At 40.3% G+C, this 57176-nt stretch carries 58 protein-coding genes, 1 other RNA gene and 1 pseudogene (1 of these 60 running past the window's edge); 36 read left to right on the forward strand and 24 right to left on the reverse strand.

The genetic code is table 11. The features are described from left to right. Positions 1 to 160 precede the first annotated feature (160 nt). Positions 161 to 955: a type I methionyl aminopeptidase gene (gene map, locus FTT78_RS11095; protein WP_004976729.1), complete on the forward strand. Its 795-nt coding sequence runs from the start codon at positions 161 to 163 to the stop codon at positions 953 to 955. Between the two features lie 223 nt (positions 956 to 1178). Here the strand turns inward: map and FTT78_RS11100 are convergent, their stop codons facing one another. Continuing rightward, on the reverse strand, positions 1179 to 2078 hold the full coding sequence (locus tag FTT78_RS11100) for a LysR substrate-binding domain-containing protein (protein WP_004976726.1): 900 nt from the start codon (positions 2076 to 2078) through the stop codon (positions 1179 to 1181). Between the two features lie 74 nt (positions 2079 to 2152). After that, positions 2153 to 2581, reverse strand: a complete 429-nt coding sequence (locus tag FTT78_RS11105; RefSeq protein WP_004976725.1) for an HD domain-containing protein — start codon at positions 2579 to 2581, stop codon at positions 2153 to 2155. 120 nt (positions 2582 to 2701) lie between these two features. Here FTT78_RS11105 and FTT78_RS11110 point away from each other — a divergent pair, with 120 nt between their 5' ends. Then, positions 2702 to 3031: a hypothetical protein gene (locus FTT78_RS11110; RefSeq protein WP_167845971.1), complete on the forward strand. Its 330-nt coding sequence runs from the start codon at positions 2702 to 2704 to the stop codon at positions 3029 to 3031. Positions 3032 to 3125: 94 nt separating this feature from the next. On the opposite strand, the gene glnG is transcribed toward FTT78_RS11110, so the two are convergent. Both glnG and glnL read right to left on the reverse strand, forming a co-directional pair. After that, on the reverse strand, positions 3126 to 4604 hold the full coding sequence (gene glnG, locus FTT78_RS11115) for a nitrogen regulation protein NR(I) (RefSeq protein WP_096901419.1): 1479 nt from the start codon (positions 4602 to 4604) through the stop codon (positions 3126 to 3128). After that, a complete protein-coding gene (gene glnL / locus FTT78_RS11120; protein ID WP_004976718.1) occupies positions 4591 to 5700 on the reverse strand; it encodes a nitrogen regulation protein NR(II) in 1110 nt (369 codons plus the stop codon). Before glnL ends, glnG begins: the two co-directional genes overlap by 14 nt. 350 nt (positions 5701 to 6050) lie before the next feature. Here glnL and rimO point away from each other — a divergent pair, with 350 nt between their 5' ends. From rimO to lpxA, 12 genes are all read left to right on the forward strand, one after another. Further along, entirely contained in the window at positions 6051 to 7394 is a 1344-nt protein-coding gene (gene rimO, locus FTT78_RS11125; RefSeq protein ID WP_096901422.1) for a 30S ribosomal protein S12 methylthiotransferase RimO, read from the forward strand. Positions 7395 to 7478: 84 nt separating this feature from the next. After that, on the forward strand, positions 7479 to 8207 hold the full coding sequence (pyrH, locus tag FTT78_RS11130) for a UMP kinase (RefSeq protein WP_004976712.1): 729 nt from the start codon (positions 7479 to 7481) through the stop codon (positions 8205 to 8207). An 88-nt stretch (positions 8208 to 8295) separates the two neighbouring features. Next, positions 8296 to 8850: a ribosome recycling factor gene (gene frr / locus FTT78_RS11135; RefSeq protein ID WP_004976711.1), complete on the forward strand. Its 555-nt coding sequence runs from the start codon at positions 8296 to 8298 to the stop codon at positions 8848 to 8850. A 3-nt stretch (positions 8851 to 8853) separates the two neighbouring features. Next, on the forward strand, positions 8854 to 9606 hold the full coding sequence (uppS, locus tag FTT78_RS11140; RefSeq protein ID WP_180044313.1) for a polyprenyl diphosphate synthase: 753 nt from the start codon (positions 8854 to 8856) through the stop codon (positions 9604 to 9606). 3 nt (positions 9607 to 9609) lie between these two features. Then, positions 9610 to 10434 carry a phosphatidate cytidylyltransferase gene (locus tag FTT78_RS11145; RefSeq protein ID WP_004976707.1) on the forward strand — a complete coding sequence of 275 codons (825 nt, stop codon included), beginning with the start codon at positions 9610 to 9612 and terminating at the stop codon, positions 10432 to 10434. After that, positions 10435 to 11631 carry a 1-deoxy-D-xylulose-5-phosphate reductoisomerase gene (gene ispC / locus FTT78_RS11150; RefSeq protein WP_180044311.1) on the forward strand — a complete coding sequence of 399 codons (1197 nt, stop codon included), beginning with the start codon at positions 10435 to 10437 and terminating at the stop codon, positions 11629 to 11631. It abuts the gene before it with no gap. Between the two features lie 3 nt (positions 11632 to 11634). Continuing rightward, the gene (rseP, locus tag FTT78_RS11155; RefSeq protein WP_096901424.1) at positions 11635 to 12990 is read left to right on the forward strand and encodes an RIP metalloprotease RseP; all 1356 of its coding nucleotides are present in this window, start codon (positions 11635 to 11637) and stop codon (positions 12988 to 12990) included. Positions 12991 to 13032: 42 nt separating this feature from the next. Then, complete coding sequence (bamA, locus tag FTT78_RS11160) at positions 13033 to 15543, forward strand: outer membrane protein assembly factor BamA (RefSeq protein WP_131261466.1); 2511 nt, start codon at positions 13033 to 13035, stop codon at positions 15541 to 15543. Positions 15544 to 15584: 41 nt separating this feature from the next. Further along, a complete protein-coding gene (locus FTT78_RS11165) occupies positions 15585 to 16085 on the forward strand; it encodes an OmpH family outer membrane protein (RefSeq protein WP_004976699.1) in 501 nt (166 codons plus the stop codon). A 3-nt stretch (positions 16086 to 16088) separates the two neighbouring features. Next, on the forward strand, positions 16089 to 17159 hold the full coding sequence (gene lpxD / locus FTT78_RS11170) for a UDP-3-O-(3-hydroxymyristoyl)glucosamine N-acyltransferase (protein WP_180044309.1): 1071 nt from the start codon (positions 16089 to 16091) through the stop codon (positions 17157 to 17159). 2 nt (positions 17160 to 17161) lie between these two features. Continuing rightward, positions 17162 to 17650, forward strand: a complete 489-nt coding sequence (fabZ, locus tag FTT78_RS11175; protein ID WP_004976697.1) for a 3-hydroxyacyl-ACP dehydratase FabZ — start codon at positions 17162 to 17164, stop codon at positions 17648 to 17650. Next, complete coding sequence (lpxA, locus tag FTT78_RS11180; protein WP_019836491.1) at positions 17647 to 18435, forward strand: acyl-ACP--UDP-N-acetylglucosamine O-acyltransferase; 789 nt, start codon at positions 17647 to 17649, stop codon at positions 18433 to 18435. Before fabZ ends, lpxA begins: the two co-directional genes overlap by 4 nt. A 71-nt stretch (positions 18436 to 18506) precedes the next feature. On the opposite strand, the gene FTT78_RS11185 is transcribed toward lpxA, so the two are convergent. Then, complete coding sequence (locus FTT78_RS11185) at positions 18507 to 19352, reverse strand: YbgF trimerization domain-containing protein (RefSeq protein WP_180044316.1); 846 nt, start codon at positions 19350 to 19352, stop codon at positions 18507 to 18509. Positions 19353 to 19700: 348 nt separating this feature from the next. On the opposite strand from FTT78_RS11185, the gene ffs reads away from it, so the two are divergent. Then, an RNA gene (ffs, locus tag FTT78_RS11190) (signal recognition particle sRNA small type) lies at positions 19701 to 19797 on the forward strand. A 66-nt stretch (positions 19798 to 19863) separates the two neighbouring features. On the opposite strand, the gene FTT78_RS11195 is transcribed toward ffs, so the two are convergent. The 4 genes from FTT78_RS11195 to FTT78_RS11210 all read right to left on the reverse strand — a co-directional run bounded on the left by FTT78_RS11195 (position 19864) and on the right by FTT78_RS11210 (position 22933). Next, entirely contained in the window at positions 19864 to 20553 is a 690-nt protein-coding gene (locus FTT78_RS11195) for a regulatory protein RecX (RefSeq protein WP_180044307.1), read from the reverse strand. A gap of 81 nt (positions 20554 to 20634) precedes the next feature. Beyond that, the gene (gene recA / locus FTT78_RS11200; RefSeq protein WP_004976691.1) at positions 20635 to 21681 is read right to left on the reverse strand and encodes a recombinase RecA; all 1047 of its coding nucleotides are present in this window, start codon (positions 21679 to 21681) and stop codon (positions 20635 to 20637) included. 144 nt (positions 21682 to 21825) lie between these two features. Next, positions 21826 to 22266 carry an RNA-binding S4 domain-containing protein gene (locus FTT78_RS11205; RefSeq protein ID WP_004976690.1) on the reverse strand — a complete coding sequence of 147 codons (441 nt, stop codon included), beginning with the start codon at positions 22264 to 22266 and terminating at the stop codon, positions 21826 to 21828. Next, positions 22259 to 22933, reverse strand: a complete 675-nt coding sequence (locus FTT78_RS11210) for an HAD-IA family hydrolase (RefSeq protein ID WP_096901429.1) — start codon at positions 22931 to 22933, stop codon at positions 22259 to 22261. The genes FTT78_RS11205 and FTT78_RS11210 overlap by 8 nt, the downstream gene beginning before the upstream one ends. 285 nt (positions 22934 to 23218) lie before the next feature. On the opposite strand from FTT78_RS11210, the gene FTT78_RS11215 reads away from it, so the two are divergent. The 5 genes from FTT78_RS11215 to FTT78_RS11235 all read left to right on the forward strand — a co-directional run bounded on the left by FTT78_RS11215 (position 23219) and on the right by FTT78_RS11235 (position 29109). After that, entirely contained in the window at positions 23219 to 23464 is a 246-nt protein-coding gene (locus tag FTT78_RS11215) for a hypothetical protein (protein WP_004976684.1), read from the forward strand. A gap of 584 nt (positions 23465 to 24048) precedes the next feature. Then, entirely contained in the window at positions 24049 to 24228 is a 180-nt protein-coding gene (locus tag FTT78_RS11220; protein ID WP_004976682.1) for a hypothetical protein, read from the forward strand. Between the two features lie 182 nt (positions 24229 to 24410). Then, positions 24411 to 25268, forward strand: a complete 858-nt coding sequence (locus FTT78_RS11225) for a 3'(2'),5'-bisphosphate nucleotidase CysQ (protein ID WP_131261461.1) — start codon at positions 24411 to 24413, stop codon at positions 25266 to 25268. A gap of 57 nt (positions 25269 to 25325) precedes the next feature. Then, positions 25326 to 26060, forward strand: coding sequence for a histidine phosphatase family protein (locus FTT78_RS11230; protein ID WP_004976677.1), 735 nt, complete (start codon positions 25326 to 25328; stop codon positions 26058 to 26060). Positions 26061 to 26409: 349 nt separating this feature from the next. Then, positions 26410 to 29109: a M66 family metalloprotease gene (locus FTT78_RS11235; protein ID WP_180044305.1), complete on the forward strand. Its 2700-nt coding sequence runs from the start codon at positions 26410 to 26412 to the stop codon at positions 29107 to 29109. Positions 29110 to 29305: 196 nt separating this feature from the next. On the opposite strand, the gene rpsT is transcribed toward FTT78_RS11235, so the two are convergent. Next, positions 29306 to 29575 (reverse strand): 30S ribosomal protein S20, encoded by a 270-nt coding sequence (rpsT, locus tag FTT78_RS11240; RefSeq protein ID WP_004976669.1) that lies wholly within the window; start codon positions 29573 to 29575, stop codon positions 29306 to 29308. A gap of 215 nt (positions 29576 to 29790) precedes the next feature. Between rpsT and FTT78_RS11245 the strand changes: the two genes are divergently transcribed. The 7 genes from FTT78_RS11245 to FTT78_RS11275 all read left to right on the forward strand — a co-directional run bounded on the left by FTT78_RS11245 (position 29791) and on the right by FTT78_RS11275 (position 38202). Beyond that, the gene (locus FTT78_RS11245) at positions 29791 to 30456 is read left to right on the forward strand and encodes an NAD(P)H-binding protein (protein ID WP_180044304.1); all 666 of its coding nucleotides are present in this window, start codon (positions 29791 to 29793) and stop codon (positions 30454 to 30456) included. 12 nt (positions 30457 to 30468) lie between these two features. Continuing rightward, positions 30469 to 30981, forward strand: coding sequence for a ribonuclease E activity regulator RraA (gene rraA, locus FTT78_RS11250; RefSeq protein ID WP_004976667.1), 513 nt, complete (start codon positions 30469 to 30471; stop codon positions 30979 to 30981). Positions 30982 to 31034: 53 nt separating this feature from the next. Further along, positions 31035 to 31814 (forward strand): glutathione S-transferase N-terminal domain-containing protein, encoded by a 780-nt coding sequence (locus FTT78_RS11255; RefSeq protein ID WP_004976665.1) that lies wholly within the window; start codon positions 31035 to 31037, stop codon positions 31812 to 31814. Between the two features lie 226 nt (positions 31815 to 32040). Then, positions 32041 to 32400 carry a hypothetical protein gene (locus tag FTT78_RS11260; protein ID WP_004976663.1) on the forward strand — a complete coding sequence of 120 codons (360 nt, stop codon included), beginning with the start codon at positions 32041 to 32043 and terminating at the stop codon, positions 32398 to 32400. A 149-nt stretch (positions 32401 to 32549) separates the two neighbouring features. Continuing rightward, the gene (gene mfd, locus FTT78_RS11265) at positions 32550 to 36011 is read left to right on the forward strand and encodes a transcription-repair coupling factor (protein ID WP_154320768.1); all 3462 of its coding nucleotides are present in this window, start codon (positions 32550 to 32552) and stop codon (positions 36009 to 36011) included. Positions 36012 to 36219: 208 nt separating this feature from the next. Then, positions 36220 to 36654: an HIT domain-containing protein gene (locus tag FTT78_RS11270; RefSeq protein ID WP_004976660.1), complete on the forward strand. Its 435-nt coding sequence runs from the start codon at positions 36220 to 36222 to the stop codon at positions 36652 to 36654. Positions 36655 to 36720: 66 nt separating this feature from the next. Continuing rightward, positions 36721 to 38202 (forward strand): adenylate/guanylate cyclase domain-containing protein, encoded by a 1482-nt coding sequence (locus FTT78_RS11275; protein WP_004976658.1) that lies wholly within the window; start codon positions 36721 to 36723, stop codon positions 38200 to 38202. 121 nt (positions 38203 to 38323) lie between these two features. Here FTT78_RS11275 and fdx read toward each other — a convergent pair whose 3' ends face one another. The 8 genes from fdx to FTT78_RS11315 all read right to left on the reverse strand — a co-directional run bounded on the left by fdx (position 38324) and on the right by FTT78_RS11315 (position 44509). After that, positions 38324 to 38662 carry an ISC system 2Fe-2S type ferredoxin gene (gene fdx, locus FTT78_RS11280; RefSeq protein ID WP_004976656.1) on the reverse strand — a complete coding sequence of 113 codons (339 nt, stop codon included), beginning with the start codon at positions 38660 to 38662 and terminating at the stop codon, positions 38324 to 38326. A gap of 15 nt (positions 38663 to 38677) precedes the next feature. Next, on the reverse strand, positions 38678 to 40537 hold the full coding sequence (hscA, locus tag FTT78_RS11285; protein WP_180044302.1) for a Fe-S protein assembly chaperone HscA: 1860 nt from the start codon (positions 40535 to 40537) through the stop codon (positions 38678 to 38680). Between the two features lie 45 nt (positions 40538 to 40582). Further along, positions 40583 to 41098: a Fe-S protein assembly co-chaperone HscB gene (hscB, locus tag FTT78_RS11290; RefSeq protein ID WP_004976652.1), complete on the reverse strand. Its 516-nt coding sequence runs from the start codon at positions 41096 to 41098 to the stop codon at positions 40583 to 40585. A 99-nt stretch (positions 41099 to 41197) separates the two neighbouring features. Continuing rightward, entirely contained in the window at positions 41198 to 41518 is a 321-nt protein-coding gene (iscA, locus tag FTT78_RS11295; protein WP_100241673.1) for an iron-sulfur cluster assembly protein IscA, read from the reverse strand. A gap of 36 nt (positions 41519 to 41554) precedes the next feature. Further along, positions 41555 to 41941: a Fe-S cluster assembly scaffold IscU gene (gene iscU / locus FTT78_RS11300; protein WP_167845980.1), complete on the reverse strand. Its 387-nt coding sequence runs from the start codon at positions 41939 to 41941 to the stop codon at positions 41555 to 41557. Positions 41942 to 42045: 104 nt separating this feature from the next. Beyond that, positions 42046 to 43263 carry an IscS subfamily cysteine desulfurase gene (locus FTT78_RS11305; protein WP_004976647.1) on the reverse strand — a complete coding sequence of 406 codons (1218 nt, stop codon included), beginning with the start codon at positions 43261 to 43263 and terminating at the stop codon, positions 42046 to 42048. A 1-nt stretch (position 43264) separates the two neighbouring features. Then, positions 43265 to 43738: an Rrf2 family transcriptional regulator gene (locus FTT78_RS11310; RefSeq protein WP_004976645.1), complete on the reverse strand. Its 474-nt coding sequence runs from the start codon at positions 43736 to 43738 to the stop codon at positions 43265 to 43267. 123 nt (positions 43739 to 43861) lie between these two features. Beyond that, positions 43862 to 44509: a hypothetical protein gene (locus tag FTT78_RS11315; RefSeq protein ID WP_004976643.1), complete on the reverse strand. Its 648-nt coding sequence runs from the start codon at positions 44507 to 44509 to the stop codon at positions 43862 to 43864. A 197-nt stretch (positions 44510 to 44706) separates the two neighbouring features. Between FTT78_RS11315 and FTT78_RS11320 the strand changes: the two genes are divergently transcribed. From FTT78_RS11320 to FTT78_RS11330, 3 genes are all read left to right on the forward strand, one after another. Beyond that, positions 44707 to 45174, forward strand: coding sequence for a phasin family protein (locus FTT78_RS11320; RefSeq protein WP_004976642.1), 468 nt, complete (start codon positions 44707 to 44709; stop codon positions 45172 to 45174). 224 nt (positions 45175 to 45398) lie between these two features. Then, a complete protein-coding gene (locus tag FTT78_RS11325; RefSeq protein ID WP_004976639.1) occupies positions 45399 to 45671 on the forward strand; it encodes an HU family DNA-binding protein in 273 nt (90 codons plus the stop codon). A gap of 131 nt (positions 45672 to 45802) precedes the next feature. Further along, a complete protein-coding gene (locus FTT78_RS11330) occupies positions 45803 to 47674 on the forward strand; it encodes a SurA N-terminal domain-containing protein (RefSeq protein ID WP_131261456.1) in 1872 nt (623 codons plus the stop codon). Positions 47675 to 47755: 81 nt separating this feature from the next. On the opposite strand, the gene FTT78_RS11335 is transcribed toward FTT78_RS11330, so the two are convergent. Continuing rightward, entirely contained in the window at positions 47756 to 48628 is an 873-nt protein-coding gene (locus FTT78_RS11335) for a DUF2797 domain-containing protein (RefSeq protein WP_131261455.1), read from the reverse strand. Positions 48629 to 48662: 34 nt separating this feature from the next. On the opposite strand from FTT78_RS11335, the gene FTT78_RS11340 reads away from it, so the two are divergent. Both FTT78_RS11340 and FTT78_RS11345 read left to right on the forward strand, forming a co-directional pair. Continuing rightward, positions 48663 to 49157, forward strand: coding sequence for a DUF6231 family protein (locus tag FTT78_RS11340; RefSeq protein WP_004976635.1), 495 nt, complete (start codon positions 48663 to 48665; stop codon positions 49155 to 49157). 140 nt (positions 49158 to 49297) lie between these two features. Beyond that, positions 49298 to 49900: pseudogene (locus tag FTT78_RS11345) on the forward strand (YidB family protein). Between the two features lie 137 nt (positions 49901 to 50037). Here the strand turns inward: FTT78_RS11345 and FTT78_RS11350 are convergent. The 5 genes from FTT78_RS11350 to FTT78_RS11370 all read right to left on the reverse strand — a co-directional run bounded on the left by FTT78_RS11350 (position 50038) and on the right by FTT78_RS11370 (position 54282). Next, the gene (locus FTT78_RS11350) at positions 50038 to 51141 is read right to left on the reverse strand and encodes a porin (RefSeq protein WP_179990172.1); all 1104 of its coding nucleotides are present in this window, start codon (positions 51139 to 51141) and stop codon (positions 50038 to 50040) included. 353 nt (positions 51142 to 51494) lie between these two features. After that, on the reverse strand, positions 51495 to 51908 hold the full coding sequence (locus FTT78_RS11355; RefSeq protein ID WP_180044299.1) for an HIT family protein: 414 nt from the start codon (positions 51906 to 51908) through the stop codon (positions 51495 to 51497). 38 nt (positions 51909 to 51946) lie between these two features. Continuing rightward, positions 51947 to 52216, reverse strand: coding sequence for a YARHG domain-containing protein (locus FTT78_RS11360; RefSeq protein WP_004976631.1), 270 nt, complete (start codon positions 52214 to 52216; stop codon positions 51947 to 51949). Positions 52217 to 52301: 85 nt separating this feature from the next. Next, positions 52302 to 53174 (reverse strand): NAD(P)-dependent oxidoreductase, encoded by an 873-nt coding sequence (locus FTT78_RS11365; RefSeq protein WP_180044297.1) that lies wholly within the window; start codon positions 53172 to 53174, stop codon positions 52302 to 52304. Positions 53175 to 53187: 13 nt separating this feature from the next. After that, positions 53188 to 54282 (reverse strand): alpha/beta fold hydrolase, encoded by a 1095-nt coding sequence (locus FTT78_RS11370; protein ID WP_131261453.1) that lies wholly within the window; start codon positions 54280 to 54282, stop codon positions 53188 to 53190. A gap of 151 nt (positions 54283 to 54433) precedes the next feature. Between FTT78_RS11370 and FTT78_RS11375 the strand changes: the two genes are divergently transcribed. The 4 genes from FTT78_RS11375 to FTT78_RS11390 form a co-directional block, all read left to right on the forward strand. Next, positions 54434 to 55621: an O-succinylhomoserine sulfhydrylase gene (locus FTT78_RS11375; protein WP_167845986.1), complete on the forward strand. Its 1188-nt coding sequence runs from the start codon at positions 54434 to 54436 to the stop codon at positions 55619 to 55621. A gap of 99 nt (positions 55622 to 55720) precedes the next feature. Further along, positions 55721 to 56050 carry a YbaB/EbfC family nucleoid-associated protein gene (locus FTT78_RS11380; RefSeq protein WP_167845987.1) on the forward strand — a complete coding sequence of 110 codons (330 nt, stop codon included), beginning with the start codon at positions 55721 to 55723 and terminating at the stop codon, positions 56048 to 56050. Positions 56051 to 56060: 10 nt separating this feature from the next. Continuing rightward, on the forward strand, positions 56061 to 56657 hold the full coding sequence (gene recR / locus FTT78_RS11385; RefSeq protein ID WP_019837914.1) for a recombination mediator RecR: 597 nt from the start codon (positions 56061 to 56063) through the stop codon (positions 56655 to 56657). A 239-nt stretch (positions 56658 to 56896) separates the two neighbouring features. Then, positions 56897 to 57176 carry the beginning of an HRDC domain-containing protein gene (locus tag FTT78_RS11390; RefSeq protein WP_096901447.1) on the forward strand. Its footprint extends 863 nt past the window's final position, so 280 of the gene's 1143 nt are visible here — the first part of the coding sequence; it begins with the start codon at positions 56897 to 56899; its stop codon lies off the right edge, out of view.

Below are 57176 nucleotides of genomic sequence, written 5' to 3' on the forward strand. Positions count from 1 at the left end.
AGTTACACCGTGACAGCCTATGGAATTGAGGTAATCCCTAAAGCAAATGTTTTAGGTTCTTGATGGTGAAGTAGGAATTAAACATCAAACCCACATTGAGTAGGTTTGAGTAGGTTTTAAATAACGGCTATAATCTCAGGCTTCAGGTCAGGAGTTCATCATGCGCGCCCTTAAAGTCAGCATTAAATCAGAGCAAGATATTGAGAAATTACGCATTTCGGGGCGTTTGGCTGCTCAGGTGTTGCAGATGATTGGCGAGCATGTCAAACCCGGAGTCACGACAGAATACTTAGATGATTTGTGTCACGATTATATTGTAAATACCTTAAAAGTCATTCCTGCCAATGTGGGCTATCACGGTTATACCAAAACCACCTGTATTTCACCCAATGAAGTGGTCTGTCATGGTATTCCATCATCCAAAACCATTTTAAAAGATGGCGACATTATTAATATTGATGTGGCAGTGATTAAAGATGGTTTTTATGGTGATACCAGTCGTATGTACTATGTGGGTCAGGTGAAACCAGAAGCGAAAAAACTGGTCGATACCACTTATGAGGCGATGCGCGCAGGGATTCATGCGGTGAAACCGGGCGCGACTTTGGGCGATATTGGCTATGCCATTCAAAGTGTGGCGCATCGTGAAGGGTTTAGCATTGTGCGTGAATATTGCGGACATGGTATTGGGCAGGTGTATCACGAACAACCAAGTGTGCTGCATTATGGTCAGCCTGGACAAGGCTTGGTGCTTAAAAAAGGCATGGTATTTACCATTGAGCCAATGGTGAATGCGGGCAAAGCGCGTGTGAAAGAACTGAAAGATGGCTGGACGGTGGTGACGACAGATAAATCACTTTCTGCACAATGGGAACACATGGTTGCTGTGACTGATACAGGCTTTGAAGTGTTATCGCCGTGGCCAGAAGGTACGGGGAGTTATCCTGAAATTTAATGCACGAATGCTTTCAGGTTAAGACTGATAGATAAAACATCTTAGACTTTAGTTTTAAACTATTTGTTAAAAAATGAACAATCGCTATAATTGAAGTCAAAGATACTTGCTGTAGTTTCTTTGTTTTAGCTTTCTTATTTTAGATTGTAGTTTTCAAAGCTTATCTGTCTTAGATAAGCTTTTTTTTTGCTGTTTCGTATCTGAAATCAAAAGATCCTATGTGCTAACGAATGGTTAGCTTTTCGACCAAATAGTCGATAAATACACGTACAGCAGGTAATAAACCACGGCGTGATGGATAGACGGCATGGAAAATACCATGCGGTGCGTGCCAGTCGGGTAAAACACGAACCAATTCACCCGATGCAACATAATCTTCAACAATCGTGTCAGGCAACAACACAATGCCACAATTTTGTCGTGCCAATTGCGCTAGCATCATTAAATCTGAACCCATGACTGTAGGGTTGACCTTAATTTTTTTCGGTTGCTGTTGTTGATCATGCACAACCATGTATTGATCTAAATGCTCATCCGACATGCTTAAAATTTTATGATGACTTAAATCTTCAGGTTTTTTCAAATCGCCAAATTCATTCAAATAAGCCTGACTGGCAAATAGATGTTGTTCGATGTTGCTGAATTTGCGAATCACCAAACTTGGATCATCATCTAAATTTGAGCGGACACGCAGGGCAATGTCGATCCCTTCGTTGACGATATCGACACGACGGTTGCTGACAATTAGCTGTACTTTAATTTCAGGGTAGGCTTTCAAAAACTCAGGCAAGATTTTGGCAATTTCATTTTGTGCAATTGAAACAGGTAAGCTGACTTTAATTACACCACGCGGTTGAATACTTAGGTGATCGACCAAGTCGTGCGCGGCTTGGGCAGCATTCATCATTACTTGCGCATGCCGATACACATTCATACCAATTTCTGTGACCGCAAAATGACGTGAGCTGCGCTGAATTAAACGCACACCTAAGCGTTCTTCTAGGTTGTGTACGCGTCGGCTAAGTTTGGATTTTGGAATATCGGTGGCGCGTTCCGCTGCACTAAATCCACCATGTTCGACCACTTGGGCAAAACAATAAAAATCATCCAAATCTGTAAGCATGACTAAATTCCATTTATGCAACAATACTTAAATTAAAGTGGCATCGTTGCATGTTGTCAATCTTTAATTGTGCTTTATTGCTGTGCTTTTTGCAGAATCTCTAAAACTTGTCGGTATTCTTCTAAACGGGCTAAATCACGTGCTGTAGGATTGGGAATCCGCGTTAAATTCATGTTGTCTTGCACATCTGCAATTTTTACAGCACAGGCAAGCGGGTTTTGTGCAGTACGCATAGCCGCTTGAACACGAGTTTCATGCGGCAGTTTGGTGAGCGCCTGAATTGCTTGAATAATATGCGTTTGAAATCCTAAATTTTGCAGGTCTTGTGCTGTGGTGTGGGTATCTTCAAGAATGTCGTGCAGTACAGCGACAATTTGCTGATCGGGCTGTTGTAATTGCAACATTACACGTAAGGGATGCAAAATATAAGGCTGACCGCCTTTATCTAGCTGCCCTGTATGTTGTTGTACTGCAAGTGTAATTGCATTTTCTAGAGTTGCCATAAGTATAATTAAAAAAATTTCTATAATTATAAGCCGTGCTTAGCGCAAAATATAGAAATTGCTTGTTATGATGCAAACAGATTTTATGTTTATCTATTTTACTATTGGTGATGCTGCTCTATGCCATATCAACTCATTGAACTGAATACGCCTGCGACTGAAAATTTGCTTTGCCCACATTGCCAACATGCTGTTATTGATTGGGCAGAAGAACAATATATTCAGCCTTGCGAGCATACTTTGTTTGTCGCAATGGATTTGGGTTTTGAATATGCCTCAGATGTATTTGAACAAACCATGCCACGCAGTGTCGATGAAATTCATGCACATGATGATCAGTTGGATATGTGGCAAGAACTGACTTCAAGTCGTTATCCGCAATATTTGATTTATAAAACGGATTTAGGCGTGCAAGGTTTATCTCGCTATGTTGGATTTACCGCGGCTTAATTGCACTTAACTTAGAGAGTCTAAGATATAAAAATAGGGAAATTCAAAAGCTGAATTTCCCTATATTTTGATGGATTAGATATTTTTTCTGCGTTTAGCTCTCCATATCTTCTTCTATTTCATCATCGGCACTGTCCATTCCTAATTCTTTGAGTTTTCGCGTCAAAGTATTACGTCCCCAACCCAATAATTCAGCGGCATGACGTTTACGTCCACGGGTTTGTTGCAGTGCAGCATTAATTAAGGTGCGTTCAAACATTGGAATGGCGATATCCAGAAGTTTCATCTCGCCATTTTTTAACTTTTGTACTGCCCATTGCCCAAGTAATTCATCCCAATGCTGCATAGATACCCGATCTGCCACATGAAGCGCAGAATGTTCGGCTAATTTTTCAATTGGAATTTGCTTGAGTTCGGTTGGTAAATCTTCAGGATAGACCTCACGTCCTGTAATCATCACGGTAAGCCAGCGACAAGTGTTTTCCAATTGGCGCACGTTACCTTGCCACGGCAATTGCTGCATATATTCGACTGTTTCAGGACGCAATATTTTTGGACTCACGCCTAATTCTTTGCCTGCACGTGCCAAAAAGTGCTGTGCCAACATTGGAATATCTTCACTGCGATGCGCCAGTTTAGGAATATGAATCCGAATGACGTTCAGGCGATGATATAAGTCTTCACGGAAGCGTCCATCTTGTACCAGTTTTTCCAAATCCTGATGTGTTGCTGCGACAATCCGTACATCCACTTTGACAGGAATATGTCCACCAACCCGATAAAATTCACCATCTGCCAAGACGCGCAATAAGCGGGTTTGGGTTTCAAAAGGCATATCACCAATTTCATCTAAAAACAAGGTGCCGCCGTTGGCTTGTTCAAAGCGTCCCTGACGTTGTGTATTGGCACCTGTAAATGCACCTTTTTCATGTCCAAAAAGTTCGGTTTCAATCAAATCTTTCGGAATGGCTGCCATATTCAGCGCAATAAATGGTTTGCTGCTACGCGGTGAGTGTCGATGCAGTGCATGCGCCACCAACTCTTTGCCTGTACCTGATTCACCATTAATGAGCACAGTAATGTGTGATTGCGATAAACGACCAATCGCACGAAACACTTCCTGCATGGCAGGCGATTCACCAATAATTTCTGTCGATTGAATTGGCTGCACTGTCGATTTTGCAGATTCTTGCTGTTGTAGTTTGGTGATATGCAAAATTGCACGATTGACTAAAGCAAGTGCTTCATCAATATCAAAAGGCTTGGGTAGGTATTCAAATGCACCTGTTTGATAGCTAGATACTGCCGATTCTAAATCGGAGTGCGCAGTCATAATAATCACAGGCAAGTCGGGATAACTGACTTTGACTTTGCCAAGAAAAGTTAAACCATCAATTCCAGGCATGCGAATGTCGGTCAAAATTACATCGGGTGCATCTTGGTTTAACTCATCTAGTGCAGACTGTGCTTCTTCAAAACTGGTGACTTCAAAACCTTCTTCTCTAAAAGTTTTTTCCAGTACCCAGCGCATTGCACGGTCATCATCAATCACCCAAATTTTATTTCGCGACATGACTCGCCTCCCAAGGTAAATATAAGCTAAATATTGTTTTTCCTGGAATGGATTGGCATTCAATCATTCCGTTATGTTGATGCATAATATTTTGTGCGATGCTCAAACCAAGTCCTGTACCGTTTGCGCGTCCAGTCACCAATGGATAAAACACGGATTCTAAAATGTCTTCAGGTACGCCTGGGCCGTTATCTTCAATATCAACACGTACGGTAGAACGATTCAGCACACCATTAATGGTAACCAAGCGTTGAATACGAGTTCTTAAAATCAATTCAGGTCGATGCTCGGTAAAGAAATCGGGATGTTCGGTCATGGCTTGTACTGCATTGGCGCAAATATTCAGCATGACTTGAATCAATTGATCGCGGTCTGCCATGACTTCAGGTAAAGAAAGGTCATAATCACGGATAATATTTATTTTGTTTTTAGTTTGATTGACGATCAGGCTGCGCACCCGTTCTAAAGGTTCGTGAATATTGACCAGTTCATAGCTTGGTAGTTGGCGTGAGCCGAGCATGGTATCGGCCAAGTTTCTTAAACGATCTACCTCGCTAATAATAATGTCGGTAAATTCATCATATTTCGGGTCATTTAAACTTCGTGCTAACAGTTGTGTCGCACCACGAATTCCTGCAAGCGGGTTTTTAATTTCATGTGCCACACCACGAATCAGCTGACGTGCGACTTGATGCTGTTGAATAAAGTTTTCTTCTTTGGAAATTTTGAGCATCCGATCAATCGGATTCAATTCAATCAGCAAAAGAGGATGATAAGGCTTGCCTGCATTTAACTGTGATGCAGTGTAATCGACATGAATATCTTTAAAATTGACATTAATGGTCGCTTCACGGCGGGTGTAGGGTTGACCAGTTTTGATGGTATTCAGGAAAGCCTCTTGCGTATTGAACTCATCATCAGGCATGTGCAGCAAATTTAAAACGGGTTGCCCCGAAGCGCGAATTAAACTGATATCAAACAATGCTTCACAAGACGAGTTTAAATAAAAAATATTCAGGTCACGATCAACCAGTAAAATTGCGGTGCTGAGGTTATCCACCAAAAGACGATAGTCAATGCTCTGGGTCTGATCCATTCGTGAATGCTTCCTGTATGAAATATTGTGCAAGGGCATTGTCATGTGTCAGCCATGTTCCAAATTTGGATCGAATTGAGGCGAATTAAGCAAAATGCACGCCAACTTTTCGTTTTTAGTGCATTTATCACTGAAGAATCGGAAAAATGCGCAGGAACTGGACTGAATTTTCAAGATATAACGGATAACAGAAACACTGTAAATAAAAAATGCATTAAAATGGTGCAATATTTAAATCATTCAGCCTGAATGGTTGTATTTTGGTGCATTATGCAAAGAGTCGGCTATTTCTCTATTTTTATGCAAAGAAAAGTCATACAATACGCGCATTCTAGTGGAGTGCAGATTCTATGAAATCCCCCAAAGTCGGTTTTGTTTCTTTAGGTTGTCCTAAGGCATTGGTAGATTCCGAACGAATTTTAACTCAGTTAAAAACTGAAGGTTATGATGTCGCATCTGATTATGAAGGTGCTGACTTAGTTGTTGTCAATACATGTGGTTTTATTGAATCTGCAGTACAAGAGTCCTTAGACGCGATTGGCGAAGCCATGAATGCCAATGGTCGTGTCATTGTGACAGGTTGCTTGGGTAAAGATGAAGATAAAATTCGTCAAATGCATCCCAACGTATTAAAAGTGACTGGCGCGGCTGCTTATCAGGACGTGATGGAAGCGGTGCATCAATATGTTCCTGAGCCACCAAAACATAATCCATTTATTGATTTGGTACCTGAACAAGGCATTCGTTTGACGCCTAAACATTATGCCTATCTTAAAATTTCAGAAGGCTGTAACCATCGCTGTACTTTCTGCATCATTCCAAGCATGCGTGGTGATTTAGTTTCGCGTCCTGTGGGTTCGGTATTAGAAGAAGCTGCGGCACTGAAACGTGCAGGCGTAAAAGAAGTATTGGTAATTTCTCAAGATACTTCTGCCTACGGCGTAGATACCAAATACAAATTGGACTTTTGGAACGGTCAGCCTGTTAAAACCAAATTCTATGATATGTGTGAAGCCTTAGGGCAATTGGGTATTTGGGTGCGTTTGCACTATGTCTATCCATATCCGCATGTGGATGCTGTAATTGATTTAATGGCACAAGGCAAAATTTTACCTTATTTGGATATTCCATTCCAACATGCCAGCCCGAAAGTATTAAAGTTGATGAAGCGACCTGCGCACAGCGAAAACACGTTGGAGCGTTTAAAACTTTGGCGTGAAAAATGCCCTGAGCTGGTGATTCGTTCAACCTTTGTGGTGGGTTTTCCAGGCGAAACAGAAGAAGATTTCCAAATTTTGCTCGACTGGCTAAAAGAAGCGCAATTAGACCGTGTTGGTTGCTTTACTTATTCACCTGTTGAAGGTGCGGCAGCAAACGACTTGCCAGATCATGTGCCAGAAGAAATCAAGCAAGAACGCTATGAGCGTTTTATGCAGGTTCAGCAAGAAATTTCAGCAGCTAAACTGCAAAAACGTATTGGTCAAACCATGACCGTGTTGGTAGATGATTTGGAAGAAGAATTTCCAGTCGCAGTGGCACGTTCTTATGCAGATGCGCCAGAAATTGATGGCAACGTCTTTGTAGAAGATATTGACAAGAGCGTGATTAAAGCAGGTGATTTACTTGAAGTTGAAATTACCGATGCCGATGAATACGACTTATTTGCCAAGCTGATTCAGGTCAAATCTGCATAATGCTTTGCAGATTTGGATTGCTAGCTGTAAGCCATACAAATTGTAAAAAATTAAAGTTTAGAATTTAGAATTGGAGTAATGACAATGTTAGATTCAAAAAAGCCACGTTATGCACGTATCTTGTTGAAACTATCGGGTGAGGCACTTGCGGGTAATAAAGACATGGGGATTGATGCGCAAGTGCTCGATCAAATGTCTTTGGCAATTGCACACTTGGTCGGTTTAGGTGTGCAAGTGGGTATTGTTGTCGGTGGTGGTAACTTATACCGTGGCAGCCAATTACAAAAAGATGGTTTAGTCGGCCGTGTAACAGGCGACCAAATGGGTATGTTGGCAACGGTGATGAACGGTTTAGCCATGCGTGATGCCTTGGTGCGCCGTAACATCAAAACCCGTTTAATGTCTGCATTGCCTATTGGTACAGTGGTTGAGTCTTACTCAAGCCGTGATGCGATTCGTCACCTGACTCAAGGTGAAGTGTGTGTGTTCGTTGCGGGTACAGGCAATCCATTCTTTACCACAGATACAGCAGCATGTTTACGTGGTATCGAAATCGAAGCTAACTTGATCTTAAAAGCGACCAAAGTAGATGGCGTATATAACAAAGATCCAAGCAAATACGAAGATGCGGTGAAATATGACACACTTACATTTGACCAGGTGTTGGATGAAAAATTAGGTGTTATGGATTTAACTGCAATCTGCTTATGCCGCGATCACAATGTGCCGTTGCAAGTTTTTGATATGAATAAAGCAGGTGCATTGCTTTCTGTAGTGATGGGCGAAAAAGAAGGAACTCACGTTACGAACTAATGTACGTGAGCCACAAAGCTCTTTATACTACGGTTTAATTTAACCCTATATTTTGACTCAAATTTTAGAATACAGTAAGGAAGATCTTATGATTAACGATCTTAAAAAAGACAGCGAAGAACGTATGAGCAAGACTTTAGAGTCTTTAGAACATGGTTTTGCCAAAGTACGTACAGGTCGTGCACATCCATCAATTTTAAATGGTGTGATGGTTTCTTACTACGGTTCCGATGTGCCACTTAACCAAGTAGCCAACATTGGTGTAGAAGATTCACGTACCTTATTGGTTCAGCCATTTGAGCGTTCAATGGTGTCTGCAATTGATAAAGCAATTCGTGAGTCAGATTTGGGTCTAAACCCAATCACAGCCGATGCAATTCGTGTACCGCTTGCAGCATTGACTGAAGAAACTCGTCGTGACATGCAAAAAGTTGCGCGTTCTGAAGCAGAAAATGCCAAAGTTGCTATTCGTAACATCCGCCGTGATGTATTGGGCGACATCAAAGCATTATTGAAAGAAAAAGAAATTTCTGAAGATGATGAGCGCCGTGCAGCAGATGACATCCAAAAAATCACAGACAAATACGTTGCAGAAGTAGACAAGCGTCTTGCTGCAAAAGAAGCTGAGTTGATGAAGGTCTAATCAATGACCACATCGGAAGACAGCGCGTCTTTGCCAAAACATGTTGCCATCATTATGGATGGCAACAATCGTTTTGCAAAAAAAAATCAAATGCAAAAAGGGGAAGGACATCGCTCTGGTAAAGATGTACTTGACCCGATTGTTGAACATTGTAGAAAAAAACACATTCAAGCTTTAACCGTTTTTGCTTTTTCGAGTGAAAACTGGAATCGTCCGCAGTTTGAAGTGGATTTACTCATGCAATTGCTGGAAACCACAATTCATGAGCAATTACCACGCATGGAAAAATTCAATATTGCCTTACGTTTTATTGGTGACCGTTCACGTTTGTCGCCGCATTTGCGTGAGTTAATGTTGCATGCCGAACGAAGGACTGCTAATTTCAACAGCATGACACTCACAATTGCCATTAGTTATGGTGGTATGTGGGATATGGCACAAGCTGCAAAACAAATTGCTGCAGATGTTGTGGCGCATAAAATTGATATTGAACAAATAGATACACAACTTTTTGGTCAATATGTCAGTCTGGCAGACCTACCACCTGTCGATCTGTTGATTCGTACAGGTGGCGATTTTAGATTGTCCAACTTTTTACTTTGGCAAGCTGCGTATGCTGAATTGTATTTTACCCAAACCTTGTGGCCTGAATTTAGCATAGAAGAATTTGACGATGCACTGGCAGTATTTGGTGGTCGCGAACGTCGTTTTGGTAAAACTTCTGAGCAAATTCAACAAGAGAAAATTGAGAATTAATACATGTTAGAGCGGATTATTACCGCATTGGTATTGGTTGCTGTGGTGTTGAGTTGTATGTTTGCAACTCAGTCGCACTATCCAATGTTTATGCTGATGATTGTTGCAGCAGGGGTTGCGGGCTATGAGTGGTTCAAACTCATGCCAAGAAAAACTAAATATGTCCTCAAACCTGTGGCTTGGGGCTTTGGTGTATTGACTGCCGCTTTGGCAGCAATGGCACTTTATTTTAGTGATATTGCCTTGTTACTTTGGGCAGCTTCTATTTTGACATGGTTACTCAGTATTTATTGGGTCAAGTCTTATCCAGAATACGATGCATGGTATAACCCAAGCTTAAGTTTTATTGGTTTTATTCTAATTTCTGCTGCGGTCACTGCAATTTTTTCCGTATGGAATAGTTCGCCGTGGTGGTTAATGTACTTGTTCTTGTTGGTTTGGGGTGCAGACTCAGGTGCTTATTTTGTTGGACGCAAACTAGGCAAGAAAAAACTTGCACCAAATGTCAGTCCAAACAAGTCAGTAGAAGGCTTATATGGCGGTGTGTTTACAGCCATGCTAATTGTGATTGTTGTCGAAGTGGTGTATTTGGACCTAACTTTGGCACAACATATTTTATTTTTGATTCTTTCGGTATTTACGGTATTTAGCTCAGTATTGGGCGATCTGTTTGAATCCATGATCAAACGCCGTGCAGGTATTAAAGACTCTGGGCGCGTCTTGCCAGGTCATGGTGGTGTGCTAGATCGGATTGATTCTTTGCTTGCAGCAGCTCCAATTTTTGCTGCGGGTATGTATGTTTTAAAACTTATTGGCGTAGATTTATAAATGTCACAAGCTGTTTGTATCTTGGGTGTGACAGGTTCAATTGGACAAAGCACCCTAAAAGTACTGCAACAACATCCAGAGCAGTATTCAGTTTTTGCCGTGACGGCGCACAGCCGAATTCAAGAACTGGTTCAAATATGCAAACAGTACCATCCTAAAATTGTGGTTGTACCTGCGTCAAAAGTTGATGAGTTACAGCAATCACTTGCACAGCAACATATTTCTGAAATTGAAATTCTAAGCGATGAAGCGGGTCTAATCGCAGTTGCCGAACATCCTGAAGTGGATGTGGTAATGGCAGCCATTGTTGGTGCGGCAGGTTTGTTACCTACACTGGCTGCGGTTAAAGCGGGTAAACGCGTATTATTGGCCAATAAAGAAGCTTTGGTGATGTCGGGTGACATCATGATGCAGGCGGCAAGTGAACATGGAGCTTTGTTATTGCCTGTAGATTCTGAACATAACGCGATTTTCCAATGTTTGCCTGAACATTATTTACAGGCTGAGCGGAATGGACAACCTAAGTTAGGTGTATCACAAATTTTACTGACTGCTTCGGGCGGCCCATTTTTAAACCACAGCCTAGAAGAACTGCAACACGTTACTCCTGCACAAGCTTGCAAACATCCAAATTGGTCTATGGGACAAAAAATTTCGGTAGATTCTGCAACCTTAATGAACAAAGGTTTGGAATTAATCGAAGCGTGTCATCTTTTTGCAATTTCAGAGCACTTTGTTACAGTGGTGGTGCATCCACAGAGTATTATTCATTCCATGGTTCAATATGTGGATGGTTCAACTTTGGCACAAATGGGTAATCCTGATATGTGTACGCCAATTGCGCATGCTTTGGCATGGCCGCAGCGTATCCAAACGCATGTTCCGCCTTTAGATTTGTTTGTCAATCATCAGCTTGATTTTCAAGCACCCGATACCACACGTTTTCCTGCGTTAAGTCTGGCACGTCAAGCCATGCAAGAAGGTGGTCTGGCGCCTGCTATTTTAAATGCAGCAAATGAAATTGCAGTTGCAGCATTCTTGCAGCAAAAAATTCGTTTTACTGAAATTGCGACAGTGGTTGAGCATACCTTGAACCAAATACAAAATTCAGCCGCAGAAAGCATTGAACTGATTTTGCAGGCAGACCAAAATGCTCGTGCTATTGCACAGTATTTTGTGTTGAATAAAGGAAGCTAAAGCATGAGTGCCTTATTTATTGTGGTTGCAGCGATTCTTTTGCTAGGACCTTTAATTGCAATTCATGAGTTTGGGCACTACTTTGTTGCACGTAAATTAGGTGTCAAAGTTTTGGTGTATTCCATCGGCTTTGGACCAACCATTTTAAAATGGACGTCTAAAAAATCGGGGATTCAATATCAGCTTTCGGCACTGCCTTTGGGTGGCTATGTCAAAATGCTTGATGAACGCGAAGAAAACGTTGCAGAAGCAGACCTACCTTATGCCTTTAATCGTCAGCATCCGTGGAAACGTATTGCGATTGTGGCAGCAGGTCCGTTAATCAACCTGATTTTTGCCATATTATTGTTCTGGCTATTATTTTTACCCTCTCAAGAACAGTTGAATACCCGTGTGGGTAAGGTACTGGCAGATACACCTGCGGCGGCAGCGCAAATGCAAGTAGGTGATAAGATTACCGCCATTGATGGTACGCCTGTGACGACATGGGAAAAGCTGAACTTTGCCTTGGTAGATCGTGTAGGTGAAACAGGCAAGATCCAGGTACAGGCGGAACGCGCAGGTGAAATCAAAACATTTAGCTTACCCATTCAAAATTTCTTAAATGATCAATCCCAATCACCTTTAGATATCTTGGGTTTTACACCGTATCGCCCACAAATTCCTGCAATTGTCAGTAAGTTAAGTGAAGATGGTGCGGCCATTCGTCAAGGTATGCAAGTCGGCGATCAAATTATTGCGATTGATGGCGTCAAAATGAATGACTGGTACGATGTGGTACAAGTTGTTCAAGCATCGCCAGAAAAATTACTGAAAGTAGATGTGCTGCGTAACAATCAAGTACAGCAACTGGAAGTGATGCCGCAAGGCAAACGTGACAATATGGGCAATGTTTCGGGTGTATTGGGTGTGCAAAGTGATCCTGGAAAAATTGTCATTCCAGAAGATTTTAAGCAAACCATTCAATACAGCCCGAGTGAAGCTTTATTTATGGCGGTAGATAAAACAGGTCAGCTGTCTAGCATGATTCTGAATTCTATTGTCAAAATGGTACGTGGTTTAATTGGTTTAGATAACTTATCAGGCCCAATTACTATTGCCAAAGTCGCAGGGCAAAGTGCGGAAATGGGGTGGCAAACTTTTATTTCCTTTATGGCACTTATGAGCGTAAGCTTAGGAATTCTAAATTTATTGCCAATTCCAATGTTGGATGGCGGGCATTTAGTTTATTATTTTATCGAGCTGATTCGTGGAAAACCTGTTTCTGAACAAATACAATTAGTTGGTTTAAAAATTGGTATGGTACTGCTTGGAAGTATGATGCTCCTTGCATTATTTAATGACATTATGCGTTTATAACAACGTAGATACGAAATAAATTTAACACTGGAAAAGACTGGCATGCAGCACACACATTTATTTATGCCCTTGGCACTGGTTAGTGCAATGGCGGCAACACAACAAGTATATGCAGCAGATGAATTTATTGCGCGAGATATAAAAATAGATGGTCTTGTTCGTTTAACGCCAGCCAATGTCTATGGAATGATTCCAGTGAATAGTGGTGATCGTGTCAATGAAGCAGTGTTGGCCAATGCGATTCGTTCACTCTATGCCACAGGTTTGTTTGATGACATTCAGGCCAGTCGTGAAGCCGACACTTTAGTGTTTAAAGTGGTTGAGCGCCCAATCATTTCTAAGGTTGAATTTAAAGGCAATAAACTGATTCCAAAAGAAGCGTTGGAAGATGGTTTAAAGAAAATGGGTGTGGCTGAAGGTGAAGTACTGAAAAAGTCAGCACTACAAACTTTAGAATCTGAACTTGAACAGCAGTATATGCAGCAAGGTCGTTATGATGCGGATGTACGTGTCATTACCACAGCACGTCCAAATAACCGTGTAGATTTAACTGTAGAGTTTGTTGAAGGCAAAGCTGCCAAAGTGGTAGATATCAACATCATTGGTAATACGGTATTTAAAGAAAGCGACATTAAGCAGGCGTTTGCAGTTAAAGAAAGTAGCTGGAGTTCGATTGTTACCCGTAATGACCGCTATGCACGCGAAAAAATGGCAGCAAGCTTGGAAGCATTACGTGCGTTATATCTTAATAAAGGTTATATCAACTTCAATATCACTAACTCTAGCTTGAATTTGAGCGAAGACAAAAAGCATATTTTTGTTGAAGTTTCGGTGGATGAAGGTGAGCAATTCAAGTTTGGCGAAAGCAAGTTCTTGGGCGATGCTTTATACAAACCAGAAGAACTTACGGCACTGAAAATTTATAAAGATGGTGAAACCTATTCACAAGAAAAAGTGAATGCGGTGAAACAATTGTTGCTGCGTAAATATGGTAATGCAGGCTATTACTATGCCGAAGTGAATATTGTTCCGCAAATTGACAAAGAAACTAAACTGGTCGATTTAAACTACTACATTAATCCAGGTCAGCAAGTTACAGTGCGTCGTATTAACTTCGCAGGTAACAGTAAAACTGCCGATGAAGTGCTACGTCGTGAAATGCGTCAAATGGAAGGCGCATTGGCAAGCAATGAAAAAATTGACTTGTCTAAAGTTCGTTTAGAACGTACAGGTTTCTTTAAAACCGTCGATGTTAAGCCAGTACGTATTCCTAATGTGCCAGACCAAATTGACTTAAATGTTAATGTAGAAGAACAGCACTCAGGTACCAGTACTTTAGCGGTAGGTTTCTCGCAAAGCGGTGGTGTGACGTTCCAAGCTGGTTTAAGCCAAACTAACTTCTTAGGTACGGGTAATTCGGTTTCGATTGATTTATCACGTTCTGAAACACAAGATTACTATAACCTGAGTGTGACTGATCCATACTTCACGATTGATGGTGTGCGTCGTGGTTACAACATGTACTACCGTAAAACCAAGTTAGATGATAACTATAACGTTAACAACTATGTGACAGACAGTTTTGGTGGTGGAATTAACTTCGGTTATCCAATTGATGAAAACCAAAGTATTAGTGCAGGTTTAAATATTGATCAGACCGAAGTAACCACAGGACCTTATGTTTCAACTTATGTCGCAGACTATTTAGAGCGCCATGGGGGTAAAGAAACCAAAAGTGACGAATATTGTCCAGATGATTTAGTCCCTATTAAAGATGCAAATGGTGATGTAGTAGGGTATGAGCCTTGTGCAAATCCAATTCCTTACGGCAAAGAATTTAAAGGTGATTTCCTTACGTATAACCTAAATTTAGGTTGGTCATACAACACTTTAAATCGTCCGATTTTCCCAACCAATGGTATGTCGCATCGTGTTAATGCTGAAATTGCTTTACCCGGTAGTGATGTGGAATTCCAAAAAGTGACCTATGATGCACAGGCTTATATGCCATTAGGTCATGATTTTGTCTTACGTGGCTACGGTAAGTTAGGTTTTGGTAATGACTTACCGTTCTATAAGAACTTCTATGCAGGTGGTTATGGTTCAGTACGTGGTTATGACAACAGCACCTTAGGCCCGAAATATCCAGGTGTTTATTTCTCTGATACAAGTCAAACGGATCGCTCACCTGAAGAAGTTGGTGGTAATGCTCTAGTACAGTTCGGTACAGAATTGGCTCTACCAGTGCCATTTAAAGGAGATTGGACGCGTCAAGTCCGTCCAGTAATTTTTGCAGAAGGCGCACAAGTTTTTGATACTCAGTGTAATGTTTCTGATTCAAATATTTTTGTGAATGGTGCTTCTGTGAATGCCAAGCAATATTGTAAAGACAATTATGGCTTCGACTTCGGTGAAATGCGTTATAGCGTGGGTGTAGGCTTTACTTGGATTACCATGATTGGCCCATTATCACTCAGCTATGCGTATCCGTTGAATGATAAACAAGGCGATGACACTAAAAATATCCAATTCGAAATTGGTCGTACTTTCTAAGTACGACCCATGTTGGATTGTTTAAACACAGGATGTAGCACATGAAAAAAACAATATTGAGTTTGGCATTGTTGGGTTTATCTACAATGGCTGCAGTAGCACATGCTGCAGGCTATGGTGTGGTAAGTTTAGAGCGTGTTGTAGAAAATAGCAGTTATCTCAAACAGCAAAATCTCGCTTTGCAACAGTCTGTCAAACCACAAACCACTAAGCTTGAGCAACTGACAAAAGAGTTAGAAACCATGCAGCAACGCGCGCAACAGACTACGAATTTATCAGACGCTGAAAAGCAAAAAATGAATACACAGTTTCAAGCCAAATTGAAAGAATTTAATAGTTTGCAACAAGCGGTACAAACTAGTGTCCAGTCAGAATTGCACAAAATTAACGATGGTTTTGAAACTCGTTTAAAGCAAGTTGCTGAACAATTGCGTAAAGAAAATGGTTTAGATGTGGTTTTGAATAAAAACTCAGCACTTGCCTATGACCCGAAGTATGATTTAACTGATAAAATGATCCAAAAGGTCAACGCACTTAAATAATCAATGAGTTCCCAATATTATCGCTTAGAAGAAATTGCTGGTTTAGTTCAAGGTCAATGCATTGGACAAGCCGATTTACGTTTGCAAGGTTTGGCAAGCCTTGAGTCTGCTCAGGCGCATCAACTTGCATTCGTGAATGGCGATAAATATTTAGCGCAAGCACGTAGCTCTCAGGCGGGGGCTTTAATTGTGACCGCTTCACTACAAGCCGAGTTAGACAATCATCACAACTTTATTGTGGTCGATAATCCGTATTTAGCTTTTGCAATTTTAACCCATGTATTTGAGCGTAAGCATACGCAACGTGGTATAGAAAGCACAGCCCAAATCCATCCATCAGCCATCATCGCCGATAGTGCTTATATTGGTCATTACGTCGTAATTGGTGAAAATTGTGTGGTGGGTGACAATACGATTGTGCAATCGCACTGTAAAATTGATGACTTTGTCGAAATTGGTCAACAGTGTTTTATTGATTCACACGTGACTTTGACAGGCGCAGCCAAGCTTGGACATCGTGTGCGCATACACGCCAATACTGTAATTGGCAGTGAAGGCTTTGGCTTTGCACCTTATCAAGGCAAATGGCATCGTATTGCACAGTTGGGTTCGGTGATTATTGGCAATGACGTTCGTATTGGCTCGAATTGCAGCGTAGATCGCGGTGCACTAAATGATACAATTTTGGAAGATGGTGTCATTATTGATAACCTTGTGCAAATCGCACATAACGTCAAATTAGGTGCTCATACGGCCATTGCAGCAAAAACTGCCGTGGCTGGAAGTGTGACAATTGGCAAAAACTGTATCATTGGTGGTGGAAGTGCAATTTCAGGGCACTTAAATATTGCTGATAATGTGACTTTGACAGGAATGTCAATGGTCACAAATAATATTTCTGAATCAGGAAAATATTCGTCAGGTATAGGCTTGTTTGAAAATCAAAAGTGGAAACGTACTGTTGTGCGCCTCAGACAATTAGCAGATGTGCCATTGACCCAATTGGTGAAAAGACTTGATGATATGCAATCTCAAATTGAGTCCCTTGAATCAACTTTTAAATTGCGTAAATAATTATGATGACTGAGTCGAATTCTAGCACCTTCACTAAACCTGAATTGCCAATGCACATTCAAACCATTCGTGAATATTTACCCCATCGCTATCCGTTTTTATTGGTAGACCGCATTGTAGAAGTCACTGATAACGGTATCGTGGGTTATAAAAACGTATCTATCAATGAAGAATTCTTGCAAGGACACTTCCCGAATTATCCGATCATGCCGGGTGTTTTAATCGTTGAAGCGATGGCACAAGTGTCGGGTATTTTAGGTTTTATCATGAATAATGAGAAACCGAGCGCAGGTTCTTTGTTCCTTTTTGCAGGCGCAGAAAAAGTTCGATTTAAAAAACAAGTCGTTGCAGGCGATCAACTTGTATTAAAATCTGAATTAGTTATGCAAAAACGAGGCATTTACAAATATAATTGTATCGCCACCGTTGATGGCGTCGTCGCAGCAACCGCGGAAATTATGGTTTCGCATCAGAAAACAGAGCAAGCATGAGCAATAACCCACTCATTCACCCAACCGCTATTATTGACTCATCTGCAGTAATCGCTTCAGATGTCACGATTGGTCCATACTGTATTATTGGCCCAAATGTAACGATTGGTGAGGGTACAAAACTTCATTCGCATGTGGTGATTGGTGGTTACACCCGTATTGGTCAGCACAATGAAATTTTCCAGTTCGCCAGCGTAGGTGAGGTCTGTCAGGACTTAAAATATGCAGGTGAGGAAACTTGGCTAGAAATTGGTGATCACAACAAAATTCGTGAACACTGCAGTTTGCATCGTGGTACGGTGCAAGACAATAGCCTGACCAAAATTGGTAGTCACAACTTACTTATGGTCAATACGCATATCGCACATGACTGTATGGTGGGTGATCACAATATTTTTGCCAATAACGTGGGTGTGGCAGGTCATGTGCATGTTGGGGATTATGTGGTTGTCGGTGGAAACTCTGGTATTCACCAATTCTGTAAAATTGACTCTTATAGCATGATTGGTGGTGCATCGCTTATTCTTAAAGATGTGCCTGCGTATGTCATGGTTTCTGGTAATCCTGCACATGCATTTGCAATGAATGTGGAAGGAATGCGTCGTAAAGGCTGGTCGAAGGATGTGATTCAAGGTCTTCGTGAAGCCTTTAAACTCATTTACAAATCTGGATTAACCACTGAGCAAGCCATTCAGCAAATTCGCAGTGATATTTTGCCAAATGTGGCAGAAGCGCAGCGTTTAATTGATTCTTTAGAACAATCTGAACGTGGTATTGTGCGTTAAGGTTTGAGTTTACCGAATACGGCAAGCTTCAGAATATTAAAAGACATCCTCGGATGTCTTTTTTTATTGGCTTATTTTAAAAATCTTGCTTCTTCAGACTTTGGATATTGGCTCAGAATTTTACTTTTGTATTGCGCTGCTAAAGTAGGTTTGTGATCTACATCTTGCGCTATGCTATATAAGCGATATAAGGCACTTGATGCTTTTGCAGATTGGGGATACTTTGTTGCTACAATTTCAAAATTCTTTTTGGCTTCGGTGTAATTGGTTGGCTCAATTGCTAAATTAAATTCAGCTAACCAAAAATACGCATTGCTGATATACACACTGTTTGGGTGGTTTTTAATAAAGTTTTGCATAGGTGCAATCGCTTTTTTGGCGCCACCTTGTTTATAGGCATCCAATGCAACAGTATAGGCTGCTTTTTCCAGCTCAATATTGGTATTTAAACCTTGAGCTGTTGGACTCACATGCGTTGTATTTTGCACAGATTGCGTGGCATTGTTGTTTAACTGGTTGTTGCTGGCGCTGGGTGCAGTATCTTTTTGGTTATCCTCCTCAGCGGCAGGAGCAGATTCAGGGTCTATTTTTTGTTGGAGCAGTTCTAGACGTTGATCTAAATCGGTATAGCGATTTTGCAATTCATGTTTGAGCTGCGCAATTTCATTGTCTTGTTCTTCAATTTTGCCACGTAACTGGCGGATGTCATTTTCAAGTTGCTGATTTTTTTGCATCAACTGCCAATTGATATTGGTGGGTACATTAGCAGTTGCCATATTACTCGTTGCAATCGCAGGGCTATTGGCATAGCCAGCACTGCTTTGGCTGAGGTTGTGGCTTTCAATTGGAATATTGGCAAATACAGACGTTGAGCACAGTAGGGCAAGAGCACAAAGTGCATGCTTTTTTAGCATAATTGAATATCCATCTTAATCTTGTATAAGTGAGTCCTTGTAAGCGTATTGGACTCAACCTGTTGATTTAGTCATTTTCCACATTTAAAACGTCCGCGCGTGGAATTGCAATAAGCTTTTACAAACTTATCATCAATCTCAGCGCAATATGGGTAAATCTAGGATTTAAATCTCAAAATAATTTTATGATGGTTTAGTTAGACTAAGTTTTGAATTTTAAGTGAGGTTATTCTATAAATGTCTTCAATTGTTTTTAAAATAATCAATTGGATAGCATTATAAAAGGAAATACAGAACAACGCTTGCAAGTTTGTTAAAAATCTCTATACTCTGTTTTTGCAATGGTAGCCCTGCTGGTTACTTCGCAATTGTACTCTACGAACCCCGTCAGGACCGGAAGGTAGCAGCGGTAGTGGAACTATGATGTGCCGAAGGCTTGCTGGTAGGGTTGCCACCAGTTTTGAAATAATAATTCTATTTATCTTCTACTTATTTTGATCTTATATCCACTATTTTAAAAATCCTGCTCTTTCCTACGAATTGCTTTCATAATCGCATCCATATCAAAGCCCCGATACTGTAAAAAACGAATTTGTTTGGCTTTAAGTTTTGGCTCGTTTGCGACTTCTGTGCCGAATTTTTTCACTTTCAGTTGATAGGCTTGTTCTGCCCAATCAGTTTCTTTAAGTTCTTCTGAAATTAAACTGCTATCCACTTTTTTGTTTTTAAGAGCCATTTTAATACGATTTGGCCCTTTACCTTGCCGCTTTTGGCTAGCCAGTAACATTTCTGCTAGGCGTTGATCACTCTGATAATTTTCACGTGCCAATTCATTGACTAACTCAATCACTTCATCACGGTTTTCTGCATATAAAGCCAGTTTTTCAATTAAGTCATTTTTAGAATATTCTTTACGCGTTAAGACAGCAAAGGCGTAGCTGCGTAGACGAGAACCTGTTAGTCCTGGGCGTTTGTTTTGCTGTTCGTCTTGGTCTTCATTGTGATTGTGTTCTTGATCATCAATGGCTTCCGTATGAGCAGGGTATTGTTTATTAATGTTAGGCGCAGAATTTGAGGCAAAATGCAGGGCAGACGTTGTTTCGGAATATATCTGCTCAGTTCGGCTACATGATTGCTCATCTTCGCCAAATTGTTGTTTTAGCGCAGCATAATCAATCAGTTTGGGGAATTTATTTTCAGACATGGTAATGCTTCCATATACAATAAAACGCTCCGTAGAGCGTTCTATTTAATTCAGTTTGTTGTGTTCATCTTAGCGCATGCTTTAAACATCAAGTAAGTCGAATTCTTCTTCGTCTTTATCTTCTACAGGTGCAGCTTGACCTGTCGTGAGTAGTTGTTCACGAATAATCGCTTCGATGCCTTTAGCAAGCTCTGGATGTTCTTCAAGATGGCGAATGGTGTTGTTTTTACCTTGACCAATTTTATCGCCTTGATAAGAATACCAAGCACCAGCTTTTTGCACGATATTTTGTTGAACAGCTAAATCGACCAGCTCGCCCAAATGGTTAACGCCTTTACCGTAAAGAATCTGGAACAATGCTTCTTTAAATGGAGGCGCCATTTTGTTTTTCACAACTTTGACTTTGGTTTCAGAACCAATAATCTCGTCGCCTTCTTTCACCTGACCTACACGGCGAATATCTAAACGAACAGAAGCATAGAACTTCAATGCGTTACCGCCAGTTGTGGTTTCTGGGCTACCAAACATTACACCAATTTTCATACGAATTTGGTTAATGAAGATCACCATACAGTTCGAGCGTTTGGCATTACCTGTGATTTTACGCAAGGCTTGGCTCATTAAGCGTGCTTGTAAGCCCATGTGTGAGTCACCCATTTCGCCTTCAATTTCGGCACGAGGGGTTAAGGCAGCTACGGAGTCGACCACAATCATGTCGATTGCGCCAGAGCGTACCAACATATCGGCAATTTCAAGAGCTTGTTCACCGTTGTCTGGTTGCGATACTAAAAGATTGTCAATATCTACACCAAGTTTACGTGCATATTGAGGATCAAGCGCGTGTTCGGCATCAATAAAGGCACAAGTTCCACCAGCTTTTTGACATTCTGCAATGGCTTGCAAGGTCATAGTCGTTTTACCTGATGATTCAGGGCCGTAAATTTCAATGATACGACCTTTAGGTAAGCCACCAATACCCAATGCAATATCTAGGGTCAATGAGCCTGTAGATACGGCTTCTACCGCTTGCACAGTGTTGTCACCAAGACGCATGACTGTGTTCTTACCAAATTGTTTTTCAATCTGGCTTAACGCAGCGTTTAACGCCTTGCTTTTATTCTCATCCATCTTACAACCTCAATACGATGTCACGAAACAATATACTCAAGTGGATGCATTTACTTAAATCTTTTCCACATGCAATATAGTGACAGAATTTGTCCTGTAGTTCTATTTATATCACGGGCTGTGCGACAGCCTGTGACGCTCTATTTAATCATCATTATATGACCAAAATTGGTCAAATTGCTGATCATTCTCTTGTTTAAATTTGCTGATGTCACGACGGTCTTTTTTACTTGGTCGATGATCAGGTCGTGCTAGATTATGCAACTTTCTTTGGGTCGCAATCAATTCCCTGCGTGCAATACTCACTTCAGTTTCTTCATAAAGTTGCTGAGCGACAGGGGCAGGGCCGCGTACGCCGGATAATGCCTTGACCAATACGGTTTTCTTATCAAAACCTTGTTGAATGGTCAGCTCAGTTCCCACACGAATTTCTTTGGAAACTTTAACGCGCTCGCCATTGTGATGTACTTTGCCGCCTTCAATGGCAGCTTTTGCAATAGAGCGGGTCTTGAAAAAACGTGCAGCCCATAGCCATTTATCAATTCGGATCGTTTCAATGGCTTCGTGGGACGAAGTTTTAGGCATATTTTTGAGTGTCCTCAAATTGTTCTAAGACAGGAATTAAATCTGTTAATTGGTGCAACATAGGGTAATTACAAGTCTGACGCGTAGGTTTTGCTGAGGATGGCTGGGCAATACTATATAAGTGTCCAATCCCAAAGGCTTTAGCACCATTAAGCACCTTTTCGGTGTCATCTATAAAATAGCAATCTTCAGGATTAAATGCATGTTGTTGTTGCAATGTTTGCCAAAATTCAACGCGCTCTTTGGCATAACCAATACTTTCAGAACTAACAATCACTTCAAAATACTTTGCTAAACCTGTATGTGCTAATTTAAAGTCTAAACCTGCACAATCGGCATTGGTGGTGAGCCAAATGTGATAGCCATTATTTTTTAAATATTCCAGTAACTCGATAGCTTGTGGACGCAACGTGACTTGATCTTTATATTCAAGTTGCATCGCAAGCATATCTACACCCACTTTAGCCGTCCAAAAACGTGAGGAATACCACTCTAAGGTGTGGCTATGCGCTTGATAAAAATCGTATAAAATTTCTTTGCTGCGCTCTAAAGAACAGGCGTGTAATTCTGCATAGCGAATAGGCAGTTGTTCATTCCAAATAAAATCATCATAAGCGAGATCTAACAGCGTTCCGTCCATGTCAAACATGATGATATTTTTGTGCATTTAGACATCCTAAACCATTAAGCAATTGCCAAAAGGCAAATAAAACTGGCTCATTTAAACATGCTTGAGGCATAACTCAAAATACTGTCTGATTATTCGCCAAATTGTGTTAGGCTAAACAGATAAGCACTGTGCAGGTGTTGCATATAAATAGGTGAGATGGGGCAGTTGTAAAAAGTAACTGTAGTGTTCACAAAAAACAATTTTTTTGACATATTTCTGTATTTGTTTGTCTGTATAAGCATAGAAATTGAGTGGTAAATTTTTTAAATTAGGGAGCTAGTAATGGCTGAACAACAGTATTTAGATTTAAAACACTTAGATAAACAACTCGATGAGTTTGAGAAAAAGAAGAAAAAAATTAAGAAAATGCGTATCGGCTATAAATTATTTGCGCATTTAATGGGCGATGAAAAATTCGCCCATCATGTTTCAGAGTCGGCATTAAACCCAGATAAACGTAGTTATCGTAAAGTCAAAATTAAAATCACCTCAGATGAGGGAGAGTTAACTTTTCTAGAAAAGGATTGATTAATTTTTTGATTTAAAATTCTAGTGATTTTGATTATGTATACAAATTTGTGTACCTTTAAATCTGGCCCGATTGATGCAGATCGGGCTTTTTTATACCTTAATTCTATGAATGGTTCAACCTGAATTAGAATCCTTTTATAAGTCGAAATTTGATCATAAATGATCAGTAAAATTAGTATTGAAAGTCCCTTCTTTTACGCCATGTATTGCTCAGGATGAGGAGTATATTCCGCAAGTGGATGAGGGGATTCTTATAAAAAACCTCTCCCTGAGGAGCATGCTCCGCAAGTCTCCTAAAAGGAAAGGGAATTTCCTTTGCAGTGATTCAAAAATGATTTAAGAAAGAATCTTTTTAAATAAAATGCATCAAGTTGTCATAATCTGCACTTAAGTTATTCAGCAAACTCAGTGAAATGTAATAGGTCGTGTTTAGTCTATTTCAGTATAAGTTCTGTGTATAAATGTGGCAAGGTGCGCTCAAATGTTACGCTTTAACTATCAAAAGAGGCATGAATATGACAGAACGATACCTGAGAATATTGACAATTTTTCATGATTAAATAAATTTAAAAGGAATTGTGATGTCTATTTTAGGAATTGCCATTACCACTATTTTGGGTTTATTGGGTATTGCTGCAATTATTATTGGTTTTTTTGGTGGTGAAACTTATTTGGTGATTGTGGGTATTTTATTATTGGTTAGTGGTGCACTCACTTTATCGATGTTTAAAAAAAGATTATCCAATCCATTTAAAGATTAATTAACTAAGCACTCAATAAATAAAAAACTCAAGTAAAAATGAATTGCCTTGACACATAAAGTCTTGATTTAGCATATCTAGCCACTAAATTTTATCTACGCATCAGCCGTAAATTTTATTACAATGTTTTTATGAAAGTAATGAAAAATTAGACCTTTAGATACAGTCTAAAAAGGATAGTTATGTTTATAAAAACAAAGGCGCCAACGCATACTTTAATTTTACAGTTATTGCCAATCGTGCAGCAGGCGTGTGAAATTTTAAATCAGGAATTTCAAGATTATTGTTCAGGTGCTGCTTTTGATGTAGAAAAGAAAACCGATGATTCTCCTGTTACGCAAGCCGATTATCGAGTCAATTATTATTTAATGCAGGCTTTGGCAAAAATCTCCAATTTACCTGTGTTGTCCGAAGAAGGTGAGCAAGACCAACGTCAGCAATGGCAGCAATTTTGGTTGCTTGATCCTTTAGATGGCACGAAAGAGTTTTTACATCAACGTCCTGAATTTACCATTAATTTAAGTTTAATTTGTGGTGTGCAAACAACTTTTGCAGTACTTGCAGTACCAGGCGAGCAAACTATTTATTTTTGTCCTGAACAGGGTATGCCATTGAAATATCATATTTTAACTCAGCAATGGTATCTCTATCAGTCTGAACCCACGGTAACATCTTCAGTTCTAAAAATTGGATTAAGCCACAGTAGTCAAAAAAAATCACACTATGCAGACTATTTAAAAAGCTTGGCGCAGTTGACCAATTTTGAAGAACTAAAAGCAGGTAGTGCTTATAAATTCTGCATGATTTTGGAAGATCGTGTCGATATTTACCCACGTTTTCATCCGACTTCTGAGTGGGACACCAGTGCAGGACAATGTTTATTGGAACGAATAGGTGGTGGATTGGTCGATTTTCAGGGGCGGGCATTTTTATATAATCAGCGCGATACATTGTTAAATGGTGGTTTTATCGCCTATAAAAATACGCAGATGAAACAGATTGCCTTACAAGCACTTGGACTTATGGCGAAGTCAGATTGAGCAAAGTGCTGAACATGGTATAGTGTCAAGCAACCAAGTTAAAATTTTGGCTAGATCATGGCATTAGAACTACTCCCTGCAAGTATGCTTAAAGCAATTGATTTATTGCCTGATGCTCAGACGCCTGTGACTTTGTTTACCCGTCATTCTATTCGTGAAATTGTCGTTGGTCAGGGTTTGGCTGGCTATAATTTACAATTGACCGAACAAGGTCGCGATTTAGCCGAAGCATGGGGAGGCTACTTGGTTGGAAATACAGATCGGGTGATTCAACACTGTATTTCAAGTCCTATTCAGCGTTGTGTCGATACGGCTGCTTTAATGATTCGTGGGGCAGATGGCATTACCCTCGAACCCAATACCCATCACATTGAAATTATAGAACAAGGTTTATTGGTGGAACCAGGAAGCTTTGTACTTGATATCAAACAGGCAGGCCCATATTTTCAGAAACAGGGTGCTTTAGGCTTTATTAATAGTTTTGTGAATAATGCCTTGCCCGGCATGAAACATCCGATTCATGGTGTCGTGGATGTCCTTGAGCTGATTTATAACACCCATCCAACCAACCAATACGGACTGAGTTTGGCTGTGAGTCATGATACGATTTTAGCTGCAATTATCGCGGTGATTTCTGGACGTAATGAAGTCACGCAAGCCGATTGGCCAGACATGATGGAAGGTTTATTCGTTTGGTTTGAAGGTGATGAGTTTTTAGAATCCAAGCTAAAATGGATTTGGCGCGGTCAGATTCACACTTTAGATATCTCGCAATTTCGTCAGAAAGTTTAAGCAGAAAATTGAACGCATATTCTAGTGCTATCCATTCAGTACGATAGAATACCGTCTGTCAGAAATTAAAAAAAATAATTCAAATTTTATTCTCTTTTTTTCCTTCATTTTATGCAGTTGTGAGCGCAAACTCGATCAAATATTGTCTATCAATCTGTGTGCTGCTTTAAAAATTCGCTGATTTTTATAAAGAAAAATTAATAAAATTGTGTTGAAAATATAAAGCGATATGAAACTTGAGAATTGCATAATTTTATACATCTATTTAATATAAAAATACAAGCCATTGAAAAATATGTGTTTATTTTTATATTTTTTGTCATAGATTGACATTGGGGTGGAATAAATAATGAAAAGTGTGACTCGGTTTTCGCTTAGTCTATTAAGCGTATGTATATTATCATCCATGCTTGCCGCATGTGGTGGTGGTGGCGATGGGGATGCCGCTGGGAATTCAAATCAAGAAAATCCAACACCATTGGAAATTCCTCAGCAACCACCTGTGGGTAATGTGGCTAATCCTTACCCTGAACCTACACAAGATGTCATCAATCAATCGGCACTTGGGTTTTATGATTACAACGCCAATTCTGAATCACGTGAAGTGCGTAATGATTTAGAAGGTGATTTTCAGGCAATGATTCAATTTGCTCAAGGGCATGTGGTTGATCCGAATGGTAACGAGGCGAAAAAAATGCCACGTTTGACCGCAGAAAAAGAAGCATTATTATTGGTTACACCAAATCAGGGCATGGACAATATCGACACTTTGCAGCTTGAAGTGTATCAAAATGAACGCTTGTTACGTCGTGTTGCTTTACTTGATCCAACCCAGATTCCTGCTTCAGACCAGAGCAATCAAGATGGTCGTGCTGAGGTGTTGTATAGTAAGCGTGCGTGGTCGGCTAAATTAAATTGGGATGAAGTACGTCCCAGTTTAAAGCTGCGTTTGGTCGATTCTAAAAACCGTACTGGTGCACTCGAAGCAGAAAAAATTGATTTTGCCGCACCGGGTGAATTGGTACTCAATAATATTCGTATCGGTCTACTAACTGCACCACCGAAATCGGGCGGGCATTATATGTTATTAGAGCCTGAAAAAGCGGGTACCGATTATTTCCAAACCATTCCTGCGGCACAAATGACCGTGGCAAAATATGATGACATTCAGCTAGATCGAGTGATGGTCGCCAACGGCACGATTTACGATACCCAAAGTGCGGGTGAAGGTGGTGTCTATTCGGGGGACATGCGGGAAAATACTGCAAAATCGACCTTTAGTGTGGGAATTAACTTAGCCAACTGGGGTGTGACCAGTGCCTCTATGCAAAGTCAGCAACAGCCACAACTTACACAAACTGTAATTGCCCATCATGCACGAGGTAAATATACAAATGGTGATCAAACGCATGGTTTAAGTGGCGGTAATGGTATGTTGACCCTGTATGATTCTGTGGGCAACGAGTTCAGCCATGAAATTGGACATCATTATGGTCTAGGGCATTATCCGGGTTCACAAGGTGAAAATATGTTCTGGGCTGCACACCATGCAGACAGCGGTTGGGGCTATATTGCGTATCGTAATAAAATGCGCGGTAACTTAGCGTGGCATACTCGAAACTTGGGTGATGGCAAAAATGGTGTGCCTAACTTCCTGAAACAATATGCTTATAGTTGGGATGCGATGTCAGGTGGTGCAACCAACAGTAGCATTTCGCGTTATACCCATTACACGGGTTACAGTACCCATATTCGGATTCAACCCCACTTTGGGGCGCGACATGTTTGGGATGAAAGCTCACCAAGTGGTTATAAAATTTGGAATAAAGACACACGCCAAATGGAAGTGGTTTATCCAAAAGTACCAAGCTCCAATCAGGTTTGGTACAACAGTGCCGATGGTTACTATTTAAAACCGCGCTTATTTGGTGTGCCTGTAATTACTATTATTGGCGGATATGATCCTGAAACTCAGCAAGGTGTGTTGTATCCTGCTGCACGCAGTAACTGGGGTAATGTTTATAATTTACCTGGGGTAAATCGTGCTGCTGAAAATGCCGCATGTTGGTTAGATGTTCAATATGCCAATCGTAATCAGAACGTGGCATTGGCACCTAACCGTATGACCAGCAATGCCAATAAACTGCATGTCAATTTAGCACTTGCTGAGCAGCCAAAACAGGTGAATTTATACTGTAAAAAAGCCAATCATGCCGAGAAGTTATTATCGACACTGAATATTCCGCAATATAGCGATAGTATTCAACCTGCGGTAAAAATTGGTCGTACACATGGCTATGAAGCTTTAAGAAAAGTTGAAATGCCTGATTTTCAGAAGCAGTTGGAAGCGCAAGCCAGTCAAGCTGTGGTGGCTTTAAAACCTGCTGCACAACTATTGTATGATTCTTATGCAGATTATCGTCAAGAGCTAAGTGCAACTGCACAGCAACAATTACAGCGTTATGAACAACAGCAAAATGCCATCTACCGATTAAACCGTTGGATGAATGTTTATCGTGCTGACTTAGAAAAAGCAAAACCAGAAGCCACAAGGGCTTTGAGCAGTTTTGTCACGCAACTTGGTTTAGATAATGAAGATGTAGTGGCTGAAACCACACTCATGAAAAATCGAAATAACTGTTTGAAAGTTGAAACATTGGCAAGTGGTCAGAAAAATGCCTATATCAGTGGTGCAAGTGCTTGTACGGGTGATGAAACTGAACAATGGATATATGATGGTTTAGGGCGTATTCATAGCAAAGCTGAGATGGATCAATGTTTGACCAATAACGGCAATGTGGTGTCATTGGCAAGTTGTAGTACCTCTAAAGACAGCCAAGTATGGGAAATGCACACTGCTTCGGGGACGATTCGTCAGGGCAGCCAATGTTTTGACTTAGAACATGGCTATTTAAAAGAAAATCGTGCACGTTTAATTCGCTACGGTTGTACGGGCGGAGCTAACCAGCAATGGACACAATTAAAAGCCAACAACAGCTTGCAACTGGCGTATTTAAGTCCACAAAATTTAAGGCTAATGCTGAAGTAAATTGTTGCTAGACGTTAAATAATCATCTTGCATTCCAAACACCTTTTGACTTGTTCAGGAGGTGTTTTTTATTTTGAGGTTATGATTGCTTAGCGGTATGTACAAAGCTTTTATTGTCCGAGCGGGTGTTAAAGATTAGATATGCCAAATAACAGACACAAAAAAAGCCCTAACGGGCTTCTTTTGCTGATAACACTTAGTTAGAAGCTAAAGCTTTAACTTGAGCGTTTAAACGGCTCTTATGACGAGCTGCTTTGTTCTTATGGATGATGCCTTTATCAGCCATACGGTCAATTACTGGAACAGCTTTTTTGTAAGCTTCAGTAGCAACCGCGTAATCACCAGCAGCAATAGCAGCGATTGTGCGTTTTAAATAAGTACGAACCATAGAACGTAAGCTTGCGTTGTGTTTACGTGCTTTAACGTTTTGACGAGCACGTTTTCTAGCTTGAGCAGAGTTTGCCACTCGTGCACTCCTTGAAATAGATTGGTCTGGGCGGGCTGCAATTACTTCCGAAAACCAACATCAGAAGAATTATCACCAGCCCGTAAACAAGTGCCATATTTTGATGAAACTAGACAGTTAAGTCAAGTCTTGACATGCTTTGACAACATTTTAGATGCAGAAAAATCAGAAAGAAACAGGTAGATTAAGGCTAAGCCTCAGAGATTGTTTAAAAAATGACAAATTTTATTCAAAATGCAATTGTAATTGGTGCAAATGGTTTGGTTGGGCAGCACTTGGTTAAACACCTAAATCTGCTGCCTGAATGTGAAAAAATTACCGTTGTTTTGCGTAGACCTTGCTCGGAATTAAATCGCTTAGAAAAAGTCCAGACGTTACTCCTCGAAGACTTTTTATTGCTCAATGATGAAGATGTGAGCGGTTATAGTCATGCATTCAGTTGTTTAGGCACAACCTTAAAAAAGGCAGGCTCAAAGCAGGGATTTTATGCTGTGGACTATACCATCAATGCACATTTTGCCGAATTATTGCAGGCGAAGGGTACGCATTACATATTGGTCAGTGCTTTGGGAGCAGAAGCCAAATCAGCCGTATTTTATAATCGTGTCAAAGGTGAGCTAGAACAATATATTGAAAGTTTGGATTTAGACAAAGTATCAATTTTGCGTCCATCTTTATTATTGGGTGAGCGCAACGAACAACGGCGTTTAGAAGATTTAGGACAAAAGCTGTATCTTAAAATATCACGATTTATTCCCGATCATTTTACATATAAGCCAGTAAGTGCTACGCAAGTGGCTCATACTATGGTCGAGGCAGCGCAATCGCAAATTCATAAATTTCAAATTTATGATAATTTACAAATACAAAAAACCAAGTAAAAGGGGAACAACGTGTCTACAGTACCATTCGTAACTTGTGACTTATTAGATGACCATCCAGAACATGACCTTCAAGTGGTGATTCCATCTTTGGATGGTAAATTTTTCAAAAGTTACGGTGCACGTAAAACTTTTGGTGGTCAAATTGTGACTGTAAAATGCTTTGAAGATAACTCACGTGTAAAAGAGTTATTGGCAACCGATGGCACAGGCAAAGTTTTGGTGGTAGATGGTGGGGCATCTATGCGCTGTGCCTTAATGGGTGACTTGATTGCTGAATCCGCAGTGAAAAATCACTGGAATGGCGTGATCATTTACGGCTGTGTACGTGATGTCGATGCAATTGCAGCACTTGATTTAGGCGTACATGCTTTGGCTTCAATTCCACAAAAAAGTAACCGCAAAGGCGTGGGTGAAGTGGATGTGAGTTTGCATTTCGGACAAGTCACTTTTAATTCGGGCGATTATGTCTATGCTGATAACAACGGTATTATTGTGGCAAAAGAAAAGTTGGTCGATTTATAAGCGGTTTGATGGCGCAGTCATCAAATTGCTGAGCACATCACAAGGAAAACAAAATGGTGCATCATCAAATTAAAGTCATTCAGGCAGTGGCATCTATGCTCACCGAAGGTGGACGTGGAGTGAATGGGACAGCATTTCCTAAGCAACCCGAAAAAGCCTTAAAGTTATATGAGTTTGAAGGTTCACCATTTTGCCGTCGTGTACGCGAAGTCATGACCTTGTTAAATTTGGATTATGAGGTTTATCCATGCCCCAAAGGAGGCACAAAATATCGACCTTTGGTGAAACAACTGGGTGGTAAAACTCAGTTTCCATTTTTAATTGATGAAAATACAGGTGATCAGCTCTATGAATCACAGCAGATCATTCATCATTTATTCAAACATTATGGCAAAAGTGGAAAAACGCCAAAAAAATACGCGCATTTTCCTAAAATTCCTTATGTTGCACTTGCAGGCACGTTATTGAATGGTGCACGTGGTGTGTGGATTAACCAGAAAATTGTAGAGCGCGCTGCACCTGAACAACTGATTGAACTGTGGGGTTTTGAGGGAAGTCCTTATACACGTGTAGTACGTGGTGTATTGACTGAACTGGAGTTGCCATTCAAATTTCATAATGTAGCCAAAGAGCGTTGGCAAGATCAAGGCTTGGCAAAATTACGTTTAAAACCGGGTAAATATGTGCCACTGGCAGGTGGTAAGCGTGAGCAGGTATTAAAAGTCATGGGTGATAATATTCAAGTCCCATTTTTAATCGATCCAAATACCCAGACTCAGCTTTTTGAATCAGCTAAGATTGTGAAGTATTTACAGCAAACTTATGGCAAATAAGCTTTAAGTCATTTTTTGATTGTTATAAAAGCATCTTCAAGATGCTTTTTTGCATTTGGCAGGATGCAAAATATGCATCATTATAAATAGCCTAAGCAAAGTGGGGTTGAAACACTGACTTATAACATCAGGGGAGCATAAATCACCCTGATCAGTTGCATCTATTTTAGTGAAGCATTTAAACTCTGCAGCATTCACTTTGATTTCGCCAATTTATAGGTTCAAAATGTTCAGCAAACTTACAGGGTTGTTTAAAAATAAAGCCAATCTCGAAGAAATTGCCTATTTAGAAGCACAGAATATTCAATGGGATGCGGAACAAGGCTATATTGTCGATGGTATTTTGCTTAACGATGTTTTGGCAGAGCGTTTAAATTATTTATCCAACCGCCGTATGCAGCAGTTTGATGATTTGGCACAGCTGTATTCTACAGCTATGATTATCAATGAAAAAATTGATCTGGAAATTGCGCAACAGCGTTTTAACACAATGCTTGGTAATACCGAAGAAAACTTACTGGAATTTAAAGCGATTGTTAAAAAATTGAATGATTATTATCGACAGTTTTTACGTGATCAAAAGTAAAGAGGCGTGTGTATCAAACTTTAAAGCTCGCTGTTTTATAAAATTTGCAATTAAATACGCTGTAATGGTGGATGAAAAAAATTACGTAAAACCGTCAATTCATCGTGCTAGTATAAGCCCCATGTTGTTTAGACCCTAAAGCTATATACATGTTCCAACACGAAATTTCCCAACTCAATTTAGCACAACTGAAAGCTGGCGAAAAACGCTGGATTGGTAATCTACAAGGTTCTGCCGCAGCATTATTATTTAAAGAAATTGGTCAGCAGAATCAGCATTTATTTGTGATTGTCGCGCGCAATCAACAACATTTGGCGCAGTTAGAAAGCGAATTAGAATTTTACGGGGTAAAACCGACTATTTTCCCCGATTGGGAAATTTTGCCTTATGACCGCTTGTCACCGCATCAAGATATTGTGTCGGAGCGTTTGGCGATTTTATCCAATATGCCGCAGCAAGGTGTATTGTTGGTTTCGGCAACCACTTTGGCACAACGTGTTGCACCAACCTCATGGGTGTTAGGCGAGCATTTCGATATTCGTGTTGGGCAAAAGTTTGCTTTGGAACAACAAAAGCAGCGTTTGGTACAAGCAGGCTATCATCTGGTCGATACAGTCTATGATCATGGTGAATTCGCTGTGCGTGGCAGTATTATGGATATTTATGCTTCGGGACAGGAAGCACCCATCCGTATTGATTTATTTGATGATGAAGTTGAAACCTTAAAGTTTTTTGATCCAGAAACGCAGCGTACCACCCAAAGTTTGCAGAATTTTACGGTTTTACCCGCCAAAGAATTTCCATTAAAAGAAGGTCGTGCGATTTTCCGTGACCGCTATGCAGAAAGTTTCCCAACGGCAAACCCGAAAAAGAACCCTGTGTATCAGGATGTGTTAGAAGGCATTGCATCGCCTGGTTTAGAGTTTTATTTTCCGTTATTCTTCACTCAAGCACAGCTTGAAGGTCAAAATACATTACTTTCATACTTACCAAAGCATTGCATTGTCATTACAGATAAGGCGGTGGATGACTGTTTAACTCAATTTTGGAAAGATGTGCTGTATCGTTATGAGGACAGACGTCATAACATCGACCAGCCGATTTTGCCGCCTGAGCAATTATTCCTACAACCAAATCAATTATTAGAACAACTGAATCAATTTGGACGTGTGATTGCATCGCCCGAAGCTTTTGAGCAAAAAGCAGGTGTAGTGAACTTAAGCACACTTGTACCACCACGTTTGGCGGTTGATCCTAAACAAGAACAACCCTTTCATGCCGTTAAGCAATATATTGATGCGGCCAATCATCCTGTTTTATTGGTGGCAGAAAGTGCAGGTCGTCGTGAAACCTTAAAAGATGCGTTGCGTGCCGCTTTGGGTGAAATTCCACAAGTGGAGAGTTTTGAGGCATTTCAGCAGTCTTTACAAGCCATTGCGATTACCAATGCACCTTTAGATCGCGGCTTGGTCATTCAAGATCAATTGAGTGTAATCTCAGAAAATCAGTTGTATGAACATCGTGTGGTGCAGCGCCGTCGTAAACGTCAGCAGGAAGTTTCTGAAGAGTTTTTAATTCGCAGTTTGACCGAGTTAAGCATTGGTGCACCTGTGGTACATATTGATTATGGCGTAGGGCGTTATGCAGGTTTAATTACTTTAAATATTGATGAGCAAGAGCATGAGTTTTTACAACTTGATTATGCCGATGCTGCAAAAGTGTATGTACCTGTTACCAATTTGCATTTAATCAGCCGTTATAGCGGTGGTGATCCAGACCTTGCGCCTTTGCATAAATTAGGCACAGATGCATGGAATAAAGCCAAACGCAAAGCGTTGGAACAAATTCACGATGTGGCAGCAGAATTACTGCATATTCAGGCACGTCGTCAATCTAAACCGGGTTTTGCTTTTGAGTTGGATCATAGTCTTTATATGCAATTTGCCAGTGGCTTTGCTTATGAAGAAACCCTAGACCAAGCCAATGCAATTGAAGCGACTTTACATGACATGCAACTGGCAAAACCAATGGATCGTTTGGTCTGTGGTGATGTTGGTTTTGGTAAAACCGAAGTCGCCATGCGGGCTGCATTTGTCGCGGTACAGAATAATAAACAAGTCGCGGTATTGGTTCCGACCACATTGTTGGCACAACAGCATTATGAATCTTTTAAAGACCGTTTTGCCGACTGGCCTGTGCGTATTGAAGTCTTATCGCGTTTTGGTTCAAGCAAATCTCATCAAAAAACCATTGAAGATTTAGCTGAAGGCAAAGTCGATATTGTGATTGGGACGCACAAAATTCTGCAAGAAAATATTCAGTTCAAGCAGTTGGGTTTAATGATTGTCGATGAAGAACATCGTTTTGGGGTGCGTGACAAAGAACGTATTAAAGCGCTGCGCGCCGATGTGGATATGCTGACTTTAACCGCAACGCCAATTCCACGTACCTTAAATATGGCATTTAGCGGTATGCGCGATTTATCCATTATTGCTACACCACCTGCACGCCGTTTAGCGGTCAAAACCTTTGTGCAAGAGCATACAGGCGATACGGTGAAAGAAGCCATTTTACGTGAATTGTTACGTGGTGGTCAGGTGTATTTCCTGCATAATGAAGTGGAAACCATTGAGCGTAGTGCTGAAACCATTCGTGAATTGGTACCAGAAGCGCGGGTTGCAGTTGCGCATGGGCAAATGCGCGAGCGTGAATTAGAGCAAGTCATGCAGCAGTTTTATCATAAAGAATATAACGTGTTGGTTTGCTCAACCATTATTGAAACAGGGATTGATGTTCCAAATGCCAATACCATTTTAATTGAACGTGCAGATAAACTCGGATTGGCGCAGTTGCACCAACTACGTGGTCGTGTTGGACGTTCGCATCACCAAGCTTATGCGTATTTGCTGGTACCTTCCATTAAGGGCTTAAAAGGCGATGCTGAAAAACGCTTGGATGCGATTCAGCGTGCCTCAACTTTGGGTGCAGGTTTTATGCTGGCAACCGAAGACTTGGAAATTCGTGGTGCGGGCGAATTACTGGGTGAGCAACAAAGCGGTTCAATGCAAGCTATTGGTTATAGCCTGTATATGGAAATGCTGGAAAAAGCCACCAAAGCCATTCAAAAAGGTAAAACCCCTAACTTCGATGCACCATTGTCTTTAACTGCAGAAATCAACCTGCACATGCCTGCTTTAATTCCAGATGATTATTTGGGCGATGTGCATCAGCGCTTATTGTTCTACAAACGCATTAGTAATACCGATACTCAAGAAAAGCTTGATCATATCCGTATGGAGTTGATTGACCGTTTTGGTATTCCACCACAAGCGGTGAAACAATTATTTGCTGTACATCAACTGCGTTTAAAAGCAGAGCAGTTGGGCATCACTAAAATTGATATTGGTACAAATGGCGGTCATATCGAATTTTCACCAGATACACCTGTGCAAGCCATGAGCATCATTCAAATGATGCAAAAACATCCGACCTATTTCCGTATGGATGGTGGACAGCGTTTAAAAGTGATGGTGATGTTGGAGGAAGCTGAAAAGCGGATTCAATTTATTGCCGATCTATTAAACAGCCTGCTAAAAACTTTGCACAGCTGAGTTTAAAAATGCAAATTGATCCAAATCTCATATCGGTAAATTTATGAATATTTGCTAAGAAACCTCTGATTCTATAATGAATATTATTCATGATGAATTTGGTTAAAATTGCACTTTATTTACATCGAAACATGATGGGAATCATACTCAGTTCACTAGGGATGTGATAGTATTACCCATCATTACAATTTGCGTCATTTATAAAGATATGTTTAGTTTGCATCCACAACTTGCTCAAGATACTTTTTTTGTAGGCGACTTTCCTCTGTCAACATGTCGTTTAATGAATGATATGCAATTCCCTTGGTTAATTCTAATTCCACGTGTGCCAGGGGTTACAGAACTATACGAATTAAGCCAGGCAGACCAAGAACAATTTTTACGTGAATCTAGCTGGTTATCTAGCCAATTATCACGTGTATTCCGTGCCGATAAAATGAATGTGGCGGCTTTAGGTAATATGGTTCCACAATTGCATTTTCATCACGTCGTGCGTTATCAAAATGATGTGGCTTGGCCTAAACCAGTTTGGGGTACGCCAGCTGTACCATACAGCAATGAAGTTTTGGCTCACATGCGTCAAACCTTGATGCTTGCTCTGCGTGGTCAAGGCGATATGCCATTTGACTGGCGAATGGATTAATTGAAATGAATTGCCACGCAGGATGCGTGGCTTTTTAATCCTAGATTGGAGTAGGCCGCGGTGTTCATGTACAATTGGATGGAAAGAGATCCCAAACAATTCGAATTTCTGCATCGTTTAGTCGGGTATGCAAGTTTATCCCTGATTATGGTGGTCTATCACTACACCTACGCCGATACCAATTATCAAATTTACCTTCCGTTTTTTCTTACTTTTTTATTACTGATAATTCCTAAATTTTCGCGTTGGCTGCAATATAAATATAGTCATCAAGCCAAGCGTAATATCCTGTTTATTATTGATATTGTGGTAGTCGCAGTATGTTTGTCTGCGGTACATCTGAATTTGGTACTTACTTTTGCCGCTTTATTTGCGCTGCTATATACCGCCATTTATATTAAAGTTTCTTTCTTTTTGGTGGCATTGGCATCCTTATTGGCGGTCACAGTTTTTTATTTTTGTAATATTTTTATTTTTGGTTTTAACGAATATTTTGAACAAAGCAGTACCGAACTTACGATTTTAGCCTTTTTATGTATGATCTTTTACTTTGGCATGGGCAGTGCCTATCAGGCACGTCGTATCCGCTATACCACGGCAAAGAAAGACCATTACTACACACAAATGAACCGCTATATGGAATTTGCGAATCAGCTTAGTCGCTATGCACCTTTGCAGTTGTGGCAATCGATTATGAAAGGTGAGTCGGAAGCGAAAATTGAATATAAACGTAAAAAAATGACGATTTTCTTTTCTGATATTCAAGGCTTTACTGAACTTTCTGAAACACTAATTCCAGATGATTTAGCATTCCTGCTCAATGATTATTTAAGCCACATGACCGAAATTGCCAAGCAATATGAAGCGACGGTGGATAAGTTTATGGGTGATGCGATTTTAATTTTCTTTGGTGATCCAAATACGCAAGGTGTTGAACAAGATGCTAAAACTTGTGTAGAGATGGCTATTGCGATGCGTCAGCAAATGAAATTGTTACGCGAACGTTGGGTCAAAATGGGCTATCCGCCTTTACATATTCGTATGGGTATCAGTACAGGATATTGCCACGTTGGGAACTACGGTGCAGCACATCGGATGGCATATACCATTGTTGGGCGTGATGCTAACTTAGCTGCGCGTTTGCAAAGTGCGGCCGAAGTTGATGAAATTTTACTTTCAGATGACACTTATAAACTGATTAAAAATGATTATTTGTGTGCTCCGAAAGCACCGATCTTTTTAAAGGGGATTCAAGGTCCTGTAAAAACTTGGCAAGTGATGGAAAAATATGCGGCCAGCAAGTCGGATTATCAGCGTTGGTTTGACTACGAATATAAAGGTTTTCATTTGTTGCTTAATTTGGATGAAGTGCAGAATTTTGAATATCCTGAGCTAATTACCGTATTAGAAAAAATGATTAAAAGAATTCAAACGCAGCAAAAGCTGACCAACTCACAGGGCATTGTAAAACTTAATCTTGAAGATGAAGTGATTGAACATCCACCTGTTGAAGAAATTGCCAAAACTCATATTCCTGAAAAACACTAAAATTTTTCTTATAATGTAGATCTCGTTTAACTTTTAAATCCTCAAAAATTTTAAATCTAAAGTTGTGCAATAAAAAAACTGCGCCGTAGCGCAGTTTTTTAGAATTAGCATCATTTTATGATTAATGATTTTCTGAAGCATGGTTAATGGTGTATTTTGGAATTTCGACTTCCAAGTCTTCATTGACCACTTTAACCTGACAAGATAAGCGTGAATCAGGCTCTAAACCCCAAGCACGGTCTAACAAGTCAGCTTCAACATCATCCATTTCTTCTAGGCTGTCAAAGCCTTTACGAACAACAACGTGGCAAGTGGTACATGCACAAGACATATCGCAAGCATGTTCAATTTTAATGCCATTTTCAAGTAAGCTTTCGCATAAGTTGGCATTTTGTTCGACTTCAAACTCAGCACCTTCTGGGCAGAATTGCGCATGTGGAAGTACTTTAATACGTGGCATAATCTTTACCTTAAATTAGTTTGAGTTTGACCAGTCGTCGAGTTTAGTGCCTTTAAGTGCTGCATCAATATGTTGATTCATACGAATTGCAGCAAAAGCATCACTGTGTATTTTAAGCTGTTCAACAGCATGTTCAATGGCTTTAATGTCTTGTCCAGTCAATTCGGTTTCCAACTGCGCTTTGGCAGTATTTAAAGCTTCTAATTGTTCTGGGCTTAATAGTTGTGCATCTACTTTTAAGGCTTGTTGTAAAGCTTCAAGTTCACGTTGTGCTTCAACTTTGGTTTCATGCAAATGACGCAATTGCTTGTCTTCTTCTGCATATTTGAAACCATCTAGCAGCAAACGCTCGGTATCTGCTTCAGATAAACCATAAGATGGCTTGATGTCGATATTTGCAGTCACACCAGAAGTGGTTTCTTTAGCAGAAACACTGAGCAAGCCATCAGCATCGACTTGGAACGTAACTTCAATGCGTGCCTGACCCGCAGTCATTGGTGGAATACCGTGTAGCACAAAACGACCTAAGCTACGACAATGTTCTACCAAATCACGCTCACCTTGTACCACATGAATCAACATGGCAGTTTGGCCATCTTGATAAGTGGTAAATTCTTGGCGACGTGCTACAGGAATTGCAGTATTGCGTGAAATTAAGCGTTCCACCAAACCGCCCATGGTTTCTAAACCCAAAGACAGTGGGGTAACGTCTAATAGCAACGAACCATCTTTGCTGTTACCAATTAGTTGATTGGCGGTAATTGATGCACCAATTGCAACCACTTCATCTGGGTTAATTGTGCATAATGGTTCTTGATTAAATACTTCACGAACAGCTTTTTGCACGGCATAAGAACGTGTTGAACCACCAACTAAAACTACATTTTGAATGTCATCTAGGTCAAGTTTGGCATCGCGTAATACACGTTTGCATACACTAATGGTTTTATCTAAAGCAACCTGAATAATACTTTCAAAGTTTGCGCGGTCTAATTGCAGCGTGTGCTCTAACAGTTTTAATTCAACACTTTCTGCATTGCTGAGCGCTTCTTTGGCTTTACGTGCAGACACAATAAAGTGTGCATATTCTGCATCATCTAAACTTTCAATATTCAGCTGTTTTTTTGCCCATTTTACAATCAGACGATCTAAGTCATCACCACCTAAAGCAGTGTGGCCGCCTGTGGCTAAAACTTCAAAAACACCTTGAGAGAAACGTAAAATAGAAACGTCAAACGTACCACCGCCCAAGTCGTAAATCACATAGTTACGGTCTTGAGCCAAGTTGGTGTCTTGATCTAAACCGTAGGCAACCGCTGCTGCAGTCGGTTCATTCAATAAACGCAATACTTTTAAACCTGCAAGCTCGGCAGCGTCACGTGTGGCTTGGCGTTGAGCTTCATCAAAATAAGCAGGAACAGTAATCACTGCACCATTTACAGGGTTTTGTAAGCTGGCTTCTGCGCGGTCTTTGAGTTGTTTAAGTAATTCTGCCGAAATTTCAACAGGTGTTTTACGGCCTTGAGCTGTTTCAAAAGCAGGCATTTGATTGTCTTCACCCACTAACGTGTATGGATGTTGAAATTTAATGTCCGCTTTAGAACGACCCATAAAACGCTTGACTGAAACAATCGTGTTTTTAGGGTCTGTAGTAATAAATGGCGCAGCAGCATTGCCATAATGTGTATTTTGCTCTGCATAATGGACGATAGAAGGCAGTAGCACGCGACCTTGCTCATCATGCAAGACTTTGGCTTTACCAGAAAGAACTGTGGCAACCAATGAATGAGTGGTGCCTAAGTCAATGCCAATCGCAATGCGATGTTCATGCGGTGCACTTGATTGACCTGGTTCTGCAATTTGCAAGAGCGCCATTATGTAAAATCCTTTGCCCGTTAAATATTAAAATACAAACTAAAATTAAAAATCATCGTCTAAATCAAAACTGTCATCATCAAGGAAACGATCTTCAGCTTTGTCTAGGTCAGCCATAACTTTCATGAAAAAGCGTAATTTACGCACAGTGTCACGCGCTTCTGCCCAATCTTCTTCGGCATAGTCAATTTTAAATTCACGGACTAAGCCATCAACCCATTGTTGTACTTCAACCTTTAATGACTGTAAGTCATCGGCACAGTTGGCATCATCCAATTGCTCACGAATTTCCAAGGCATCTTGTAAAAATTCAAAGTCATGGATGGATTGATCGAGATGATAATCTTGCTTTTTCAATGAGAGTAAATATGCAGCACGACTGTCTACCGCAGAGAGTTGCTTAAACGCCTGATTAATTTTACTAGATTTAATCAAGGCTTGATCTTTGTCTTCGGCTTTGTCGGGGTGATATTGCTGCTGTAGCTTTAAAAATTCAGCTTTTAAAGTAGCGAAATCAATATCGAGTGCAACAGGAAGATTAAACAACTCAAAATGATTCATGGGAGATGGAATCCGCGATTAGTGTGCAAAATTGGCTGCATAAATGCAATTAAAACAGTGTATTGTACACTGTTTTAAGCTAAAAAGAGGGAGGTGGCGTTATACCGTGAACGATTCACCGCAGCCACATTCACCTTTTTTATTGGGGTTGTTAAACTCGAAACCTTCGTTTAAACCATTTTTGACATAGTCCATTTCCATGCCATCTAGGTAAACTAGGCTTTTCGGATCAACGAAAACTTTAACACCAAACTGTTCAAACATTTGGTCGTGCGTATCGACTTCATCTACAAATTCGAGTACATAAGCCAAACCAGAACAGCCTGAAGTTTTCACACCAACGCGAATACCTTCACCCTTACCGCGATTCTTTAAGTAATTGCTGATATGAGTTGCAGCATTTTCAGTTAAATTGATCATGAAAACTCCGTTTGTTTTTCCACAAAACTTAGCAAATTAAGCTTTGGTCTTTTTGCTGCGATAGTCTTCTACAGCAGCTTTAATTGCATCTTCTGCCAATACAGAGCAGTGTACTTTCACTGGTGGAAGGGCAAGTTCGGTAGCAATATCAATGTTCTTGATCGCTTGTGCTTCATCTAAAGTTTTACCTTTAAGCCACTCAGTAACCAAAGAACTAGAAGCAATGGCAGAACCACAACCATAAGTTTTGAAACGTGCTTCTTCAATCACACCTTTGTCATTCACTTGAATTTGCAGACGCATTACATCGCCACATGCAGGTGCGCCCACCATACCTGTACCAACGTTTTCAGCATTTTTGTCTAAAACGCCAACATTACGAGGGTTTTCGTAATGATCAATTACTTTATCGCTATAAGCCATGTCGCTTCTCCAAACCTCGGGGTCAGCCTTAATATAAATATGGGGGTGAAATTACCTTTATCAATCTAATGGCTTCCTGTCAAAGCCATTAGATTTGGGATGAATTAGTGTTCAGTCCATTCTACTTTAGAAAGGTCAATCCCTTCTTTATACATATCCCAAAGCGGTGAAAGTTCACGTAACTTTTCAACAGCAGCTTTAGTCACAGTTAGGACATGATCAATATCTTCTTCAGTGGTGTATTTACCAAAACTGAAACGAATTGAGCTGTGTGCAAGTTCGTCTGAAAGACCTAGTGCACGTAATACATAAGATGGCTCTAAAGTCGCTGAAGTACACGCAGAACCTGAAGATACCGCAGCATCTTTAAGAGACATCATTAAAGATTCACCTTCAACAAAGTTGAAGCTGACGTTTAAATAGTTGGCTACGTTTAGTGTTGGGTGACCATTCAGGAAAACTTGTTCCATGGTGTTCAAGCCATTCCAAAGTTTGTCGCGCAATACACGTAAACGGGCTTGTTCAGAAGCCAAGTTTTTGCCTGCAAGTTCAAATGCTTCGCCCATACCTACAATTTGGTGGGTTGCAAGTGTGCCTGAACGCATGCCACGCTCATGACCGCCACCATGCATTTGTGCTTTTAAGCGTACGCGTGGACTGCGGCGTACAAATAGCGCACCAATACCTTTAGGGCCATAGATTTTGTGTGCAGAGAAGCTCATTAAGTCTACTTTTAAGGTAGATAAATCAATTTCTACCTTACCTGCAGCTTGCGCAGCATCAACGTGGAAGAAGATTTTTTTGGCACGGGTGATTTCGCCAATTGCAGCGACATCGGTAATCGTACCAATTTCGTTATTGACCATCATCAACGACACTAAAATTGTGTCTGGACGAATTGCCGCTTCAACCATTTCAGGTGTAATTAAACCTGTTTGTGGTTGTGGCTCTAAGTACGTGATTTCAAAACCTTCAGATTCAAGCTCACGGCAGGTATCTAAAATGGCTTTGTGTTCAATTTTAGAGGTAATAATGTGTTTGCCTTTAGACGAATAGAATTGTGCTACGCCTTTAAGTGCAAGGTTATCTGATTCTGTTGCACCAGAAGTCCACACGATTTCACGTGGGTCTGCTTTGATCAAGTTCGCAACTTGTTCACGTGCATATTCAACTTTTTCTTCTGCTTGCCAGCCATAAGCGTGCGAACGAGAAGCGGCATTACCGAAAGTCCCATCAAAAGTCAGGCACTCCATCATGCGTTCTGCAACTTGAGGATCTACAGGAGTGGTTGCTGCGTAGTCAAGATAAATTGGACGTTTCATGTCAAATACCTGTAACCGATAACAGAGCTGAATCAAACGGTGCTGTGTTCTGGCGAATGGCAACAGTTTGTACGTTGTCACGCGCAACTAAATCAGCAAGTGAGATTTTAGCGAGATAGTCGGCAATATGATGGGAGAGTTCCTGCCATAAGTCGTGAGTCAAGCACATTGCACCATTTTGACAGTTGCCTTTATGGTCGCAACGCGTTGCATCAACAGTTTCGTTTACGGCTTCAATGATTTCTAGCACAGTGATTTCATTTGCACTACGTGCTAAATGGTAACCACCGTTAGCACCGCGAACACTAGACACTAAGCCGTGGCGCTTAAGTTTTGCGAATAACTGCTCAAGATAAGCAACAGAAATAGTTTGACGGGCTGCAATTTCAGCAAGCGTGATCGTTTGTTCAGTTGGCTGCAAAGCTAAATCAAGTAGAGCAGTCACTGCGTAGCGACCGCGAGTTGTTAAGCGCATGATTCGATACACATGATTAGACTAGATATGGGTATTCTATGAATCCCGACTAAATTAGTCAAGTATTTTATTGTGATATTGTGCGCGAGGATTTACGCTGTTTTTCTTGATATTTTAATGCGTTTAAACGATCCATAAATTATACACTAATAACGTAATTAATAGTACTGTTATTACACCAAAGACGATGTTAATGCGCTTTTGACGACGTTCAATCCGACGAATACGGTTTTTATGCTGTTTAAGCTCAACTTGTAGGGTGTTGATCTTAGAGCGTTGTTCATCAATTTTGTCTAAAAGTGGGGCAATGCGCTTTTTAGAACCAATCACTTCTTGTTCTTGCGGTGCTTCTTTCAGCCATTGTTTCCAGTCAGCTAAAACTTTGGGTGCACTAAAATGCAAAATTAGATCACGAAACTCATCTTTAAGGGTAATGTCACCATCTATACGCATGTGTTTAATACTGCGACGATTACCTAAAATAAAGATTTTAAATAAATCTATGAGGGTGGTGCGCACATCTAAATCGACAGCTTGTTCAGGTGCTTTGCTGTCAAATAAGATGCCGTTTGGATTGAATTCCACGTAAATGTCGAAATAAGGAATATAGCTATTAATTTTAATGGTGATTTTCTGGTCGACAAACTTTTTAGCCTGCAAAGCGACCACACGATCATGTTTGAGAATAAAGCTAAAAATTGTTTCCAACACAATCATGAGCATGGTCAGCAACAAATGTGGATTACTTTGTCTTTGTTGCGAATCACTCATAAAATCAAGTCCCTAAATTTAAAGTTGAATTCCTTGGTTTGCACTTCGTAGTGAATACATCATATTAGAAGCACAGCGAATAATCTTGCTTTGTAGAACAGTTTAGCAAAACGATCAAGTATTTAATTTGCTATTATGAAAGCATTTTGTAGGTTTATTACATTTATGTGCGCATAAAATAAGCAGGAGAGAGGTTCATGGAAAAAACGACGGATAGCGTAGAAGAGCATTTGCTTGAATCAGAAACCACATTGAAAAATAAAGATAAATTACGCTCAGGACGTAAATCATCACTCGATTTTCGTAAATATACCAAGCAAATTTGGCTAGCAGGTTTAGGTGCATTTTCACGCGCAGAAGAAGAAGGCAATAAATTGTTTGACTCTCTGGTCAAGGTGGGTGAGGAATTAGAATCTAAAACTACAGAAATTGCCGATCAAACAGTTGAAAAAGTGTCTGAAAAAGCCAAAGAGTCGGTCATTGATACTAAAGATAAAGTTGAGCGTTTAATTGACCATAGCGTCAATCATTCTTTAAATAGAATTGGCTTGGTGACAGCAAAAGACCTACAACATTTGGAGCAATTGGTACTGCAATTACATGCCAAAGTCGATGCGTTGATTGAAGAAAATAAACAATTAAAAGAAGATGTTGCGAAAAAGTAATTCTGTGGAAAGGGGGCTTAAAGGATGTTGCTTTATTATACATCGGGTATTTTAGGGCAAAACTGAATAGAGGCTAACAGTTCCATCGTTTTTACCATTTATTTTGCATAAAAGCGTGCAGGGAGTATTGCTTTTACCCTCAAAGCATTGCTATAAAGGCGTTACGGTAATTTAAATTAAATCTCTGGACCTTAAATAAACGATATTAAGAGGACGTAATTTTCATGAATAAATCAGAATTAATCGATGCAATTGCAGAGAAAGGGGGATTGTCTAAGACTGATGCAGGTAAGGCCTTAGACGCAACAATTGCTTCTATTACTGAAGCGCTTAAAGCGGGTGATACTGTAACCCTCGTTGGTTTTGGTACATTTAATGTGAAAGAGCGTGCTGCTCGCACAGGTCGTAACCCACAAACAGGTGCTACACTTGAAATTAAAGCAAGCAAAGTACCAAGCTTTAAAGCGGGTAAAGGTTTAAAAGATTCAGTAGCATAATCTTTTAAAATGCCAAGAAAGCGCGCCAATTGGCGCGTTTTTTATTAATAATGTCAATAAACGGCTTCAACGCATTCATTCGTTGAGGGTTTTCAGTTAAAATCTCGCACAAATAAAATATTGGAATACTTATGGAATCTTTTCGTAAAGTTATTAAGGGTTGGTTGGGCAAAGTTTTGCTCGTCTTGTTCTTGACCCCTTTAGCACTTGTAGGTATTGAAGGATATTTTAGTGGAGGTCAGTCTGAAGACACTGCACAAACAGTCAATGGTCAGCAAATTTCAAAACGAGAATTAGATAATCTGACCAATTCCTTGAAAGAACAATACTTGGCCTATACCAATGGTGATGAAACACTATTGAATCAAAATTATATTCAAAACAAAGCCAAAGATACGTTGGTTGCACGTACCTTGTTATTACAACAAGCTGAGAAATTAGGGATTTCTTTGAGCGATGCACAAATTGAACAAATGATTGCACAGCAACCGAATTTCCAACAAGATGGCAAGTTTTCTGAAAGCTTGTATGCGAACTATCTGCAATCTGTAGGCATGACCAATCAGGCGCTTGTGGCAAATTTACGCCAAGACCATGCGTTAAAAATGCTGAGTGCTAGCTTTACCGATTATGCTTTAGTTAGCCCGTCTGATATTCAGCAAATTGCCAATTTACAAACCCAGCAACGTACTTTGCATTTATCTAGCATTAAGTTAGATGACTACAAGAAAAACATCACCACAAATGCACAAGAGATTGCTGCGTATTATGAACAGCACGCCAATGCCTTTAAACAGGTTGCTAGCGTTGATGTCGATTACATTGTGGTGACTCCAGCCAATATTGCACCTGCAAATACGGCTGTCACTGACGCAGAGTTACAACAGGCTTATCAAAAGTTTGTCGAAACTCAAAAAGGTGCTGCTGTACCGACAGTGAAACATATTTTAATCACCACCGATGCGCGTGATGATGCCGCAGCTAAAAAACTTGCAGAGCAAGCCGCAGCTGAAATTAAGCAAGGTACAAGCTTTACTGCAGCTGCACAAAAGTATTCGGATGATCCTGAGTCTAAAGCCAAAGGTGGTGAGGTTGCAGGTTATGAAGCAGGCGTATTTGGCGATGCCTTTGACAAAGCCGTGGGTAGCTTAAAATCTGGTGAAGTATCACAGCCGATTAAAACTCAATATGGCTATCATGTGATTCAAACAGAAGGTGCTACAGTTCAAGTCCCTGCGTTTGAAACTCAAAAAGCACGTTTAATGGCAGAGTTGCAAAAAGCCAAAACTGAAAATGCGTATACCGATACCATCAACAGCTTAAATGAATTGGTGGTGAGTAGTGATGCTTTAGATGTTGTGGCAGAAGAAGTGAAAACGGCCAAAGTCGAATCTGTTAATGGTTTAACTTTGGCGGCGCAGCATCCTGTTTTAAGCCAGCCATCTGTCAAAGTTAAATTGTTTAATGATGATGTGAAAAATGGCGATCGCAACGCATCGAGTAATATTACTTTAGCCAATGGCGATGTGGTATGGGTGAAAGTGCGTAATTACCATGCCGCAGGTGTGCAAACTTTAGAAGAAGCAACACCCCGCGTAAAAGCTAAACTGATTGAGAAAAAAGCCTTTGATGCAGCGAAAAAAGATATTCAAGCTGCGTTGGATGCCTTTAAAACTCAACCTGCAGCGACCGTTTTGGCGAAAAACCAAATCCGTTTTGAAAATGCAGGCACATTCACCCGTGCAGATGGTTTGTTAAAGCGTGAAATTGAACGTGCTGCATTTAGTGTGCTTGCGCCTAAAGATGGTATGTGGTCAGTAACAACAGCATCTATACCAAATGAATTAGTGGTGGTAGCTGTATCAAATGTAAACGATACTACATCGAATGCTTTAACGCCTGAGCAACTGAAAGAGTTAGCGCAGTTGTATCAACAATTACGTGCTCAACAAGAGCTAGATGACTATACGCAATATTTGAAATCGAAAGCGAAAATCAAATAAGTGATGAACATCTACAAAAAAACCAGCAAATTTGCTGGTTTTTTTGTGCATCTAAAATGATTAAGTAAGCAGTTTCAAGATTTATTCAGCGCGAATTTTTAGCTCATAACCTGTGTATTTACGAATGTTGATGACACCTGTATCCAAGATTAAATATTGCCCTTTAATTCCTTGCAGTTTGCCGCGAATGATTGGGGTTTTATCTAAGTTATGCGATTTAATTTTCTCAGGATACTGTTCTACAGGGTACACAAATTCACGCGGAAGTTCCTGATCTAAAAGCTCTACCGTTTCGTTGAATTCAAGGTTTTGACTAAACTCATCACGAATGGTCTGAATTTTAGGCGCAAACTCTTCAATCAGTTGTTCACGCACTTCAATTAGGTTTAGCGGCTCTGCTTCGCCTTTGAGTAGTTTGCGCCAGTCGGTTTTATCTGCGACTTGTGTACCAAACATAACTTCCAATTGCCCAGATAAACGGCGTGAGCCGACTTTCATAATTGGCAAGGCTTGAGTTGCGCCCTGATCTAGCCAACGTGTTGGCATTTGACCTAAACGGGTGATTCCCACTTTTAAAGCACTTGAATTGGCTAAATATACGATGTGCGGTTGAAAGCAGACTTCTTGAGCAAAACTATCTTCACGACAGGTACCTAAATGATAGTGACAGGTCTCAGGCTTCATGATGCACATATCGCAAGATGCTTTGGTTTTAAAACACTTGAAACAATGTCCTTGCGAATAGGATTTTGGTGTTTTCACACCACAAGAAACACAATAAATATTGCCCGTCCATTCCAGTTCAAGTTCTTGCCCAAGCTGAAAAGGCAGGTCAATTTCTGCACGGTCTAGAATAAATTTATATTCAACATTTGCCTTGTGTACCTGTTCATCAGTTACACTATGGTCCTTAAGACCTGCGTGCATTTTATGGCAAATGCCTTGTAGTTCCATAAGAATACTCTCTCGAAAATGAAGGAATGCAGTGATGGCTGAAATGCGTTTAATTCAAGCATTAATTGATGATTTATCTCAACAACAGCCAATTTCTACTGCATTGTGTATAGGGCAAAATATTGAAGCAAGCCCGAAGTATAACAATCAAGCGGCTGATGAGCAGCCAACTATCCAATGGCAGTATTTTAGCGCATTGGCATTTTTAAATCTGCCTTTTACCCAACGTTTTGATTTGGCAGTTGTATTTTTAGATGCTGCCGATTTTGCTGCGCAGACACCACAACACACCTCGCAAATTTTGGTAAAGCTACGTGATTTATTGGCAAAGCGTATTGTGGTAATTGCTGCACGTGAAGATGAGCAATTGCTTAGAGCACTTGGTTTTACGCAATTGATTGAACATCGCTTTGAGCAGCATCATTTGTGCTTATGGCAATTTAATATTTTGACTTATAAGCACGTGCCTGATTGGTTTAATTCTAAGTTTTGGGCAAACCCTGAAAATTGGGATAAATTCCGCTGGTAAGTGCTGAATTACGATCACAAAATTCTAATAATGATAATTAATTCACATAAATTTAGGATATTGCAAAATTTAACAATTTCAAGCGCGCAATTCAGTCAAAACTTCGTATGCTGTCATAAGGGCATTATGAGGAAAATAAAATGACCAATTTAAGCAATATTGTTGAAATTTTAGCAAAGCAGGCATTGGGCGCGAATCAGCAATCTAATCAATCTCAAGGCGGATTGGGTGGTATTTTAGGTTCGGTTTTGGGGCAACTTGGTGGTAATAACCAACAATCTGCGCAAGGCGGCTTGGGTGGCATTCTTGGTTCGGTACTAGGTCAGTTAGGTGGGCAACAATAGCGTTCTGCTACAGGTGCTTCAGGTACACAAAGTTTATTGATTGCAGTTTTGCCTTTGGTGCTGGCATGGATTCAAAAACAGGGTGGCTTGCAAGGTGCTTTGGATAAACTCAAAGGACAAGGCTTAACCAGTCAGGTGGATGATTGGGTGTCTACAGGCCCAGGTGAAAATGCGCATGTAGGTGCTGAACAAGTACAAAGTTTATTTGATGATGCCGATGTAGAGCAGGTCGCACAGCAAACTCAGGCGCCAAAGCAAGATATTTATAATGCGATTTCTGCAGTATTGCCGCAAATTATTGATTCATTGACACCACAAGGTGAGCAAACTAGCAAACAAGAAGCGAATGATGATATTCAACAAGTGATGAATTTAGTGTCTGGATTTTTAAAGCGTTAATATTGAAAAATTCAGCTTTGCAAAACTGACTTGAATAAACTAAGCCAGCAAGTTTGTTGGCTTAGTTTTTATTTGGTTTTTTAAGTATGCAAAAAACACGCCGAAGCGTGTTTTTATGTTTTAAGTTTGGTTCAGACTTAGAAGTCGTAACGGAAACCTAGAGAAAGACCTAGAGCATCTTCATCAAAAGCACCAGTAACGTTGTTTGAACGACCTTGTGACCATGGTGTTAATCTAGAGTTTGTATCATTTAACATTGTTGCAAGATTTGCGTATACACGTACAGCTTTGTCTAAACGGTGTTCTACACCTACAGCCAATAATGTTGCATTTGCGTCAGTCGCATCAACATCACGGTGGAAGACTTGACCGCGTACATAAGTTTTAGGTGCAACTTTATAATCCGCTGCTACACCAAATACGTGTGTATCTTGTTTTGAAAGAAGTTTCTCTAAATCACCACCTTTAGCAGCTGCAATATCTGCTGCTGTGCCTTGTTTATCAAAAGTAGTGTATTGATATAAAGCACCAATATTTAGCTCAGGTGTAACTTTGTATGCTGCTGCAATACGGAAACCATCACGTTCACCACGACCAGCTTCTTCTTCGTAATGCTCATAAGCAGTAGCAAAATCGACTTTTCCTTCTTTATAAGTTAAAGCTAAGTCATAAGCTTTATCTTTGTCATTTTTACCGTCTTTTGTTGCATCAGGGCTATTCTTTTCGTGTAAAGAAAGTGCGCCTAATACGTTAAAGCCACCACCAAATTTTGGTGTTTTATATTCAATTGTATTCGCATTACGTTCATCAAAACGCTGTTCAGAAACGCGAGTTACGTTGCGAATGTCGCCAACCATATCACCAAAGAAGTTAACTGGACCACGAGCAGCTTTAAATGGACTGTCAAAACGACCTAAACGTGCTTGACCAAAGTCACCTTTTAAACCAACAAATGTATCACGGGTAGCAAACTCAACGTCATCATTTGCAGAGCCACTAGCGAAGTTAATTTCTTGTTCAATTTGACCAAAAACAGTCATGCCATTTTCTAATTTTTGTTCAGCTTTGAAGCCTAAACGTGATGAGTTAGAAGAAAGACCAACTTCGTTGTAGTCTTTACCATCATCAAGATAGTCTAAAGATACGTGTGCACGGCCATAAACTTTAACATCAGCAGCCATAGCTAGTGCTGGTGTAAATAAGGTTGCCCCAACTGTTAATGCGCAAAGCGTTTTTTTCATGTGTAGCTCCAATACAGACTATTGTTTTTAGTCCTAAACATTGTTCAGAAGTAGGGTTGATCTACCGCTGCTCTCTATTGGTGCTAAGTATTCCTTACAAATGCGACAGTAATATTAAGGAAATATTTCAAAATTATTAAAAAGAACAAATTAGATCAAAAACTTACCTTTAATCGCAAATTTTAAATGATCAGGTTTTTAAATTTAGAAAAAAATTATGAAATGAATAACTTAATTGCAAGGGGAGTGACATATTATTGTCATCAATGCTGTAGTTAATCCTGAAATTAAACATGAAGCGAAAAAAATGGAGCGAGTGCTCCATTCATTTTTAATGCAATTTTGGAAATATTTTAAAGCGCTGCTTTAATTTTTTCCGCTTGGGCTTTAATTTTGTCTTGGTCGCCCATTTGTGCAGCATGTTTCCCAAGTTGATGAACCGATGTTGGAATTAAGTGAAAATGCACGTGGGGGACAGTTTGACCTGAACTTGCACCAGACAATTGCATTAACACGATACCATCTACACCCAAAGCTTGCTGCATTGCTTTCGCAATTTTTTGCACAATTTGAATGGTATATGCTGCTGCATCTGCAGGTAAGTCCAGTAAAGTCACCGCAGGCGTTTTAGGAATCACAAGAGTGTGACCATCGGCTTGCGGCATGATGTCCATAAACGCAAGCACTTGGTCATCTTCATACACTTTAATTGCAGGAAGTTCGCCACGTAGAATTCTTGCAAAAATATTTTGATCATCGTAAGCCATTATGATTCCTTAAATTCAGCTTTGATATTTCAGAACGGTTATTTACAGTTCAGTTCTTTTTGACGTTCTTTGATTGCGTCAAGACGTTGTTGTTCTTTTTCAGAAAACTTAGGTTTGGTTGTATAGCAGTTGTCATTACCAAAACGTGCTTTAGCTTCTGGGTCTTTGAAGCAGAACCCTTTAGATGCATAAATAACATCGTGGTCATTTTTCAGTTTCTGACATTCTTGTTCAGATGCAAAAGTAGTTGAACTTGCCCCAATTAAAGTTGCAAGGCTTGCAAATACGGCAATGCTAAACTTGTTCATAAGAGTTTCCTCTATTTAATGATGGTGTGACTAGCCACTTAATACACATTATTGGGTTTATGGCTGTATATTCAATGGCGAGTTCTTACTCTAGGGTAATATTACTCCATAATTCATACATTTTCACAGCAGTGGAAAAATCACTGTCTTTTTCTGCGGTTAAATTCGCTGCTTGAATCAGGCTTTGGGTTAAAGCCAATACAGGTGCAGGCAAAGCTGCTTCATGGACTAAATCTAATGCGATACCTGTGTCTTTAGCCAGTAAAGGGAGTGCAAAAGTATTTGGAAAAGCGCGATTCAGTACTCGCTGCGGCAAAATCATTTCCGTTACTGCGCTTTTACCACTTGAAGCATTTATGCATTGCAAGGCCTGATTTAAGTTTACGCCATGTGCTTTTAAGGTGGTAAAACCTTCAGCTGCAGCACACAAACTCACTGCCATTAACATATTATTCACCGCTTTTACGGCAAAGCCAGCACCAGGTTCACCCACATGCTGAATCACTTTACCAAAAGCCTGAATTGCAGGTAAGGCTTTTTCAAAAGCAGTTGCTTTACCACCAATCATGACTGTTAAGGTGGCATTTTCTGCACCAATCGTTTGTCCACTTACAGGTGCATCTAAAAAGTCGATCTGTTGTGTTTCAAGTTGTTGTACCAATTTTTTAGCACTTTCGGGTACGCCACTGGTGCAATCGACCCAGACTGAACCTGCTTTCAGCGGAACTTGTGCAATCAGGTTTTCAACTTCGGTACTGGTAGGCAAGCAAGAAAAAATAATATCTGCTTGCACCGCTTGAGCCAATTCAACCGCTTGTGTGCCATATTCAGCAGCATGTTGCTCGGCTTTGGCAAAGTTACGATTCCAGACATAGACCGTATCAAAATGTTTAGGTAAATGGGCTGCCATGCGGTAGCCCATTGCGCCTAAGCCAATAAATGCAACAGATTGAATCATGTTTTTGCTCTCTTTATGCAATTTTGCTAGATCGTTGTTCTAACCAAGTGGTCAGTTTAGGCCAGAATTCATTGGCACTTTTTTGACTGGACATTAAACCCAAATGTCCACCTGGAATAAGAGTAAACGTGACATCGGTACTACTTGTCAATTCACATAAAGGTTGAGCAGCTTCAGCAGTGACAATTTGATCGCTATCACCCGCACCGACCAAAAGTGAACAATGAATATTTTTAAGGTCTATCTGATGTTGTTTGAGTTGAATATGACCTTGTTTGAGTGGGTTTTGCAGCCATACATTCAATACCATGTCCTGATTAATCCCACCCGGATAATCAATCATATTATTTAAAAAATTGGCTAAAGTTGCGTTTTCATGCAAGGTTTGTAAGTCGTGCAGATTCGACAGCATCTGTTTATTGCTTTCCAGCCATGCTCTAGGGTCTAAAATCTTAAAACCAATCGCATTGATTAAACCCGGTGTATGAATTAAATGCTTTGGAATTTTTCCTGAATAAAAGGCATGTTGCAATTTGGGATATTTAGAAATCAGTTGATTGGTCAGTTGAAAGAGTTTACCAACCCGCCCCGAAGCATAGCTATCTACAGGGCTACCCAAAACCATCAAGTTTTTAATATGAGTTGTTTGTTGGTCGGCGGTATAAAGCATGGCAAAAATACCCGCCATACTCCAACCATGTAGTGAAATTTGTTCGACTTTGGCGTGTTGTAAAATGAGTTGAATACAATTAGGGATTGCATCCTGAATAAAAGCCATAAAATTTAAATGACAATGTTGATAGGTCAATTGTCCCCAATCAACCAAATACACATCAAAACCGCTATGCTGAAAATGTTTCACTAAAGAGCGATAAGGATATAAGTCATAAATCGACATGGTAATTGCTAAAGGCGCAACAAAAACCAGCGGCTCTTTATATTGCTTATCTGGCGAAGCGTAATAGCGAATCTGCGCATACTTATAACGTGCCACGATGTCGTATGGCGTGGTCTGAGATAAGATCAAATCACGGCTTTTAAATAAGCGAGTGCTGAGGTTTTTAAGCTTTTTTCGGTGCGGATTAAATTTTCTTTGTAGCTGATTCATGAGGTGTTCCATCACACGTGGCGCCGATTTGAATGAAGTCTAAGCGATATTTATACATTTTACCTTGACCTTAAATGCGCTTGGCGCTCAAAATGTTGGCAATTATTTAACAAACAGGTCTTAGGACTAAGTTTAGGGCTGAGCAGTAAAGATGAGTCAACACGACGACATTGAATATCAATTAGATACTTTGGCAATTCGTACCGGACACAACCGTACAATTGAAGGCGAACACAGTGAGCCAATTTTCCTGACTTCATCATTTGTTTGTGAAAATGCTGCCGATGCAGCTGCAAAATTCTCAGGTGAAATTGAAGGCAATACCTATTCACGTTATACCAACCCAACTGTACAGGCTTTTGAAAAACGCTTGGCAGTATTAGATGGTGCAGAACGTGCGGTTGCGACAAGTTCGGGTATGGCGGCCGTTCATGCGATCACTTTGGCTTATCTTAAAGCGGGTGATCATGTAGTCTGTTCACGTGCTGTATTTGGCTCGATCATTTCACTATTTGAAAAATACGTGATGAAGTTTGGTGTCGATGTCACTTTTGTTGATTTAGAAGATTTAGACAGTTGGAAGCAAGCGATTCGTCCAAATACGCGTTTGTTATTTATTGAAACACCATCAAATCCATTGGCTCAGGTGGGTGACTTGCAAGCGATTGCCGATATTGCACATGCACATGGTGCGTTATTTGCGGTAGATAACACTTTCTGTACGCCCGTTTTGCAACAACCACTAAAATTTGGTGCAGACCTTATTATTTATTCATCAACCAAATATATTGATGGTCAGGGGCGTGCTTTGGGTGGTGCGGTTGTTGGTAAAGACAAGTTGGTCGAAGAAATCAACAGCGTTATTCGTACCTTGGGCAATTCATTAAGTCCGTTTAATGCATGGATTTTCTTAAAAGGCTTGGAAACATTAAGCCTGCGTATGAAAGCGCATTGTGCCAGCGCACAAAAACTTGCAGAGTGGCTAGATGCACATCCAAAAGTTGAAAAAGTGTATTATGCAGGCTTGCCGCATCACGCGGGGCATGAGTTGGCGAAAAAGCAACAGTCTGGCTTTGGCGGTGTTGTATCTTTTGTGGTGAAAGGCGAGCGTGAAGGCGCGTGGACTGTGATTGACAACACACGCTTCCTATCTATCACCAGTAATTTGGGCGATGTAAAATCAACCATTACTCATCCTGCAACAACATCGCATGGCAGAATGACCCCAGAAGCCAAACAAGCAGCAGGTATCAGCGAAGGTTTAATTCGTGTTTCTGTTGGCTTGGAAGATATTGATGATATTATTCGCGACATCGAGCGCGGTTTAGACCTCATTTAAAAACTAGGGTCTGTTGGCATTTCATAAATGGCTTGCGTTGTCGCAAACATAGACGAATTGTCAACAGACCCTCAATAGATCATTTGTTCGGAGATTTTTATGAACATTAATATGTTGATGCAGCAAGCGCAGCGCATGCAAAAAGAAGTGGAAAACAACATTAAAAAAGCCAAAGAAGAACTTGCGCAAACTGAAGTGCATGCAGAAGCGGGTGGTGGTTTAGTGAAAGTGACTATGACTTGCCGTAATGTGGTCAAACGCATTGAAATCAATCCTGAATTATTGCAAGACGATGCAGACATGATTGAAGATTTGATTGCCGCTGCAATGAATGATGCTGCCCGTCAAGTTGAAGCAATTGCTGAAGAAAAAATGAAGTCTGCAAACTCAGGCATGGGCTTGCCACCAGGCTTGGCAGGTTTATTCTAAGGAACGGCGTATGTTTAGTGATCGTTTTGATCAACTGGTACAAGCGCTACGCATTTTGCCAAGTGTTGGGCCAAAATCGGCTCAACGCATGGCATTGCACCTGATTATGAAAAATAGAGAAGGTGCAGTCGGTTTGGCTCATGCTTTGAACGAAGCCACTAGCTATATTCATGAATGTTCGATTTGTCACTCATTAACGGAAGATGAAGTCTGCAATATTTGCGCCTCACATGATCGTGATGCACACTTGCTTTGCGTGGTGGAATCTCCAGCCGATGTCATGGCGATTGAGCAAAGCGGCAGCTTCCGTGGTAAATACCATGTTTTAGGTGGGCATTTATCGCCATTAGATGGCATTGGGCCTGACGAAATTGGTATTCCGTATTTGGTTCAGCGTTTAAGTGATGGCAACATTACTGAAGTCATTTTGGCGACCAATGCAACCGTAGAAGGTCAAGCGACAGCACACTATTTGGTAGAAGCAACCAAACATTTGCCTGTGCAGATGACCCGTATTGCGCAAGGTGTGCCGCAAGGTGGCGAACTTGAATATGTCGATAGTCATACTTTAAGTCAGGCGGTGCATAATCGGATGCGAATGAAATAAGCATTTAGGTGCTTATTTCATGTGAATAGTCATTTGATAAATCATCCACAAAAATGATTACTTGCCTTTAAAGCCAATAAAAAATCAAATTAAGATAAAAAAACGATAAAAAATTTAAATTTTCACTGTATCGACTTAGAAATAAGATAAAAATTGAAAATACTGGACATATTTTTATAGCTAAATGCTATTTAATGTTTAAAATGAACCCCTAGAGAATCCTGTTTTACCTGCTCGCTATGTTCCAATTTATTCACCAACAAAAAGACTTTGAAAATGTCTTGGCATTAATGAGCCAAAACAGCATTTATGGTTTAGACACCGAATTTATTAAGGTTGATACTTTATGGCCAAAATTGGGTGTATTCCAAATTAATGTGAATGATCAGGTCTATTTGTTAGATGGCACTTCTTTAAATTTAAGTGCATTTTGGGAAAAACTGTTTCAGGCGCAGCAAAATATTTTTCATGCCTGCGGTGAAGATATTGATTTAATTTATCATTATGCACAGCAAAAAA

The organism is Acinetobacter sp. YH01011 (assembly GCF_013420785.1).
In the GTDB taxonomy this organism is placed as follows: domain Bacteria; phylum Pseudomonadota; class Gammaproteobacteria; order Pseudomonadales; family Moraxellaceae; genus Acinetobacter; species Acinetobacter towneri.

Excerpts from the sequence above, each read along its gene's own strand:
- FTT78_RS11315 (WP_004976643.1), bottom strand. The coding sequence starts at position 44,509 with ATGAGTGATTCGCAACAAAGACAAAGTAATCCACATTTGTTGCTGACC.
- iscA (WP_100241673.1), bottom strand. The coding sequence starts at position 41,518 with ATGATCAATTTAACTGAAAATGCTGCAACTCATATCAGCAATTACTTA.
- rseP (WP_096901424.1), top strand. The coding sequence starts at position 11,635 with ATGAGTGCCTTATTTATTGTGGTTGCAGCGATTCTTTTGCTAGGACCT.
- FTT78_RS11270 (WP_004976660.1), top strand. The coding sequence starts at position 36,220 with ATGTTTAGTTTGCATCCACAACTTGCTCAAGATACTTTTTTTGTAGGC.
- FTT78_RS11235 (WP_180044305.1), top strand. The coding sequence starts at position 26,410 with ATGAAAAGTGTGACTCGGTTTTCGCTTAGTCTATTAAGCGTATGTATA.
- FTT78_RS11365 (WP_180044297.1), bottom strand. The coding sequence starts at position 53,174 with ATGATTCAATCTGTTGCATTTATTGGCTTAGGCGCAATGGGCTACCGC.
- hscA (WP_180044302.1), bottom strand. The coding sequence starts at position 40,537 with ATGGCGCTCTTGCAAATTGCAGAACCAGGTCAATCAAGTGCACCGCAT.
- lpxD (WP_180044309.1), top strand. The coding sequence starts at position 16,089 with ATGAGTTCCCAATATTATCGCTTAGAAGAAATTGCTGGTTTAGTTCAA.
- hscB (WP_004976652.1), bottom strand. The coding sequence starts at position 41,098 with ATGAATCATTTTGAGTTGTTTAATCTTCCTGTTGCACTCGATATTGAT.
- FTT78_RS11325 (WP_004976639.1), top strand. The coding sequence starts at position 45,399 with ATGAATAAATCAGAATTAATCGATGCAATTGCAGAGAAAGGGGGATTG.
- glnG (WP_096901419.1), bottom strand. The coding sequence starts at position 4,604 with ATGTCGCGAAATAAAATTTGGGTGATTGATGATGACCGTGCAATGCGC.
- FTT78_RS11320 (WP_004976642.1), top strand. The coding sequence starts at position 44,707 with ATGGAAAAAACGACGGATAGCGTAGAAGAGCATTTGCTTGAATCAGAA.
- FTT78_RS11225 (WP_131261461.1), top strand. The coding sequence starts at position 24,411 with ATGTTTATAAAAACAAAGGCGCCAACGCATACTTTAATTTTACAGTTA.
- iscU (WP_167845980.1), bottom strand. The coding sequence starts at position 41,941 with ATGGCTTATAGCGATAAAGTAATTGATCATTACGAAAACCCTCGTAAT.
- FTT78_RS11370 (WP_131261453.1), bottom strand. The coding sequence starts at position 54,282 with ATGAATCAGCTACAAAGAAAATTTAATCCGCACCGAAAAAAGCTTAAA.
- map (WP_004976729.1), top strand. The coding sequence starts at position 161 with ATGCGCGCCCTTAAAGTCAGCATTAAATCAGAGCAAGATATTGAGAAA.
- recR (WP_019837914.1), top strand. The coding sequence starts at position 56,061 with ATGTTTAGTGATCGTTTTGATCAACTGGTACAAGCGCTACGCATTTTG.
- uppS (WP_180044313.1), top strand. The coding sequence starts at position 8,854 with ATGACCACATCGGAAGACAGCGCGTCTTTGCCAAAACATGTTGCCATC.
- FTT78_RS11195 (WP_180044307.1), bottom strand. The coding sequence starts at position 20,553 with ATGTCTGAAAATAAATTCCCCAAACTGATTGATTATGCTGCGCTAAAA.
- FTT78_RS11380 (WP_167845987.1), top strand. The coding sequence starts at position 55,721 with ATGAACATTAATATGTTGATGCAGCAAGCGCAGCGCATGCAAAAAGAA.
- FTT78_RS11145 (WP_004976707.1), top strand. The coding sequence starts at position 9,610 with ATGTTAGAGCGGATTATTACCGCATTGGTATTGGTTGCTGTGGTGTTG.
- recA (WP_004976691.1), bottom strand. The coding sequence starts at position 21,681 with ATGGATGAGAATAAAAGCAAGGCGTTAAACGCTGCGTTAAGCCAGATT.
- FTT78_RS11110 (WP_167845971.1), top strand. The coding sequence starts at position 2,702 with ATGCCATATCAACTCATTGAACTGAATACGCCTGCGACTGAAAATTTG.
- bamA (WP_131261466.1), top strand. The coding sequence starts at position 13,033 with ATGCAGCACACACATTTATTTATGCCCTTGGCACTGGTTAGTGCAATG.
- FTT78_RS11260 (WP_004976663.1), top strand. The coding sequence starts at position 32,041 with ATGTTCAGCAAACTTACAGGGTTGTTTAAAAATAAAGCCAATCTCGAA.
- frr (WP_004976711.1), top strand. The coding sequence starts at position 8,296 with ATGATTAACGATCTTAAAAAAGACAGCGAAGAACGTATGAGCAAGACT.
- FTT78_RS11100 (WP_004976726.1), bottom strand. The coding sequence starts at position 2,078 with ATGCTTACAGATTTGGATGATTTTTATTGTTTTGCCCAAGTGGTCGAA.
- pyrH (WP_004976712.1), top strand. The coding sequence starts at position 7,479 with ATGTTAGATTCAAAAAAGCCACGTTATGCACGTATCTTGTTGAAACTA.
- FTT78_RS11165 (WP_004976699.1), top strand. The coding sequence starts at position 15,585 with ATGAAAAAAACAATATTGAGTTTGGCATTGTTGGGTTTATCTACAATG.
- FTT78_RS11340 (WP_004976635.1), top strand. The coding sequence starts at position 48,663 with ATGGCTGAAATGCGTTTAATTCAAGCATTAATTGATGATTTATCTCAA.
- FTT78_RS11305 (WP_004976647.1), bottom strand. The coding sequence starts at position 43,263 with ATGAAACGTCCAATTTATCTTGACTACGCAGCAACCACTCCTGTAGAT.
- mfd (WP_154320768.1), top strand. The coding sequence starts at position 32,550 with ATGTTCCAACACGAAATTTCCCAACTCAATTTAGCACAACTGAAAGCT.
- FTT78_RS11350 (WP_179990172.1), bottom strand. The coding sequence starts at position 51,141 with ATGAAAAAAACGCTTTGCGCATTAACAGTTGGGGCAACCTTATTTACA.
- FTT78_RS11210 (WP_096901429.1), bottom strand. The coding sequence starts at position 22,933 with ATGCACAAAAATATCATCATGTTTGACATGGACGGAACGCTGTTAGAT.
- FTT78_RS11255 (WP_004976665.1), top strand. The coding sequence starts at position 31,035 with ATGGTGCATCATCAAATTAAAGTCATTCAGGCAGTGGCATCTATGCTC.
- FTT78_RS11310 (WP_004976645.1), bottom strand. The coding sequence starts at position 43,738 with ATGCGCTTAACAACTCGCGGTCGCTACGCAGTGACTGCTCTACTTGAT.
- FTT78_RS11335 (WP_131261455.1), bottom strand. The coding sequence starts at position 48,628 with ATGGAACTACAAGGCATTTGCCATAAAATGCACGCAGGTCTTAAGGAC.
- FTT78_RS11220 (WP_004976682.1), top strand. The coding sequence starts at position 24,049 with ATGTCTATTTTAGGAATTGCCATTACCACTATTTTGGGTTTATTGGGT.
- FTT78_RS11375 (WP_167845986.1), top strand. The coding sequence starts at position 54,434 with ATGAGTCAACACGACGACATTGAATATCAATTAGATACTTTGGCAATT.
- FTT78_RS11245 (WP_180044304.1), top strand. The coding sequence starts at position 29,791 with ATGACAAATTTTATTCAAAATGCAATTGTAATTGGTGCAAATGGTTTG.
- FTT78_RS11355 (WP_180044299.1), bottom strand. The coding sequence starts at position 51,908 with ATGGCTTACGATGATCAAAATATTTTTGCAAGAATTCTACGTGGCGAA.
- ispC (WP_180044311.1), top strand. The coding sequence starts at position 10,435 with ATGTCACAAGCTGTTTGTATCTTGGGTGTGACAGGTTCAATTGGACAA.
- FTT78_RS11275 (WP_004976658.1), top strand. The coding sequence starts at position 36,721 with ATGTACAATTGGATGGAAAGAGATCCCAAACAATTCGAATTTCTGCAT.
- rimO (WP_096901422.1), top strand. The coding sequence starts at position 6,051 with ATGAAATCCCCCAAAGTCGGTTTTGTTTCTTTAGGTTGTCCTAAGGCA.
- fdx (WP_004976656.1), bottom strand. The coding sequence starts at position 38,662 with ATGCCACGTATTAAAGTACTTCCACATGCGCAATTCTGCCCAGAAGGT.
- FTT78_RS11205 (WP_004976690.1), bottom strand. The coding sequence starts at position 22,266 with ATGCCTAAAACTTCGTCCCACGAAGCCATTGAAACGATCCGAATTGAT.
- FTT78_RS11330 (WP_131261456.1), top strand. The coding sequence starts at position 45,803 with ATGGAATCTTTTCGTAAAGTTATTAAGGGTTGGTTGGGCAAAGTTTTG.
- FTT78_RS11360 (WP_004976631.1), bottom strand. The coding sequence starts at position 52,216 with ATGAACAAGTTTAGCATTGCCGTATTTGCAAGCCTTGCAACTTTAATT.
- glnL (WP_004976718.1), bottom strand. The coding sequence starts at position 5,700 with ATGGATCAGACCCAGAGCATTGACTATCGTCTTTTGGTGGATAACCTC.
- FTT78_RS11215 (WP_004976684.1), top strand. The coding sequence starts at position 23,219 with ATGGCTGAACAACAGTATTTAGATTTAAAACACTTAGATAAACAACTC.
- lpxA (WP_019836491.1), top strand. The coding sequence starts at position 17,647 with ATGAGCAATAACCCACTCATTCACCCAACCGCTATTATTGACTCATCT.
- FTT78_RS11105 (WP_004976725.1), bottom strand. The coding sequence starts at position 2,581 with ATGGCAACTCTAGAAAATGCAATTACACTTGCAGTACAACAACATACA.
- FTT78_RS11230 (WP_004976677.1), top strand. The coding sequence starts at position 25,326 with ATGGCATTAGAACTACTCCCTGCAAGTATGCTTAAAGCAATTGATTTA.
- fabZ (WP_004976697.1), top strand. The coding sequence starts at position 17,162 with ATGATGACTGAGTCGAATTCTAGCACCTTCACTAAACCTGAATTGCCA.